A 55,244-nucleotide genomic window follows, 5' to 3' on the forward strand; every position below is an offset into this window, starting at 1 on the left:
GATAAAATCGTTCTCAGGGGGAATTCTTCCCCTTCAAACTATGAAAAAAATTCACATTTTATTCTTCCAGCTTTGTGGACTGCTCTTATTTCCCCAACTCTTCCATCATCAGCGTCCCCAGCCCGCCGGTCTGGGCATCGATTTTCCGGTACAGTTCCTGGACAGGCGGCTGATTCCTGACTGCTTCGTAGAATTCCGGTGGGTAAGTCACCAAGACCATGCCTTTTTTCTGGAGTTTTTCCTTGCAGTCCCGATCCACCTGGACCAAAGTCGGTGCCAATTCTCCCATAGCTTCCTGGACAGCTTCTTCCAGCACTTTTTGATAAGGTTCCGGCAAACTGTCATAGGCTTTTTTATTCAAGACCATCTCATTGGCATAAAGGATCACATTGGTTTCTGCCACATATTTCTGCACTTCATTGAAATTGGCGGAGACAATGGTGTCGGCTGCGTTTTCTTCTGCATCCACGATGCCGCTCTGGAGGGAAAAATACAGTTCCGGCCAGGCCAGCGGCGTGGGATTGGCCCCCAGGGCAGACCAGAAGGCCATGTGGTTCCGGTTGCTCATGGTGCGGATCTTCAGCCCCCGGAAATCCTCTGCTTCTTTCACCGGACGGTTGGAAGTCATCAGCCGATAGGTACCATTCTGGAGAGTGCCCATATAATGGAGCCCGGCCCGGTCATAGGCTTCCGCCAGTTTCCGCCGAAAGGGCCCGTCTTCGTTGAGTACCCGTCCGATGGTTTTCCCTTCATAGGGAGCAAAGACCATGGGCAGGTCGAACACCGCTCCTTCCGGCACAAAAGCCGTCACCGGGGCCATCTGGCCCACCACCAGCTGGATGTCGTTGGCCCGGAGCTGCCGGAGCAGGTCCTCGTCCCCGCCCAGTTCCGCATTGGGATGGTAGTCGATGGTCAATTGGCCGCCGGTCCGTTCCGCCACCTTTTGGGCCACCCGTTCTCCGAACCGCTGTCCCACCGATCCCTTGCCGGAGGAATCTCCTCCCACCAGCACCACTTTGGGCAGATTGGCATAAGGGCCTGCCCCTTTCCCCTTGTTGTCTGCAGCCGGTTTGCTAGAGCAGCCAGCGGCTCCCAGAAAGAGCACGGCCCCCAGACAGGCTGCAGCCATTTTTCTCCACAATGTATGCATAGCTGTCCCCTTCTTTCTTACCACAGTGCCGGCAGGAAAGTGGAAAGACCCGGGATGTAGGTGATTCCCACCAAAGCCGCCAGAAAGGCACAGATGAAAGGTACGGACTTCCGGGCCACGCTCATAGGCTGCTGTCCCGCAATGTTCCCGGCTACGAACAAATCCAGCCCGAAAGGCGGCGTAGCCAGGCCGATGGACAGGCAGCACACCAGCACCACCCCCAGATGGATGGGGTCCACTCCCAATTTTTTGCAGGCTGGGAGCAGCACCGGCACCAGGATAATGATGGCCGGCCCGGTATCCATCACCATGCCCAAGAGCAGGAAGATCACTACTAACACGGTCAGCACGGCCACTCCGGAAGTAAAATTCCCTAGGATAAAGCTTTCTACTGCTTTGGTGGCCCGGGTCATGGACAGCACCCGGCCAAAGGCCGTGGCAAACGCCAGGACAAAAGCCAATCCTCCATAAGTCCGGACCGATTCCCGGAGCATGGGCAGGATATCCCCGAAGGTCATGGTCTTATACACAAAAAGAGACACCAGCAGGGCATAGAATACGGACACCGCTGCTGCTTCCGTGGGGGTGGTGAAGCCGGTGTAAATTCCCCCCAGGACAATCACCGGACACAGGAGAGCCCAGAAACTGTCCCGGAATAACTGAAAAAAGCCCAGCCGGGATAGTTCTGCCATCCGTTCCCGGACCTTTTCCTTATCTTCCCCGTTCCGGAGACAGTGGAGCACCGCATAGACCATCAATGCCAAGCCCACCAGGAGGCCGGGGAGGATCCCCGCCAAGAACAATTTTCCAGTAGATACCCCTGTTGCCAGGGAATAGAGCACAAAGGGAATGGAAGGCGGGATGATGACCCCCAGGCCTCCGGCTACGGCCACCAAACCGGCGCTCCAGGTCTTGTCATACCCCAGCTCCGTCAGAAAGGGTACGCACATGGCTCCTACCGCAGCAGTGGTAGCCGGACCGGAACCGGAAATGGCCCCGTAGAACAGACAAGTGAGGATCACCGCACAGGGCAGGCCCCCGGGGATCCGTCCGGCAAAAAAAGCGAAGAAATTGAACAGTTTCCGGGAAATCCCGCCCTTTGCCATGATCACACCCCCCAGGATGAACAGGGGTACCGCCAGGATGGGCGTGGAATTGGCTCCAGAAAAGGCATTGTGCAGCACCTGGCCCATGGTGCCTCCCTGATGGAACAGGGCAATAGGAGCCGTGGCTCCCAGGATCATGCTGATCCCGATGGGCAGGGACAGGGCAATGGCCAGCAGAAATACAGAAAAAATCAGTGCAGCGGACAAAATCAGTCATCCCCTTCCCGCGCCAAAGCGGCTTCTTCAGCCGCATCCTGAAAAGTCTGTTCCAGGGTGGACAATTCCTTTTCTTGGAGATGCTGGACATGGAGCCAGATCATCTGGATGGCCCGCACCGCTGCCAGGAAGAACCCCAGGACCATGAAGCCGTACACAAAGGCCATGGGCCACTGCATGGCCGGAGAGATTTCATGGCTTTCAGCAATCACCGAAACCACTTTCACCCCATACAGGCCCAGGACCCCCATACAGCCCAGGGTAATAGCATCCACTGCCAGGTTCAGCACCTTCCGGAGGGTTTCTGGAAGAAGGTCCTTCAGTACCCCCACCCGGAGCATGCTGTCCATCCGGATGGTATAGGGCAGGGATAGAAAAACGCTCCAGATCCACAGGAACCGGCATAGTTCTTCTGCCCAGGTGAGAGATGCCATGCCCGGGATTTTCCGGACAATGACCTGCAGCATGGTGATACCGGCGATAAGGACCAGCATCACCATCAAAAAGGTCTCTTCCAAGTGCAGATCCAGCCAGTGGATCAGAGCGTTCAAAAAGTTGTTGTGTTTTGCCTTGCTGCTTTCCTTCAGATTTTCCATCGTGAACCTCTCCATTCTACTTTCCTACATGAGAGCAGGAACCTTACTCCTGCCGCTTCTTTTCTGCCAGGATCTTCTCCAGTTCCTGGCGCATGGCCTCCACCGGAGCCTCCTGTCCTGACCACAGTTCCACCTGGGCCGTTCCCTGGTAGAGACTCATGGTGAGCCCGTTCAGCACCGGGCAGCCGACTTTTTCCGCGTTTTCCAGGAACCGGGTCCGGGCCGGATTGTAACAGGCGTCGAAATAAAACTGGCCGGGCCGGATGTATTCCGGGGGCAGCGGAGTCTGGCCGATGGTCTTCCCCATCCCCACACCGCTGGCATTGATCACAACATTTGCTTCCTGCACCCGGGAAAAATCACCATAGGGGATTGCTTCCGCCACCGGGGCGAAGTTCTGGTTGATGTCCCCCGCCAGGCTCCGGGCGCTTTCTTCCGCCAGGTCCGCAATCAGGATCCGGCCGGCGCCATGATAAGCCAGAGCTGAACAGATAGCCCGACCGGCACCCCCACTGCCAATACAGAAAAAGGTCTTTTCCTTGACGCTGACCCCGGCTTCGTCCAAGGCCCGAGAGAAGCCCACTCCGTCTGTATTGTACCCTTTCAGACGGCCGTCCGGCAGTTTCACCACCGTGTTGCTGGAACCCATTTTGGCACACAGGGGATCCAACTCGTCCAGGTATTCCAAGACTTTGACTTTGTTGGGTTTGGTCACGGCAAACCCTGCAAAGGGCATGTGCCGCAGCCCCTGGATGATCTCTCCCAGGTGTTCCGGGCCGGTCACTGTATAGAAATACACCAGATCCAGCCCTGCCGCCTCATACCCTCGGTTCTGCATCCGGGCTGCAAAGGACTGGGCCAAGGGATCTCCCAGCAAGGTTATGAAACGGGTATGGATATCGATATGCATTTTCTACCATCCTACTTTCCTGCAATGCAGGACACATCCCGCATTTTGTATACATTCATGATGTTTTCCATTTTAGGCCTGTAATACTGTTTTGTCAATGACTTCCCCTACAGCATCCCCCCCATCCGGATGTATAGATAGAACAAGGGAACCACCAGGACGATGTAGGAAGCCGTGGTAAGGATGAAAGAGGCCACGGTCAGGTCCACATCCAACTGAAACAAGGTGGACGTAACCACTGCATTGATGGCTACAGGAGCCGCCGCATCCAACAGGATGGTCCCCAGGAGTTCCTGGCTGGTGAAATGCAGCCGAGCAAGGCCATAGATCAAGGCAGGCACCACTAGGAACTTCAGAGGGAGCATCCCCAGGATTTTACAGTAATAATTCCGGGCCTCTCCGAAATCCAGCTGATACCCCACCGGAAGGAACGCGATCCAGGCCCGCACGTGGATGAGGACGGGGAACAGCTGTTTCAGGAATTCCGGTTCCGGAACCGCCTGCCAGTGGAGCCACAAGCCTGCTGCCATCCCCAGGACGCCCAGCTGTTTGGGAGTCAGGAGCACCTTGCGGAAACTGAAATGGAACTCGGATCCCGCTTTTTTCTGGAGGTAGCGGTTCCGGTAATATTGGGCCAGGGGAAAGGCAAATACCACCATCAGGATATTTTGGGGAGTGGCAAAAAGCTGGGTATAGGCGAAACCCGCCTGGCCGAAGATCATGTAGGAGGCCAGCCCTGCCATGGTCCCGATATTGCTGAGCATGCTGGCCATCACATAGCTGCCTTTCTGCAGATCATCCGGCATGTGCCGGGCAAAAAAAGCAGCTGCCAAGCCGCCGGAAAGAAAAGCGGTAAGGAGGCTCAGGGCTGGGATCAAAATCAGGGCCCAGTCGATGGGTAGCAGCCAAAAGCTGAGCAGGTTCATGGTAGTAAGGAGACCGATTACATTGACCAGCATCAGGAACCGGCACCCCCGGTCATCCATCCATCCCCTGTGCCGAAGCAAGAATCCCAATGCCAGAGGGCAGAACACGTCTACCAGCAGTTGGATGATTTTTCCGATTCCCATGGGCTTCCCCGTCCTCTCCAGTTTACAATATTTATATTATAGCATACTTTATTTTCTTCAATTGACCCATTTTCCAGCAAAAAACTGGGAGACGGAAAAAGGTATAAAAAAAAGCCCTTGAAAAACAAGGGCCAAATGAGGGGCAACTTTAACTTACAAATTGATTATAACACTCATGTATACATTATGCAAGATATTTTCAGTTTTTTCATAGTAATTTTATTTGTCGATTAATTCATAGAATGTTGGTAGGGTAAAAAAAGAGCTGTGAAAAAATGAGGGATCATTTTTTCACGGCCCCTTTCATAGAGCTATTTTTTCACACCCTCCTATTTCCCATAATCCCGTCCCACATAAATCACTGCATCTCCGCTTCCGGGGCTTACCGCTCCCTGGAGCAGCAGATAATCGAAAGGCAGGTTGGCTGCCCGTTCTTCCGCTTCCCGGCTGCCGGCATTGATCAGCACCTGGGTCCTTTCCATAGGGCTGCCCGTGGTCACACTGACCACGGTGAAGCCCACTGCCCGGGCATCCCCTGCGGCCAGGGACCCTGCCTGGGGATTGCCGCTGCAGTTGACGATGGAGGCCCGGAGGGCCTTTTCCCGAGGAGCCGGCAGGCTCTTGCTGCTGCCGGGACTCTGGATTCCCATTCCGTTTTGTCCCGGATTCCCGGGGCCCCCTTTCTCCCGATCCATCTTCCGGGACTGTTCCACCGCTTTCTTCAGTTCCTGGCTCCGGACCTGGATCTGCCGTTTTTCTCCGTTGCCGGCCACGCTGTTTGTCCCCAAAAGCGCATCATATTTTTTCTTGGCGATCTGAGCCGCCAGTTTGTAGCTTTCCCCTGGCTGCACACCCTGGAATTGGGCCACCTGCTGCCGCAGCGCCATCATATTGGGGATCCAGTAGCTGATATCGTCCAGATAGGCGGGACTTCCCTGGACCATAGCTGTTTCCAGCTGGGAGGTCCCGGAAACGTTCTTGGCGAAAGTCACTAGGAGAGAAGCCAGGTCTGTCACCGAAAGATCTGTTTCGATGCTCTGGTAGAGAGTCCGGGCGATTTCCGGCGCCCGGGTCAGGAGGCTGGTGGAACGGAGCTTGGCAAAGACGGCCTTCATGAATTTCTGCTGCCGGGACACCCTTCCGATGTCTCCCTCTTCATCCCGGTAACGGACATACTGGATGGCTGTGGTCCCGTCCATATGCTGCCTCCCTGGCTGGAGATTGATCACCAGTCCGTTTTCCCCATCGTAAGGGTCCGCATACTGCATGGGCTTTTCCACATCGATATCCACCCCGCCGATGGCATCCACCAGTTTGATGAATCCCTGGAAATCCACCAGCACATAATTGTTGATCTGGATTCCCAAAAAATTTTCCAAGGTCTTCCGGCTCAAATCATGGCCTCCGTAGGCATAGGCATGGTTCACCTTATCCCAGCCGTGTCCGGGAATGGAAACCAGGGTATCCCGAGGCACCGACAAAAGGGCCGCCTGGTTCCGAGAAGTATCCAGCATGGTGACAAAGAGGGTATCCGAACGGCCGGTATCTCCGCTCCGCCGATCCACCCCTAAGACCATGATGTTCCGTTTGCCATGGAGCTGGGCCACTTGGGCAGGGCTTTCCGGTTTCTCCGGACGCAGGAGGAAAAAGCCTGCAACGGCCACTAGAAAAGCGGTGATGCCTGCGATGAGCACTTTATATTTTGCCAGCATGATGGATCTCCTTTAAGCATTACATTTTACGAGTCATTTTTTCTTTTATCACTATTATACCGTAAAAAGGCGTTTGCTGCATTAGAAAAAGGGGTGTTGTACGTTGCGTGCAACACCCCCGGTCACAGGCCGCGGCTCGCGAGCCTGGACGTTTAAACCGTTTGTTCTTTTTTCATATGATGGGGAGACAAAATCCACTGATATCTATAAAATTGGACCTTCGATCAGCACCAACAAGCCCGCGACTCAAGGCTCGCGACTCGTGCCCCTCATGACTTCGCCTCTTCCACCGCCTCTGCCATTTCCTTCACGTACTGTTTCACCGGTTCCACGCAGTCTTTGCCGTACTGGGCGCAGAGTTTCACGATGGCGCTGCCCACGATGGCGCCGTCGCTGATGGCCGCCATTTCTTTGGCCTGTTCCGGCGTGGAGATGCCAAAGCCTACGGCAATGGGTTTATCGGAGACTTCCCGGATCTTGTCCACGATTTCCTTCAGGTTGGTGGTGATTTCCTTCCGCACCCCAGTGACCCCCAGGGAGGAGACCAGGTAAATATACCCCTGGGCTTCTCTGGCAATGCTCTGGATCCGTTGGTGGGAGGTGGGAGCGATCATGGAAATGATCTCCACCCCGTATTTTCCTGCTTCCGGCGCGATGGTATCCTTTTCTTCATAAGGCACATCAGGTACGATGACCCCATCGATTTTCACATCCCGGCACTGCTGGAAGAATTTCTCTCTTCCGTAGGTGAAGATGGGGTTCACATAGGTCAGGAATACCATAGGGATCTGGGTCTTTTCCCGGACCCGGGCCAGCATGGCGAAAATATCCTTGATCTTGGTGCCTGCGGCCAGGGCCCGGGTGTCCGCTTCCAGGATCACCGGCCCTTCGGCGGTGGGATCGGAGAAGGGGATGCCGATCTCAATGAGCCCGGCTCCTGCCTCTTCCATGGCATAGATCAGTTTTTCCGTAGTGTCCAGGTCCGGATCCCCTGCGGTAATGAAGGGAATGAACAGCTTCCCCTGTTTCTTGAATGCGTCAGTTATCCTAGTCATGCAGGTCTACCCCCTTGTATCTGGCAATGGCTGCCACGTCTTTGTCCCCCCGGCCGGACAGATTCACCACGATGATCTTGTCCTTGGGCAGGGTGGGTGCCAGTTTCATGGCATAGGCCACCGCATGGGCACTTTCGATGGCCGGAATGATGCCTTCCGTCCGGGACAGATATTCAAAAGCTTCCACCGATTCGTCGTCGGTGATGGGCACGTACTGGGCACGGCCCGTATCATACAGGTTGGCGTGTTCCGGCCCGATCCCCGGGTAATCCAGCCCGGCGGAAATGGAATACACCGGGGCGATCTGCCCGTCTTCATCCTGGAGGAAATAAGATTCCATCCCATGGAAGATCCCCGGTTTCCCCCGGGCGATAGTGGCGGCGGTTTCCGCGGTGTTCACTCCCCGGCCAGCGGCTTCCACCCCGATCAGCTGGACTTCCTTGTCCGGGATGAAATCGTAGAACAGGCCGATGGCATTGCTGCCGCCCCCTACGCAGGCCATGACCACATCGGGCAGCCGGCCTTCTTTTTCCAGCATCTGGGCTTTCACTTCTTCCCCGATGATCTTCTGGAAATCACGGACGATGGTAGGATAGGGATGGGGCCCCATGCAGGATCCCAGCACATAGAAGGTATTTTCCACATTGGTGCACCAATCCCGCATGGCCTCGCTGACCGCGTCCTTCAGGGTACCGGTGCCAGTGGTCACAGGCACCACTTTGGCTCCCAAAAGTTCCATCCGGTACACGTTCAGGGCCTGGCGGATGGTGTCTTCCTTGCCCATGTACACTTCACATTCCAGGCCCATGAGAGCCGCCACGGTAGCGGTAGCGACCCCGTGCTGGCCGGCACCGGTTTCGGCGATGACCCGTTTCTTGCCCATTTTCTTGGCCAAGAGGCACTGGCCCAGGGCGTTGTTGATCTTGTGGGCCCCGGTGTGGTTCAGGTCTTCCCGTTTCAGATAGATCTTGGCACCGCCCAGATCCTTGGTCATCTTCTCTGCATAGTACAGCAGGCTGGGCCGGTTGGCATAGTCATGGTACAGGGTCCGCAGTTCCTGGAGGAATTCCGGATCATCTTTGAAACGGTTGTAGGCTTCGTCTAGCTGCAGCACTGCGTTCATCAGGGTTTCCGATACATATTGGCCGCCGTGTCTGCCAAATCTTCCATTGCTCATGATTCTTCCTCTTTTCTTACAGCGCTCACAAAAGCGCGGATTTTGGTTTCATCTTTCGTTCCAGCGGTCTCGATGCCGCTGCTAGTATCCACTCCAAAGGGATGGCATTCATCAATGGCTGCCCGTACATTTTCCGGATCCAGCCCCCCGGCCAGGAAAAAGGGTTTGGGGAATCGGACCTGCCGGAGCAAGCTGTGGTCAAAGGTTTTCCCCAGCCCTCCGAACTGGCTGCCGGAAAAGGTATCCAGCAGGAAATAATCGCAGTCATACCGGTCCAGGTCCCGGAGGCTTTCCGGACCCCGTACCCGGATCACCCGGATGAGGGGAGCCTTTGTCCGCTCTCGGAGGGCCTTCACATAGGCTTCGTCTTCTTCTCCATGGAGCTGGATCAGCTGGATGGTGCCCCGGTTGGCCAGGTTCGCCGCTTCTTCCACAGGAGCCTTTACGAAGACGCCCACGGCCGCAATGGCCGGGTCCAGCTGCCGGCGGAGGTTTTCCGCCTGTTCCGCCGTCACCTGCCGCCTGCCGGGGGCGAAAACGAAGCCGGCATAATCTGGTTTGGCCCGGTTCACCATGGCCACATCTTCCCGCCGCCGGAGCCCGCAGAGTTTGATTTTCGTCACAGAGCCTCACCCCGCAGTTCTGCCAGGGCGGCTTTCATATCCTGGCTCCGCATGAGGGTTTCCCCGATGAGCACTCCGTTGACCCCGGCCTGTTCCAGTTGGGCGGTCTGCTGTCGGCTTTTGATGCCGCTTTCCGCCACAAAGGGGATATCTGTCGGTACCAGTGCCCGGAGCCGGAGACTGTTGCCGATATCCACGGTAAAGTCCTTCAGGTTCCGGTTGTTCACCCCGATGACCCGAGCTCCGCTCCGGAGGGCCCGTTCCACTTCCTCTTGATCATGGGCTTCCACCAGGGCGTCCATGCCCAGGCTTTCTGCCAGCAGCCGGTATTCCTGGAGCTGGCTGCCGCTGAGGAGAGCGGCGATCAGCAGGATGGCATCGGCCCCCAAGATCTTGGCCTGGTACACCATGTACTCATCGATGGTAAAGTCTTTCCGGAGAAGGGGCGTCTCTACCGCCTGGCGGATTTCCCGGAGGTACCGGTCGCTGCCCAGGAAATAGTCCGTTTCCGTCAGCACGGAAATGGCGGCGGCCCCCAGGGCTTCATACTGCCGGGCAATGGCCACATAAGGAAAATCCGGAGCGATCAGCCCTTTAGAAGGAGAGGCCTTCTTTACTTCCGTGATGAAGTTGAGACCCGGTCTCCCCAGGGCTTTCCGGAAGCAGCCCTCCCGGTCCCGGGGCATCTCTTCCGCTTCCCGCCGAAGGGTGCAGAAGTCTTTTTCCCTTTTCTGTTTTTCCACCCGCCGCCGGGTGGCTTCTGCCAGGGTATCCAGGATCATGTTCTCCACCTTCCGTTTATTGATTGCTGACTTGGATGACTTTTTCCAGGGCGGCCAGGGCCTTGCCGCTGTCAATGAGCTGGGCCGCCCGTTCCACCCCGTCGGCGATGGTTTCCGCCTTCCCAGCCACGAACAGGCCGGCCCCGGCGTTCAGGAGCACCGCATTCCGTTTGGTGCCCTGGAGCTTCCCGGAGAGGATGGCCCGGGTGATCTTGGCATTTTCTTCTGGAGTGCCCCCTACCAGGTCTTCCTTCTTGCCGGAAACCAGACCGAAATCTTCCGGCCGGATCACCGAAGACCGGTAGTACCCGTCCCGGAGCTCACAGATGGTGGTGGGTCCGTTGGGAGAGATTTCATCCAGTTTTTCCTGGCCGTAGGCCACCAGGCCCCGTTTCACCCCCAAGGAGCACAGCACCTTGGCCAAGGGTTCCACTAGGTAGCCGTCATAGACCCCCAGCAGGAACATTTCCGGTTTGGCCGGGTTGGTGAGGGGCCCCAGGATGTTGAACACGGTCCGGAAGCCCAGTTCCTTCCGGATGGGGCCCACATACTTCATGGCTGCATGGTATTTCTGGGCAAACAGGAAACAGAAATTGGTCTCTTGCAGCATTTTCAGGGCCAGGGCCGGATCCTGCTGGATGTTCACCCCCAGGGCTTCCAGACAGTCCGCGGTGCCGCACAGGGAAGAAGCGGCCCGGTTCCCGTGTTTGGCCACCTTCACCCCGCCGGCGGCAAGCACCATGGCGGAGGTAGTGGAAATATTGAAGGAATGGGCCCCGTCCCCGCCGGTACCCACGATCTCCATCACTTCCATCCCGGGATGGGGAACGGGAGTGGCCAGGGACCGCATGGCTTCCGCACAGCCGGTAATTTCATCGATGGTCTCTGCTCGAGCGCTCTTGGTGGAAAGAGCCGCCAGGAACGCGGCATTCTGGGTGGGAGTGGTCTTCCCTCCCATGATCTCCAGCATCACTTCCTTGGCTTCGTTATAGGTCAGGTCTCCTTTATTGACCAGTTTGATGATAGCTTCTTTAATCATGATCGATCTGCCTCCTGTTTGTTACTTGTCGATTTTCAGATCCAGGAAATTCCGGATGATGTTCATGCCTTCCGGGGTCAGGATGGATTCCGGATGGAACTGGAGCCCATAGATGGGATACTTCCGGTGTTCCACCGCCATCACCTCTCCGTCTTCCGTAGTGGCCGTCGGTTTCAGCACTTCCGGCAGGGTCTCCGGATCGATGGCCAGGGAATGGTACCGCCCTACCAGGATCTGTTCCGGCAGTCCCTTGAACAGGGGGGATGTCCGGTCCAGGGTCACCGTGGACTGTTTCCCGTGCATCAGCTGCCGGGCATAGGTGACGGTACCTCCGAACACTTCCCCGATGGCCTGATGGCCCAGACACACCCCCAGGATGGGGAATTCCCCCTTCAGTTCCCGGAGGGCCGGTTCACAGACCCCGGCATCACAGGGCCGTCCAGGCCCCGGAGACAGGACCAGATGGTCCGGGTGGAGCTTCCGGATCCCCTCCACCGTAATGGCATCGTTCCGGATCACCTGGATGTCCGGGTTCAGAGTGCCCATGTATTGATACAGATTGTAGGTAAAGCTGTCGTAGTTATCGATGATCAGTTCCATGTTACGCCTCCGTGGTTGCTTCCAGCGCCTGCCGTACAGCCGCTGCCTTGTTGATGGTCTCCATGAATTCGTCTTCCACCTTGGAATCGGCCACGATGCCGCTGCCGGTCTGGAAGGAAACGGTGTCTCCGTATTTTACGGCGGTGCGGATCACAATGCAGATGTCCATGTTCCCGGCAAAATCCAGGTATCCCATGCCTCCGCCGTAGGGGCCCCGCCGTTCCGGTTCCAGTTCATCCAGGATCTCACAGGCCCGGACTTTGGGAGCTCCGGAAAGGGTCCCGGCCGGGAAGGCGGCACACAGGGTATCGATGGCGTCCTTGTCTGCCTTCAGGGTGCCGGTGACCCGGGTAGTCATGTGCATCACATGGGAGAATTTTTTCACCAGAAGATGATCATGTACTTTGACGGAGCCGAATTCTGCTACCTTTCCCACATCGTTCCGGGCCAGGTCCACCAGCATATTGTGTTCTGCCAGTTCCTTGGGATCCGTCTGCATATCCCGTTCCAGGGCTTTGTCCTCCTCTTCCGTCTTCCCTCTCCGCCGGGTGCCGGCGATGGGCATGGAGGTGATTTCCCGGTCCTGGACCTTGATCAGAGTTTCTGGAGAAGAACCGGCGATTTCCACCTTGTCGTTCTTCAGCAGCACCATGTATTGGGAAGGATTGGTGGTCCGGAGGATCCGGTACATGTTGAAAAGATCCTGATTGTAGGAAGCGGAGAACCGCTGGGAATACACCGCCTGGAAAATATCTCCCTGACGGATATGTTCCTTGATTTTTTCTACATTTCCTGCATAGGTCTCTTTATCCTGGTTGCTGGTGATGGGTCCCAGCTGGGCCGGAGTGAATTCCGGAGGAACCACCGGCTGCCGGACCAAGGCTTCCATGGCATCCAGGTTCTTCTGGGCCTTGGCGTAATTTCCATCCAAGTCGTCGGTCTTGATGTTTACGATCAGGTACATTTTCTGGAGCACCCGGTCGAAGGCAATCACCTTGTCGAAGAGCATCAGGTCGAAATCTGGAAAGTCCGTAGCTTTAGCCGGATCGAAATGGAGACTGGGTTCACAGTATTGGAAGAAATCATAGGAGAAATATCCCACGAACCCGCCGGTAAAAGGCGGCAGCCCGGGGACCTTGGGAACCCGATAGGCCTTCAGGATGGACCGGAGAGCTTCCAAGGGCTGTTTGGGGTCCACCGGGATCTGGCTGCCGGCAAATTCCACCTGGGCACTTTGGTCCTTGGCCCGGAGCCGGGCAATGGGGTCGAATCCGATGAAAGAATACCGGCCGGCCTGGTCATTTTGTTCCAGGCTTTCCAGCAGGAAGTACCGGCTGCTTTCCTTCCTCACCAGGCTCACCAGCCCGATGGGGGTAGCCGTATCTGCCAGGATTTCCCGGACCACTGGCACCGCCGCATATCCCTGGGACAGGGCTTTGATTTCTTCCAGACTCTGTTGTTTCATTTCTGTTCCTCCTCACTGATAAAAGAAAAGTATCCGGGCTGATCATTCCACCCGGATACCTGCACTGCAATAAAAAACACCTGTCCCTCTACAAGGACAGGTGTCATAACCTGCGGTACCACCCTGTAATGGAGCCAAAGCTCCACACCTCAAGCAGAATGCCAACACATTCCTCACCGATAACGTCGGTGCTGCGTCGCGGGATACTTTCCGAAGATTTCATCGCGCCCTCAGTGGTCCATTTGTCAGACTGCCACGATCCGGCTCTCAGCTTCCCGGACTCTCTGTGCGCACATTTTCTGGCGTTATCTCCACCTCAAAGGTTTTTGGTTCTTATTGAATTGATGGTTGTATAGTAGCACTGGAGAAAGAACTTGTCAAATATTTTTCTTGAAAAAGATAAAATTGTTCACTTCTGTATCTCATTTAACACTTTTTGTTTCTATACAGTTTACTCTTTCTCATAAACATCTGCAAATTCAGCTTTGCGGTCGAACTGGACCCGAGCATAAGAACACTGGGGAATGATCTTCACTCCGGCTTCCCGGGCCATATCCGCCACCGCCCGGACCAGTTTCCCAGCCAGGCCCTGGCCCCCGTATCGGGGATCCACAATGGTATGTTCCAAGGTCCACACCCCGGGACGGGACACCACATAGGTACATTTTCCGATTTCTTCCGCCCCATCATACAGGGCCGCCCGGAAATTTTCCGGTTCCTTCACAAGACGAATGGTTTCCATGAGTTCTCCTTTCAAGGCCTGGCCGCTGAAACAGCCAGGCCAGTCAACGGTCAGCTGTCAACGGTCAACGGCCGATGGAAGAAAACTGCTTGGGCAGTTTTCCGTAGATCTGGATCAATCGGTGCAGGCAGTGACTTTTAGGTTTTCGCAGCCAATGACCATATGGTCTCCTGAATTGAACAGGATATCCATTTTGATCTTTTTGTTTTGTCTCTTTGTGGTCACGCTGAAAATATAGGTGCCTCTTCCCCAAGGTTCCCGGCAGCTCATGAGAAAAGCATACAGTCCTTGGGCTTCCACTACTGCCCTGGTATGAGGATTGGCCAGTTGAATCACCAAATTGGCCCGTTTGTTTCCGTAATCCAAATTGACGGACAGGATTTCCCCATCATGGAAGTTCAGTTCACCCCAATCACAGTCTATTTTCCATCTTCTTTTTTCCATCATCATACCTTTTGAGCAGGCAGCTCTAGCGCTACTTTCTACTCTTCCACCGTCACCTTCGTCCCCACCTTCACATAGGGCTTCAGTTTTTGCAGATCTTCGTTGTTCATCCGGATGCAGCCTTCGGAGGCACGGGTACCGATGGAGGCTGGATCATGGGTGCCGTGGATGCCGATACCGTCCCACTTTCCCTTGCTCAGGCTCCGGGTATCCAGGCTGATGAACCAAGGCCCGTAGGCGTGCTGGATCACCCCTTTGCCGTCGTGGAAATCATGGGACCAGCTGGAAGCATCGATGATTTCATCCACCGGAAAAGTTCCCTCCGGTGTCTTCATATCCCCGCTCACCTGCTTCTGTCCGGGGTTCTTCCCCAGGGCTACCGGCCATTTGGCCACTGGATCTCCATGATCCAGGAGAACCAGGGTGAACTCCCCTTTTTTGATCAGCAGGGAGTAGTCATGAGGCTCAGGGGTCTGGCGTACTTCCCCAGTGACAGCGGTCTCTGCCGAGGGCTCGGCTGCCTTCTCCGCCTGCTGGCCGCTCCGGCAGCCTTTCATAGCGAATCCCACCGCCAGCACCAGGACCAGGAGGAAAAAGACACCCCAAGCCGGTCCCTTCCATCTCCGCTTTTGGTAAGCGTCATGATATCTTCCCATGGTCCCCTCCCTTTCTGCAGCCGGTTACAGACGCCGGCAGAACTGGACCGAAACGTACCCGGTCTGTCCGTTGTCCCGTTTCACTTGATACCAGTTGTTCTTCCGGCCGGTGATTTCCACCTTTTCTCCTTCATCGAAGTAGTCCACAATATCCGTATTGGTTCCAGCGCCGGCCCGGAGCCGCACATCGGTACCGGTGATCTTTCCATAAGATTTATCGGCATCCTTCTGGACTTTCTCTCCCTGGTCAGCAGACTTGGCTTTGGACTGTTCCTTGGAAGCCGGAGTATCCTGTTTTTTCTCTTCCTGGGTCACCGGCGGTTTGGATGCAGCGGTACTTTTGGCATCCTTCTGCTGGGCAAAAAAGATCCCCCCGCCGGTTGCCAGAAGGAGCAGCAGGACCACACCGGCGATCCATTTTCCCTTTCCTCCGCCCTGGGACGGAACTTGCTGAGGCTGAAAGGTGGCCGCGCCCTTCAGTCCAGTCGGGTTTCCACTGCTGCCTTCCTGTCCGCTGCCGGTCCCGCCGGCTGGCTGCTGAGCCGGAGCCACAGGTTTTCCCACCGGAGTGCCGCAGACCGGGCAGAATTTTTCATCTTCACTTAGTTGATTTCCACAATGGGGACAAAACTTCGCCATCTACATTCCTCCTACCCGCTCAGTCCGCATCCTGGTCATTGATCTTGGTGGATTTGATCTGGACGCTGATCAGGGTGGGGCTCTTCTGTTTCACGATGCCCACGCATTTCCCTTTCACATTGACGAAATCACCGGTTTTCAGGCCGTTGACGATGCTGGCTCGTTTGGCCGGCACATCCACCAGCACCTGGTAGGTCTTGCCGCCATTTTCTCTGCTTTCCAGGGTAATGCTGTAATTCTGGGAATTGTTGAACTGTCCCTTCCATTTTACCTTCCCGGAAACCTGGACGATCTTGTCCTTGTATTTTTTGTCTCCGGAACTCTGGTCCCGGATGTAGTCATCCACCATTTCACCGGATTTCACCTGGATGGGTTTGCTGCTGCCCCCAAAGGCGAAGAACAGTCCCAGGACCACCACGATGGCTCCGATGATGGCCAAGATCTTCTTTTTCTTTCCCCGGTCTTCCGGAGGCACAGGAGGCATCTGGAAAGACTGGAAGCCTCCGTTTCCACCGCCGCTCTGGCCCTCATTCACCGGTTCTGCCACCACCACTTCAGCAGAAGTTTCCGGGGCCTGCTGCGGTTCGGCCGCCGGGTTGGCGCCACCAGGGGTCCCTTCTGCCGGTTTGGCTTCCTTCAGCCGGGTTCCGCATTCGGTGCAGAAGTCATTGTCCGCCGGATTGACATGGCCGCATTTGGGGCACTTCACCACCGGATCCTGTTTGGCACCGCACTGGACGCAGAACAAGGCATCATCTTCCAGTTCGCAGCCGCACTGTTTGCATTTCTTAGACATAACCATTCCCCTTCCGTTCCGGGAAAGCCAGTCCATCGATCTGTCTTTCCTCAGTTCTATTTATGTTTCTTATTATACTCAGAAAAGTGAGAATAGAAAAGGGGTTGTTGCACGTGTGAAGGCCGCCACACGTGCAACAATCCCTTATAGATTCCAAATAAACGCAGCCAGCTGCTTCAGGCCCGGTTCCAGGCTGGTCATATCCAGTTCTTCCTGGAGAGTATGGGCCCCTTTCCCCTTGCACACTCCAAAAGCAATGGCCGGGATGTCTCGGCCGAGGGGAATATTGGCATCGGTGCTGCTGGCACTGAATTCCGTTTTCAGACCTTCCCGTTTCCGGATGCGCGTGATCCGGTCATAGATTTCATGGTGCTGCACCCCTTCGCTGCAGGGCCGCTCTCCCAAGAGCAAGGTTTCTACCTGCACCTTATCAGTGGTATGGGCCTTCAGGATGGTCTGGAAGGCTTGGTCCAGCTTTTCCAGTTCCGAATGGGAAACAGACCGCATGTCCACGGTGAATTCCACGTCGGCAGCGATGGAGTTGATGGTGGTCCCTCCCTGGATGGTCCCCACATTGTAGGTGGTCCGGGGATCTTGGGGCACTTGGAGGCTGTAGAAATCTCGAATGATCCCCGCCGCCTCGTTGATGGCATTGGCGGCTCCAAAAGCGGCGTAGCTGTGGCCGCCGGCAGTGACCACATGGACCGCATACCGCCGGGACCCTACCGCCAGGTCCACGAACCGGTCATTGTTCCCGTCCACCGCCATGAAATAGCTGAGCCGTTCTCCGAAGGCATCGGTGAGGGCCCGGCTTCCCTTCAGATTTCCCAAGCCTTCTTCTCCCACATTGAAGGCAAAGACTGCTGGAGTCCGGAGCTTCAAGGTCAGCATCATCCGGATCAAAAACAGCAGGGCTGCCACGTCAGAACTGTTGTCCCCGCAGGAGGGGGCTTTCAGGGTATGGCCGTCGATTTCCGGCATGATTTTTTCCACACCTGCAAATACTGTATCCATATGGGCGGTGTACAGAGGAAATCTTTCCGCCCCTTCGAGGCAGTGGGGATAGATCACATTGCCGGCAGCGTCCCGGTACGCGCCTTTGGCCCCCATGGCCTCCAGCTGTTCCAGGATCCACTGGGCCTTCTTTTCTTCTTCTCCCGTAGGAGAAGGGATGGTGATCACATCATACAGGGTCTGGATGTATTCCGGCATCCGGTTGTGGATATAGTCCTCCACCATTTTGCGCAGCACGTCGTTCATGGGCATGGCTCCTTTCGTATTCGACTCTTCACTCATTTTACCCCAAATTCTTCCGGAATAAAACCGCTGCCAGCCAGAGGGTCAGGACGGCCACGATGGTCATGGGCAAAAGGTCCGGGGCGATGGTCAGAAGGCCCGCCCCTTCGAAGTAGATCCGTCGGATGGCATCCAGAGCGAACCGGAGGGGATCCCCATAGGTGAGGATCTGGAGGAACTGAGGCATGTTCCGTACCGGAGTGGCCACCCCGCTCAAAAGGGCATTGGGGATCAGATATACATAGGTGTACACCTGGACCTGCTGCATGGAGCTGCACACGGAAGAAATGCTCAGCCCGATGCCTGTAGAACTGAGGAAATAAATGAACAGCACCAGGTACAAAGTCAGATAAGATCCTTCAAAAGGCACCTGGAACCAGAACAGATCCAGCAGCAGGAGCAGGGTCCCCTGCAGCAGCCCCACCAGCACCGGAGGAAAGGATTTCCCGATCAGCAGCACCAAGGGAGAGGCCGGAGTCACCAGCAGCTGCTCGAAAGTCCCTTCCTCCCGTTCCCGGGCCACGGACATCCCTGCCAGGAGGATTACCTGGGAAAAGCTCATGAGCCCCAGGATCCCAGGGGCAAAATACCACAGGGTCAGCTGATTGGGGTTGAACCAGGTCCGGGTCTCCACGGAAAGAGGCGGTTTCTGGCCGGTCCGGGCTTCCAGCCACTGCTGGACCACCCGGGAAGTATAAGCGGAAGCCAGGCTGGCGGTCATGGTGTTCCGGCCGTCGGTGATCACCTGAAGGGGTGCCTTTTCCCCCCGGGCCAGTTTTTCTTCGAAGTCCGCCGGGATGGACAGGACCACCATGGCTTCCTCCCGGTCGATGGGTCCCTGGATCTGGGAGGAATTCTGGAGCTCCGCCACCCGATAAAAGAAATGGGTGCCGTCCAGGGTGGCCAGCAAAGAGGTGGATGCTTCCGAATGGCTCTGGTCCAATACCGCATAGGAAACATTTTCCACGTTGAACGTAGCGGTGTAGCCAAAGACCACCCCCAATACCAGGGTAGGGATCACCAGCACGTAGCGGAAGGCCTTGTCCTTCCAGATGGCCAGCAGTTCTTTCCGGCAGATGAACCGGACCTGCTGACAGAAAAGCTGCCAGGCATTCATTCACTCCACCTTCTTTCGAATGGCTCTCAGGGCCAGACCCACAAACAGGGCCATGAAGAAAATCAGGAACCCGGTCTGGGGCAGGATCACCGGCCAGAGATCACCGGCCAGGAGCAAGGTTTTCAATACAACCAGATAATGTTTGAAAGGCAGCACTTCCCCAATCCACTGGACCCATTGGGGCGTGGCCCGCAGGTCGAACAGGAACCCGGACAGCATGATGCTGGGCAGGAAGCTGACCAGGAGAGCCATCTGGATGGCCATGAACTGGGCTTTGGTCACCACGGAAATCAGCATCCCCATACCCAGGGCCGTCAGGAGATACAGGATGGACATCAGGATCACCAGGGACAGAGATCCCACCAAAGGCACCTGGAACAGGAACCGGGACAGGACCAGACAGATCAGGACACCCAGCATGGCAATGCAGAAATAGGGGATCATCTTGGCCACGATGATTTCCCCTTTTTTCACCGGGGTCACAAACAGGGATTCAAAGGTCCCCCGTTCGTATTCCCGGGCCATGACCCCGGCGGTGAGCAGCACTCCCACAAGGGTCACGATCATCAGGATCAGCCCGGGCAAAAAGTACCAGGTGCTTTCATGGGCATCATTGAACCAGAGCCGGGATTCCAGTTCCACGGCTCCCACTCCCCGGCCCGCCATCTGGCTGGCGGACCACTGGGCTGCCGCCGTTTCCACATAGCTCTGGATGCTCATGGCGGTAGTGGTATCCGTTCCGTACAGCAGCAGCTGGACCCGTCCGTCCCCCTGGTGGAGCTGACGGCTGAAATCCGGAGGCACCCGGAGGATGGCGTCGATCTTCCGCTGCTCCATGGCCCGGAGTGCCTGATCCATGCTGGTCATATAAGTAGGCCGGAAGTATTCCGACCCATCCACGAAATCCACCACCTGCTGGGCCTCCGGAGACGCATCTTCCAGCACCACCCCGATGGGGGCGTGCTTTACATCCAGGCTGATGCCATAGCCGATCACCAGGATCAGGATGATGGGCAGCAGGATGCCCAGGGCCAGGCTGGAGTTATCCCGGAGCACTTCCCGGAACTCCTTCACCGTCAAAGCCCAGATCCGGCGCAGATTGTCTCTCATACCGATTCTCCTTTGCAGGGTTAATTTATTAATTAATTAATCGTGTATACTTATTATAGCATAAAAAAAGAGGTGTTGCACGCTATGTGCAACACCTCGGCCTCATGAGCCGCATAGCGGCTCGGTCTCGAGTCTCGAGCCGAATGAAAAATTTGCAGGCAAATTTTTGAACGTGTAAATCGGTACCGTAGGGGCTGCACGCCGGGCAGCCCGCCAAATCATCGATGATCTGCGCATTTTGCGGGGCGCCGGGCCTGCGCCCCCTACGGTTATACACAATAAGAAGAACCTGGCTGAAGGACAGATTCTATCCAACGGCCCGAGACTCACGGCTCGAGACCCGAGACCTGAAAAGGAGCTGATGTCCCTGCGGCAGCTCCTTTTCTTATTTAATCATTTAATTTAAATTATGCCTGAATTGATACCCGGCGAAGGACAAGGTTGCCAGGGCGATGATCAGCATGGGGAAAAAGTCATACCCCAAGGACCAGAATCCGGTCCCCTGGAAATAAATCCGCCGGAAGGCATCCAGGGCAAACCGGAGAGGATTGGCGTAAGTCAGCACCTGCAGGGCTTCCGGCATGTTCCGGATAGGGGTGAACAGCCCGGACAGGATCCCGTTGGGCACCAGATACAGGGAAGTGTACACCTGGACCTGCTGCATGTTCTGGCAGTTGGCGGAAATGGCCAGCCCCACCCCGGCGGAAGCCAGGAAAAACAGCAGCATGGCGAAATACAAGGTCAGGAGATTCCCGGTAAAAGGCACCTGGAACCAGAGGGTCCCGATCAGCAGCAGGGTGGTCCCTTCAATGAGTCCCACCACCACCGGGGCAAAGGCTTTGCCGATGAGGATCACCACCGGAGACGCCGGAGTCACCAGCAGCTGTTCAAAAGTCCCCTCTTCCCGTTCCCGGGCCACGGACAGCCCCGACAGGAGCACCACCTGGATGAAGCACATGATACCCAAAATCCCGGGACTGAAGAACCAGCGGGTCAGCTGGTTGGGGTTGAACCAGGTCCGCACCTGGAGACTGATCGGCGGTTCCCGTCCCGCCTGTTCCAGCATCCATTCACTGATGATCCGGCTGGTGTAAGCGGTGGCCAGGCTGGAAGTCATGGTGTACCGGCCATCGGTGATCAGCTGGACGGGGGAGTTCTGCCCCTGTTCCAATTTGTCCACAAAGTCTTCCGGGATCACCACCACCAGCATGGCTTTTTCCGTGTTGATGGGATCGGCGATTTCCCCTTCATTACGGAGGGTGGCCACCCGGTGGTAAAAATCCGTCCCATCCAGATGAGCCGCCAGGGAAACCGAAGCCTTGGTATGGCTTTTGTCCAACAGGGCATAAGTGATGTTTTCCAGGTTGAAGTTGGCCGCATAGCCGAACAGGAATCCCATCAGGATGGGGGGAATCAGCAGCACCCGCCGGAACCGGGGATCCTTGAAGGTTCCCAGCATTTCCTTCCAGCACATGTACCAGACCTGCCGGCAGAAGATCTCTTTCCATTTTCCCAGGTCCATCATCCCACCTTCTTTCGGGTAATTGAAAAGGCGATGCCCACAAAGCCCAGGGCATACAGACTCAGGAGCGCCCCATTTTCCAAGGTCAGGTTCCAGATATTGCCGGCCAGGAACAGGGACTTCAGACAGATCAAATAGTGGCTGAAAGGCAGGATCTGCCCCACCCACTGGACGATCTGGGGGGTGCTCCGCAGGTCGAACACATAGCCGGAGAGCATCAGGCAGGGCATCATGGTCACGGTCAGGCCAATCTGGCAGGCCAGGAACTGGCTCTTGGTATAGACGGAAATGATCAGTCCAGCCCCCAGGGCCGCGAATAGGTAGATCACCGACAGGATCACGATCATCCACAGGGACCCGTGGACCGGCACGTGGAACAAATGCCTGGACAGGAAGAAGCAGATGGCTACCCCGATGCAGGCAATGCCGAAATAGGGGATGATCTTAGAGAGGATCAGTTCCATGGGCCGCACGGGCGTGACGAACAGGGATTCAAAAGTCCCTCGTTCATACTCCCGGGCCATGATCACAGCGGTAAGCAGCACGCCGATGATGGTAATGGTCAGCATGATCAGACCGGGCATGAAGTACCAGGTACTGGAGTTGGCATCGTTGTACCAGATCCGGCTTTCCACGGACACCATACCGATGCCCCGGGCATTCAACTGCCGGGTCTCCCAGGCCGCCAAGCCGCTTTCCACATAGCCTTGGATGCTCATGGCCGTAGTGGTGTCGATTCCGGACAGCAGCAGCTGGAGCTGAGCATCCCCCTGGTGGAGCCGGGAAGAAAAGTCCGGTGGCACTCGGAGGATGGCCTCGGTTTCCCGCCGGTTCATCCGGTCCACCGCCGCCTTCATGCTGGTTACATACACCGGATCGAAATATTCAGAACCGTCCAGGAAACTGACCACATCGTGGGCCGTAGGGGACATGTCCTCCATGACCACAGTGACCCGGGAATGGTACACATCCAGAGAAACCCCGTATCCGTTGATGAACACCAGCATCATGGGCATGAGGATCCCCATGAGCAGGCTGCTCCTGTCCCGGATCAGCTCCAGGAATTCCTTGTGGGTCAGCGCCTTCAGGCGCCGGAAAAAGTCTTTCATTGGGCTGCCCCCTCTCCCCTGGCCCGGGACTGGTTCACGATGTCGATGAACATGGCATCCATGTTGGCCCCCGGTTTATGGAGTTTTTCCCGGATTTCATCGGTGGAACCGATGATCAGCATCTTCCCATGGTCCTGGATCATGATCCGGTCGCAGTACTCGGATTCTTCCATAAAGTGGGTGGTGATGATGATGGTGGTCCCTTTGCAGGACAGATCCGTGATTTCCCGCCAGAACATCCGCCGGGCCAGGGGATCGATGCCGCTGGTGGGTTCGTCCAGGAACAGGATCTCCGGCTCCTGGAGCAGGGCGCAGGCCATGGACAGCCGCTGTTTGTAGCCTCCTGGCAGGTCCCCTGCGTTGTGGGATTCCGTCCCGGTGAGCTGGAATTCCTCCAGCACCGTGCGGATCCGTTCCTGGAGCTTCTTCCGGGGCAGGCCATACATGCCCCCGTAGAATTGGAGGTTTTCCAGTACGCTGAGCTTGGTGTACAGGGCAAATTTCTGGGACACGTAGCCAATCTTGGCCCGGGCTTCCGTCCGGGCGGTCCGCAGGTTCTCCCCGGCCACGCTGAGCTTGCCGCCGGTGGCGGGGATCAGGCCGCAGAGCATCCGGAAGGTGGTGGTCTTCCCGGCCCCGTTGGGCCCCAGGAGGCCGAACACCTCTCCTTTATGGACCTGGAAGGAGGTATGGGAAACCGCAGTGAAATCCCCGAACTTCTTCACCAGGTCCTTCACTTCGATGCTCACTTCATTCTGGGCAGGCCGGGGCGGGATCTTGTCCAGAGGTGCCAGAGGGATCCGGGTCTTTTCCAGATCCGCCGCCTGGTGGAGCAGGATCATGAACCCATCTTCCAGCCGAGGATCCACTGCCCGGGGTGTCAGGCTCCACCGTTCCAGGGTGGGGATGGGCTCCCCAGGCCGAGCGGCAATGTACCGGACGGTACCGCTTTCCGGCACTGCATCGATGATCTGTTCCGTATCATCCAGCAGGGACCCCTGGAGCACCCGGTAAGGCAGTTCTTCCGGCGGGTCCACTTCGAAGCATTTTCCCGCCGCCACCTGGCTCAGCTCCTGGGGAGTCCCCTCAAACAGCATCTGGCCCAAGTTCAGCACATACACATGGTCGCACATGGCCGCTTCGTTCATGTAGGCGGTGCACACAATGACGCTGAGGTTCTCTTCCCGGACCATCTGCTTGATGATGATCCACAATTCGTCACGGCTGAGAGGGTCCACACCTACCGTAGGTTCATCCAGGATCAAAAGATCCGGAGAACGGACCAACGTGCAGGCCAGCCCCAATTTCTGCTTCATGCCCCCGGAAAGCTTCCCTGCCAGCCGTCCGGTAAAGGGCGCCAGCCCGGTCATGTCCAGCAATTTGGCGAAACGGCCCTTCCGGGTATCCTGGGGAATCCCATGAAGGTCCGCATACAGATTCAAGTTCTCCTGGATGGTCAAATCTTCATAGAGGCCGAATTTCTGGGGCATGTAGCTGATCCGAGACTGGATTTCCTCCGCCCCGGCCACCGAATCCAGACCCAGTACCTGCAGGCTCCCGCCGGTGGGGTCCATAAGCCCGCAGATCAGCCGCATGGTGGTGGTCTTTCCCGCTCCGTCGGGACCGATGAGGGCGGTCATTTTCCCCTTTTCCGCCCGGAAGTCGATGCCTTTGAGAGCATGGGTCTTTCCCTGCTTGTCATCAAAGAGTTTGTCCAGCTTTTCAGCCTGGACCACCCATTCAGTCATGGTTCTGCTCCGTATCGATCTTTACGGTGGCGGGCATCCCCATCCGCAGTACATTGTCGGAATCGGTCACATAGACCCGGACTTCGTACAGCAGGGAGGTACGCAGCTCCGTGGTCTGGACCGTCTTGGGGGTGAATTCTGCCGTAGAGGAGATATAGCCGATCTGTCCTTCGATGGGATCCTTGGGATGGCTGTCCGTATAGATCTTTGCCTTCATCCCTTCGTAGATCCGTCCCAGGTCTTTTTCGCTGACATAGACCCGGACCCATTTCTTTTCATTGAGGGACAGCTTGAACACCGGTTTCTGGGGAGAAGCCATATCCCCCACTTCCAGCAGCCGGGACCGGATGACCCCATCTGCCGGAGCCTTGAGTTCCGCCTGGCTCAGCAGGTAATCCACATGTTTGGCATCTTCCTGGAGAGCTTTCAGCTGGGCTTCCCCGCTGGAAACATCTTCCGCCCGGGGACCGGCCTGGGCTTTTTCATATTCCTGCCGGGCTGCTTCCGCCTGGGCTACCGTCACATCCACCTTGGTCCGGGCCGCATCCCGGTCCTGTTTGCTGACAGATTTCCCGCCGGAAGAAGCAAAGGCATTCTCCACCCGGGCCAGGTCCTGCCGGGCCTGATCCGCCTGGGCCGCTGCCTCATCGGCTTTGGCCCGGGCTGCTTCCAGATCTTCTGCCCGGGTGCCGTTGTGGAGTTTGTCCACCACACTCTGTTGGGCGGCGATCTGGGCCTGGAGTTTGCTCTTCTTGATCTTCAGTTCATCGGTATCCAGCCGGGCCAGTACCTGGCCTTTGTTCACCTTGTCTCCTTCTTCCACCAGCTCTTCCGCAATCCGATCGCTTTCCCGGAAAGCAACGGATACTTCCCGGACATCCACGTTCCCGTAAAGAGTCAGTTCCCGAGCCGCCTTCTGCACCTGATACCGATGATATCCATAGGAACCGCCGCCAATGATCAGGGCAGCCGCTGCCACCAAGGCTGCCAATTTCTTTTTGTCCTGTAAAAGGTTTTCCCAAAATGCCATCATTTATCCTTCCCTTCTGCCCTGCTGATTTCCGCTTGTTCCCCATCGGACAGTGGCTGCCAGCCGCCGCCCAGGGCTTTGTACAGATGGATCAGGTCCGCCAGTTCCTGGCCTCGGCTGCGGTTTTCCTGCCGTTTCATAGTAAGCAGGGTCCGTTCGCTGTCCAATACCGGCTGGTAATCACTGAGTCCCGCCTGGAACCGATTTTCCGCCAGGTCGAAAGCTCCCTGGGCATTGTCCACCCCGGCAGTGAGCTTCTCTTTCCGTTCCTTTTCCTGGACGATGCCAGTCATGGCGTCCTGGACTTCTCCCGCTGCCTTTAATACCGTATTTTCATACTGCGCTTGGTATTCCTTGGCCCGGGCATCCTGCAGCTTCACATTCTGCCGCAGCTGTCCCCCGTGGAACAGGGGGAAGGTAAAGGAGGGAGCAATGGCGAAGGAATGGGCGCCGGAGCCGAACAGGTTCCCACCGCCCAGAGTAATGAGCCCTAAGAACCCGTCCAGGGTGAACCGGGGCTTCAGTTCTGCCCGCGCCTCTTTGGTCCGGGCGATCTGGGCTTCCAGCCGCTCTTCTGCTGCCCGGATATCCGGCCGCTGGCGCATCAAGTTGGCGGGAATGGCATGATACAGTTCCGGATCGATTTCCGGCAGATCTTCCGGATCCAGCAGATTATTGAGTTGGCCCGGTTCCGTTCCCGTCAGGATGGACAGCCGGGTGAGAGTTTCCTGGATGGACTGCCGGGTCCGGGGGATTTCCGCCCGGGTATTCTGTTCCTGGGTCCGCATGGCTTCCAGAGGATAGCCGCTGATCAGCCCTGCATTGTAATTGGTCTGGAGCAGATCCGCCTTTTCCCCTTCCAGGGCCGCATGCCGTTCCAACAGGTCCAGATCCTGCTGGAGGGTCCGGAGGGACACATAGTTGAGGGCCGTCTCTGCGCTGAGGGTGACCCAAGTGCTGTACAGGGCCGCATGCTGGGCCGCCAGGTTATGGGCGGCACTCTGCTTCTTGGCTTTCAGCCGGCCGAAGAAATCCGGTTCCCAAGAAGCATCGATGCCCAGCCCGGCCACGGAAGAATTCCGGTTGGGCGGGTTGATCAACCCCGGGTAGGGACTCATGTCGCTGATTTTGTCGTTGACCCCCTGGGGGGCTTCATACCGTCCATAGGTGCCTCCCAGATTCAGCCAGGGCAGGGCTTCCCCTTTGCTGATGCCCAACTGGGCCCGTGCCTCTTCTACCCTGGCCTGGGCTGCCTGGAGATCCCGGTTGTTCTTCAAGGACAGTTCGATCAGGGCATCCAGTTTGGGATCCTGGAAAGTTTTCCACCAGGCTGCCAGCTGTTCCTCGCTGAGACTCGCTTCCGGTACAGCCCGGTCATAAGCCGCCGGATTTTGCTGAGCCAGTTCCGTCCAGGCAGGCATCTTCACCGTCTTGGGCTGGGGGTTCTTCTTCCCAGCCAGTGCCGGCTGCAGCATCCCCGGCGTCAGGCTCAAAGACAGCCCTATCACCACAGGTTTCCACCATTTCATGGTCATCTCTCCTATCCGTACCAGTAAAGTAATTATTCGTTTGATTAATTATAGCTTCATTATAGCCCAAAACCCTTCCAGTGGCAAGATAAAAAAATGGTTGCACAAACCGATGAGATTTGTTATACTGCTTTTAGTTAGTAATTGCTAACCATATTGGCTTGTATTTTTCTATATACAGCCTTTTTTTCTTTGGTTTTCAATTAGTTTTAGCTAACTTACTTCAAGGAGGCTCCACCATGACCATCACCCTGGAAACCGAACTGGTACGCCAGTGCGCGCCTACCTTGGCCGGCCTTAAAGCCGCCAGCCTGTTCCGCTTCGTTTTCCGTCCTGGAGACAGTCCCTTTGCCCAAATCGCAGAGATCCGGCGCAGCCTGGAACCCAAAGAAATCCGCCTGGAAGTGCTCAGTTACGACTGTATCCGGCAGAGTGCCCTCCTGTATGTATACCGCCCCCACCGGCTCAGCATCCTTCTCCAGGATCCGGAAAGCTGTTCCTTCCTAAAACGCCAGGGCTATGAGGGCTCCACCTGTCAGGAGATTTTGGATCAGATGGCCCTGCGCCTGGCACGGAGAGACCCCTTTCCCCACGAAATCGGCATCCTGCTGGACTATCCTCTGGAAGATGTGAAAGCCTATATGGCCTCCCCCCGGGACAAAGGTGTTTGTTCCGGGTGCTGGAAGGCCTATGGAAACCGGGAACGGGCCGCCTGTTATTTTGCCAAATGCCAGAAATGCACCCGGATCTACTGGCGCTGCTACTGCGCCGGGACTCCCCTGAGCAGGCTGGCAGTGGCTTAAATAAAAAGTTTGTCAGCCGGACTGACCGGCGGAAAGGATGGATTACAATGAGCAAAATCGCAGTGGTATTCTGGAGCGGGACCGGCAACACGGAAGCTATGGCCAAAGCCGTGGAAGATGGAGCCAAAGGGAAAGGGGCTGAAGTGGTGGAATATAATGCTTCCGCCTTTTCTGCCGGCGAAGTGGACAATTTCGACGCCATCGCCTTCGGCTGCCCGGCCATGGGAGCGGAAGTCCTGGAAGAAGGAGAATTCCAGCCCATGTGGGATGATGTGAAAGGCAGCCTGAAAGGGAAAAAGATTGCCCTGTTCGGTTCTTATGGCTGGGGCAGCGGAGAATGGATGGACAACTGGAAGGCGGAAGCCGAAGGGGAAGGAGTCGTCCTGGCCGCCGATCCGGTCATGGCCAACAATGCTCCGGATGATGCAGCTCTGGCCCAATGCAAAGCGCTGGGAGAAGCATTGGCGTAAAAGAAAACTGGATCAGGGGCTGCTGCGCGTATGTGATTTCCATACGTGCAGCAGCCCCTTTGATTTGCATGTATATTCTGAATTCCTTAATCCATATTGACAAACTAGGAAATAAAAAGTAGAATTGAACCAATTTCAAATCCAATCTGTGATGAGGGAAGAGAGTAAGGAAAGGAAACTGGAACAGCGAGCCCGGAGAGTGGAAGCGGGTGCAGCGTACTTTCCCCAAGTGCATTCCGGAACAGGCAAGGCTGAATCCAGTAGGCCTTCCGGGTACGCCCGTTACAGCGTTCAGAGTAATCCTTTACTCTCAAAGGCCAAGGCGGTGACGCCTTGGTGAAATTGGGTGGAACACGGTCAAATCGTCCCATGTGCACAATAAGCACAGGGGACGATTTTTTTATTTGGCTTACTAGGAGGCTGCCATGATCAAATTCATCGATATCTGCAAAACATATACAAGCAAAGAACAAACTGTCCAGGCCCTGGATCATGTGAGCCTGACTATCCAGGACGGGGACATCTACGGCATCATCGGACTCTCCGGCGCCGGAAAATCCACCCTGCTCAGCATGATCAACGGGCTAGAGATCCCCACTTCCGGGTCCGTGCTGGTGGACGGGGTGAACATCCCCAGCCTCTCCTTTTCGGAGATGCTCCAGAAACGCCGGAAGATCGGTATGATCTTCCAGCAGTTCGAGCTGCTGAATTCCAAGACGGTCCGCCACAACATCTCCCTTCCTCTGATCATCGCCGGGGAAGATAGGAAGACCATCGATGCCAAAGTAGACAAGATGCTCCAATTCGTCCAGCTGGAAGACAAAGCGGATGTCTATCCGGACCAGCTCTCCGGGGGACAGAAACAGCGGGTAGGGATTGCCCGGGCCCTGATCACCGAGCCCTCCATCCTGCTCTGTGATGAAGCCACCAGTGCCCTGGATCCGGATACCATGGAATCCATCCTGGATTTGTTGAAGGAAATCAACCGGAAGCTCCACATCACCATCGTCATGGTGACCCACCAGATCTACGCCATCCAGAAAATCTGCCACCATGTAGCCGTCATGGAAAACGGCCGGGTCATCGAAGAAGGCAATGTATTCGACATCTTCAGCAACCCCCAGCAGCGGATCACCCAGAACTTCGTCCGCAGCGTCATCCCCGATCAGATCACCCCTGCAGTCTGCAGCCGGGTCCGCACGGAAGAAACCAGCAATTATGAGATCCTGCGGCTGAAATTCACCGGGGACAGTGCCTTGGGGGATTTGGTCTACCAGATCAACCGGAAGTTCCTCCAGGTCCGGACTCGGATCATCCATGCCACGGTCACCGAACTGGATGAACAGACCCTGGGGATCCTGATCCTCCAGGTCATCGGCCCGGAAGAAGAGATCCAGGCTGTGGAAGCCTTCTGCAAAGAAAACCAGGTCCATTGTGAAGAGGTGAAATGTGAATATGGATTATGAACCGATCATCACACTGGCCAAAGAACAATTTTACCAGTTCCACCGCCGGCCGGAACTGTCCGGTGAAGAATTCGAGACCACCCGGCATATCAAAGATTTCCTGACCCATCAAGGGATCCCTTTTTATGATCTGCCTTTGGAAACCGGGGTGGTGGCTCACTTAGGGAACGGCAATGGCCCTGTGGCAGCCCTGCGCTGCGACATCGACGCCCTGCCCCTCCAGGAAGAGACCGGCCTTCCCTACCAGTCAGAAATCCCTGGACGGATGCACGCCTGCGGCCATGACTTCCATACGGCCAATCTCCTGGGGACAGCCCTGGCCCTGAAAGCCGGCGGTCCCATCCCCGGCACACTGAAACTGATCTTCCAGCCGGCGGAAGAGAAACTGAACGGAGCCTTGAAGATCCTGGATACCGGGATCCTGGACGATGTGCAGGTAATCTTCGGGCTCCACTGCTGTGCTGCATATGAGCAGGGCACCGTCATCTCCCGGCCCGGATTCATGAACGGAGCCGTGGATGAATTCCAGGTTTCTTTCCAGGGCAAAGGGAGCCATGCCTGCCGGCCCCAGCTCAGCGCAGACCCTGTGATCATGCTGGGCCAATTCATTGCAGCAGCCCAGACCATCGTCAGCCGCAACCGTCCTCCCTTCCATCCCCTGGTCGTAGGGATCGGCCATGTGGAAAGCGGCACGGCTGCCAACATCATCCCTGACACCGCCTTTGCAGAAGGGACCATCCGATCCCTGTACCCGGAAGACAGAGAACTGGCCAAGAGCCGGCTCCAGACCTTGGCAGAAGGGATCGGCCGGGATTTCGGCGGTTCCGCCAGCATCCGGTTCCTGGAGGGGCCTCCTGCCACCAACAATACGGCGGAATGGGTGGATTTCGTCCGGGATACCGCCCAGCAGTGCGGCCTCCCCTTTGCGGAAGCCCCCGACTCCCTTTCCGGAGAAGATTTCGCTTTCTACCAGCAGAAGATTCCCGGTGCCTTCATCCAGATGGGGACGGGGATTGGCCCCATGATGCACAATTCCCATTTTGCCATCGACCCGGAAACCTTCCGGCTTTCCATTCCCTTCAGTGCAGAACTCCTCCGCCAGGCACTTTCCAGACTGCCGGCAGGAAACCGGCACTGAGAGCTTTTTCGAAAGAGGTGATTCGTTATGTTTGCCAATTTACCCTGGGGCGACCTTGCCCAAGCCCTTGAAAGCACATTGTTCATGGTGGGCTTTTCGCTGGTGGTAGGCACCATCCTGGCCACCATCCTGGCCCTCATCCTAGTCCTGACCAACGAAGGAGGCCTTTTGGAAAATAAAGTGGTGTATACCCTGCTCAATTCCGTGGTCAGTTTCTTCCGCAGCCTTCCCTTCATCATCCTGATGACCTTCATCTTCCCCTTCACCAAATTCATCGTGGGGACGAGGATCGGGGTGAAAGCGGCTTTGGTCCCTCTGGTGGTATTCATCGTCCCCAGCCTGGCCCGTCTCTATGAAAATTCTCTTCTGGGTGTGGACAAAGGGATCATCCGGGCTGCCAAGGCCATGGGTGCCAATTATTTCCAGATCGTCCGCTACTTCATCCTGCCGGAAGCCAAAAGTTCCATGATCCTTTCCACCACCATCGGTACCATCGGCCTGATTTCCGCTTCTGCCCAGGCCGGTGTCATCGGTGCCGGCGGGATTGGGGATATGGCCCTGACCTACGGCTATGAACGGATGGATGTGCCAGTGATGCTGGCAACGGTGTTCATCCTGGTGGTGTTTGTCCAAATCGTACAGTTCCTGGGCAATTATTTCTCCAAACGGGCCCGGAACCATTAAAAAAGGAGTTGTTGATGATGGATCTCTCTGTTTTTCGTAAAAAAAGCCTGCTGAAATTGGCCAGTGTCCTGGCTCTCAGCACCCTGCTCCTGGCTGCAGCCGGCTGCGGCAGTTCCAGCAAAGAAGCCTCTTCCGGCAAAGCCGGAGAGACCAAAGAGCTGAAGTATCGGGTGATGCCCACTGCCACTTCTGATCTATTCGATGGGGGCATCAAGCCCATCCTGGAAAAGAAGGGCTACAAACTGACTCCGGTGAAGATCACCGATTCCATCCAGCGGGAAATGGCTCTGGATGAAGGCAAGATCGATTTCCACGTGGATGCCCACAAAGCCTGGATCGACCAGGTGAACAAGAGCAAAGGGACCCACCTGACCGCCATCCTGCCCCTGCCCACCGTTCCCACCGCCATCTATGGAGGCAGCAAAAAGACCCTAGAAGAAGTGGCCCCGGGAGACGTGATCGCCATCCCCAATGATGCTTCCAACCTGGCCCGGGCCTACCAGCTGCTGGAACAGCTGGGCTGGATCAAACTGGATCCCAGCAAGGACAAAGACCATGTAACCGGGAAAGACATCGTGGAAAATCCCAAGAACCTCCAGTTCAAGGAAATGAAAGGGCCGTCCATCAACACCATCCGGTCCGATGTGGCGTACATCATCCTGAGAGGCTCTGACGCCTACAATGCCAAGATCGATTTCAACAGTGCCCTGTTCGCAGAAAACCCGGATTCCATCAAGGATTCCATGCGGATCGCCCTCTGCATTGCAGATAAGAACAAGGATACCCAATGGGTGAAAGACATCATCGAAGCGTACAAATCTCCGGAATTCAAGGAATATGTGAAGAAAACCGGCAGTTTCTGGATCCTTCCAGACTACATGAAATAATGGGAAATGACGTTTCAGCGTAAAAAAAGGAGGAAATGAAAATGGCAATGAATTTAACAGGTTCCTGGGTGGCTATGCCCATCCCTTTCAAAAAGAACGGTGACATCGATTTCGACGGATTCAAGGTCCTGATCGACCGGCAGATCCAATACGGGACCAATCAGCTTTTCGTCCTGGGCTCCGCAGCAGAAGTCACCCTGCTGACGCCGGATGAAAAAAAGGAAATCATCAAACAGACGGTGAAGATCGTGGATCACCGGATCCCAGTCTTCTTCAGCGCCGCTTCCAATGACACCCAGGGTGAGATCGAAATGGCCAAATTCGAAGAAGAACAGGGTGCGGACGGGGTCATCTTCACGGTTCCCCCCTATGTGCTGATTCCCCAGGAAGATGCCTTCAAGCATCTGGATACGGTGATGAGTGCTACCAGCCTGCCGGTGGGGATCTACAACAACCCCTCCCGTTTGGGTGTCCAGGTGGAACCGGAAACCATCGCCCGTCTGGCGGAACGCCATCCCAATTTCGTAGTGGACAAAGAAGCCACCGGCAGCAACTACCAGCTGGTCCAAGTCCAGCGGCTGACCAAGGGGAAAGTGAAGATCATGTGCTGTGATTCCCCCTATTACTCCATCGTCCTGCCCACCCTGGCAGTAGGCGGCACCGGCCTGGCCAATATCGGCGGGAACATCATCCCAGAAGAAGCAGCCAAATATGCCCGTCCCTGGACCAGCATCGATATCGTCAATGAAGGCCGGGAAGAATACTTCAAATACTTCCCCCTGCTCTGCGAACTGTATGAAGTCTCCAATCCAGTGGTGATCAAGGCTGCTCTGAATCTCCTGGGCCTTCCCGGAGGCTATGTCCGCCGTCCTTATCAGGATTATGACGGGGAAGGGCTGAAACGGCTGGAAAAAATCATGACGGAACTGGGCGTCATGGAAAAATACAGCGTGAAATAAATGACGGACTTTGCAGAAGTCTTCATCGACCAGGGCCAGGACATCCGGAAAACCATCGAAGCCTTCGTCATCGAAAAAGGCTGGAAAGAAGTGATCGTGGTCAATGCCATCGGGTCCGTAAAGGATTTGATCCTGGCTGCCCCCATCAGCAACGAGCTGCCTCTGAAAGTGGGCCGCACTCCCTGCTATGGGGCCGCTGAGATCCTTTCCTTCACAGGAGAAGTCATGGTCAAGGAAAAGATGGATCCCCAGCTCCGTCAGGTGTATCCGGATACGGACAGTCCCCTTTTCATCCACATCCATGCCAGCTGTGCCCGTGCCGGCGGGTTGGTCATGGGAGGCGGATTGTGGGGCGGTACGGCTTTCCGGAGCCTGCGGGTGTTCCTCCGGCCGGTGGAATGAAGGGAATGGTCTATTTTCCGCACTGTCGCGGACACCGGTCTTGGAAAACTGGAATTGAATAAAAAACGGGGCTGTGGAAACTGCCGGCCGTTGCTTATCGGCAGTTTCCCACAGCTCTTTTTTTACCCTCCTAGGCCCTTTGGGGACATCCCCAGATTGTGAGATAGAGAAATGTACAACAACGTAAAAGAAGTATTCGACCGGGCACTGGCTCCTTTCCCAGGGGTGAAATGGGCCTGCTGTCCTTTGGATTTCTCCCAATGGAAAGAATCTGGAAAATACAATTACGCCCTGCTGGTCTATGCCCCCTATGACGAAATCATGACCATCTGGAAATACAAGGAGCCCCGGCAGGCGGCCCAGAAGAGGCGCCGTTCCGCAGCTATGAAAGAAGTTGCCGCCGCTTTGGAAAAAGCTGCCAAGGCAGCAGGGATCCCCTTCCTGATTCCGCCGGTGACCCGGGACAATATGTCCCCGCCTTACAAGATGAGCCTCTCCAGCAAGGAAGTAGGAGTCCGTTCCGGGGTGGGCTGGATCGGCCGCAGCGACCTCTTGATCACCTATGATTACGGTCCCCGGATCGAGACAGTCAGTGCCGTATTCTATGCGGACCATATGGAAATCCGGCCCCCTGTCACAAAGAACCAATGCGGGGACTGCAGCCTCTGCGTCAAAGCCTGTCCCTTCCATCTGATCACCGGCAAGACTTGGAAGGAAGGCACGCCTCGGGAAGAACTCCTGGATTACCACAACTGCAGCGTCCAGCGGGATCTCCTTGGCCGGAAGATGGGCTTGGGCCGGAAATTCATGTGCGCCCGATGCCTGCTGGCCTGTCCCGTTGGGGTAGAAAATATCCAGAAACTGAATGCATCCTTAGAAAGAAAGGAGGAAAACGGATGTACTGCCTGTTCTGCCGATTCGTGAAACGGGAACTGCCCTGCACCATCGTCTATGAAACGGACCAGGTGCTGGCTTACCAAGACTGGAACCAGTGGGCCGAGCTCCACATCATCGTATTCCCCAAAGCCCATATCGGGCTGAAGGACAAGGGAACGGCCGCCTACCAACAGGCAGTGGCCGCCGTGGAGGCTGCTGTACCGGAGATTGAAAAGATCTGCGGCATGGCAAAGGTCTTCCAGGTCATCCGCTGTGAACGAGAGCCCCATATCACCCAGAATCTGGACCATTTCCACTACCATATCCTGGGCAGTTCCGACCCGAAGGCCCAGCCTCCAACAGATTTGTAAACCCTTTCTCTTGACAGAAAGAAAAAGAAACAAGAGGTGAATCTTCATGAAATGGAAAAAATTACTGGCGGTCCTGGCCCTGTCCGCCGTCACCGCTGGTCTCCTGGCCGGCTGCGGCAGTGACTCCAAGAAAACGGCGGAAGCCCCTGCCGGCTCGGCCAAAGTCCTGAAATACCGCAGGATGCCCACAGCTACGTCCGATCTTTTTGAAGCCGGCATCAAACCCCTCCTGGAGAAAAAAGGCTACAAGCTGGAAGCCGTGGGCATCAAAGATTCGGTGCAGCGGGAAATGGCCCTGGAAGAAGGTCAGATCGATTTCCATATGGATGCCAATCCCAACTGGCTGGATGCCATCAATGCCAGCAAAGGCACCCATCTGATCGGAGTGCTTGAGATCCCCACCGTCCCCACTGGCCTTTATGCCGGCAGCAAGACTTCCCTGGATGCTGTTGCCGATGGAGACACGGTGATCATCCCCAATGACGCCTCCAACCTGGCCCGTTCCTACCAGCTGCTGGAACGGCTGGGCTGGATCAAATTGAATCCTTCCATCAACAAGAACCAGGCCACCAAAGCCGATATCGTAGAAAATCCCAAACATCTCCAGTTCCGGGAGATGAAGGGCCCTACCATCGCCAATATCCGTTCTGATGCCGCTTACATCGTCCTCAGAGGCTCCGATGCCTACAATGCCAAGATCGATTTCAGTTCCGCCTTGTTCCCGGAATCCGCGGACACCATGAACCCCCGGATGCGGATGTGCCTCAGCATCCAGGAAAAGAACAAGGAACAGCCGTGGGTCAAGGACCTGATCGAGGCCTACAGATCCCCGGAATTCAAGAAATTCATGGAAACCCAGAGCAAGATCTGGATCTTGCCGGATTATTTGAAATAAAGGAAACAGGGGTTGTTGCACGTTCTGTGCAACAACCCCCATTTTTTAAAAGAAAAAATGGAACACCTTCATGAAACAGTAAAGGATCCCGCTGGCAATCAAGGGACCTACCGGCACTCCCTTGAAGAACACCACCCCGATGATGGTCCCTACCATCAGGGACGCCACCACTTCCGGATCGGCGGTCATCAGTTCAGCCCCCCACCGGCCGAAAAGAGCCACGATACACCCCATCAGCAGGGAAGCGATCCCCATAGGGGTCTTGAACACGTTGAGGATATCGGCTATGCCCAATTTCCCCGTAGCGATGGGCGTCAGCATCGCGGCTGTCAGTACGATGACTCCCCAGTTCAACCCGTGGCCGCCGAAAAACAGCAGTTTGTCCTGGGGCAGCACCACTTTCAGGAGCATCAGGAGGACTGCGGACCAGGCGACCGTATTGTTATGGGATACGAATCCGATCAGGGCCATGGCGCCCAGGATCAGGTAAGGTTGTAGATTCTGCATAGAAAATTCCTTTCCAGATAGAATAAAGGGCTGCTGCCTATGTGAATACCACACTCATGCAGCAACCTTAATTCTATCCTTTTTTTATTTTCTTGACAATCCCGTCCCGGCAGATCCCCAAGTCCGATAGATTTCCTCCATGGCCAGTTCTTTGGCGATGATGCCATGGGCATTCCACACAGCGGTATCTACCACATGGACATGGCCCTGACGGACGGCGGGGATGCTCTTCCACAGGGCATCCTGCTGGAGTTTTTTATATCTTTCTTCTGCGATTTTCCCGTTTTCCCCGCTGCTGGCCCCGTAGCCAGTACTGACCAGCAGGTAGTCTGCTTCCAGATCCGGAAGCCATTCCAGAGAAATGGCGTTGTTGGTCCGGCTCTGGTCCGCCGCCAGCACCATAGGCGAAGGCTTGAGATCCAGCAGATCGTACATGAACCGATTGATGTCATTCCGGGAATAAGGATACAGCCGTACTTCCCGGTTCATCACCCGGAGAAAAGCAGTGGTGCCATTTCCCATAGCGGCATGGAGTCCCAGCCGATACACTTTGGCCTTCCCGTAGAATTCCTCCAGCCGGGCGATTCCCCGTTCTTCCTGCCCCAGAGCCATGGCAAGGGCCAAAAGAGCCGTCTCTTCCTTCCGGATGTTGAAAGCCGCGACAGGAGCGATCCGGCTCAATTTCTCGTAGACCCCCTGGTCAAAGGAATCCCGGAGAAGGATCAAATCCGGCTTTGCCTCCTGGACTTCTTCATAGTTGACGGTCTTGGTTTCGTCATTCACGTGGAGCAGGGGCACTCCCCGTTGTTCCAGCCGGTCGTAGAGATAGGTCCGGGGTGTGTAATTGGCCCCCACCACCGGAACCCCCAGTGCTTCCGTCAGATCTTCCAGCCGGAGGACCACGATCCGCTGGGGATTTTTCGGCATGACTGTAGTGCCGTATTTGTGTTTCACCAGGATCCGGTCCCCGTTCTTCTGGACCAGTTTCCTGGCCCCCTGGAGCTGGCTTTCCATCCGTTTGGCAAATTCTCGGTCAATGGCTTCTGGGGTGTCTTCCCGGGCCAGTGCTTTCTGCACCGCCGGAGACAGATTCCCGATTTCCGCAGGCTGCCGGGTCTGTCCGCAGCCAGCAGACAGGCCGATAAGGAGCAGGAGGCAGCAGCATGCTGCCAGTTTTTTGTGCAATCCGATTTCCATAGGGCCCCCTTATCTCTTCCGAGCCCGGGAATAAGGAATGCACAGAGGCCGTCCCGTCCGGGGGTCCTGGATCAGTTCTGCATCGATGCCAAAGATGTCCCGGAGCATCTGCTGGTGGAACACTTCTTCCGGGCTTCCCTGATAAAGGATCTTGCCCTGCTTCATGGCAATAAGATGATGGGCGAACCGGGCAGCTTCATTCAATTCATGGATCACCATGATGATGGTCTTGCCGTAAGCTTCATTGAGATGGCGGACCAGTTCCAGCACCTCCATCTGGTGGGCCACATCCAAGAAACTGGTGGGTTCGTCCAAGAACAGGATGTCCGTGGTCTGGGCAATGGCCATGGCGATCCAAGCCCGCTGCCGCTGGCCCCCGGAAAGAGCCATTACGTTCCGGTCGGCAAATTCCGCCATGTCCGTCTCCTCCAGGGCCCACTGGACAATGTCCCGGTCCTCCTGGCTGCCCCGGGAAAAAAAGGGCCCATGGTAAGGTGCCCGTCCGTACATCACCAGCTCTCGGACGGTGAGTTCCCCGGGAGCCGAAGGATTCTGGGGCAGGATGCCCACTTTCCGGGCCAGCTGCCGGCTGTCATAGTCCCAGAGGGATTTTCCTCCCAGTTTCACCGTACCTCCCAGAGGCGGGATGATCCGGCAGATGGTCTTCAAAAGAGTGGATTTGCCGCAGCCATTGGCCCCGATGAGGGCCGTGATCTGACCGGAAGGGATAGGAAACGTCAAATGTTGGCTGATGGCCTTCTCCCCATAACCGGTGGAAAGATCTTCGATATGCAATTCCATGGATAACTCCTTTCCAAGGTTCATTTTCGGGTCCGTACCAGGATGTACAGGAAATAGGGAGCCCCCAGGATGGAAATCACGATCCCCAGGAGCATTTCATCCGGGGCGATGATCACCCTTCCCACCCAGTCCGCAGCCAGGACCAAAAGAGATCCCAGCACCGCCGTAAAGGGCAGCAGCCGAAAGAAATCCGCTCCCGCCAGCCGCCGGGCGATATGGGGACAGATGAGGCCCACAAAGCCGATATTTCCTCCGATGGCCACACAGGAAGCCGCCAGGACCACCCCGGCCATGAGATAGAGGAACCGGGCCCGGTTGATGGGGAGTCCCAGGCCAATGGCCGTTTCGTCCGCCAGGCTCAGCAAGTTCAGGTCCATGGAACGGCTCCAGAGGAGCAGTCCCAAGAGCAGTACCACAGGGGCCAGGGCAGCTGCATGGATCCAGGTATTCCCGGACAGGCTGCCGATGATCCAGGTATTGACGATGTGGAATTTCTGAGGATCCAGCCGGACCACCAGCAGCAGCTGGAGGGCATGGATACCGGCCGTCAGGGCGATTCCCGTAAGCACCAGCCGGTAGGGGGACAGGGTCCGCCCCTTCCGGTAGGCCAGCCGATAAATCAGGAGAGCCGCCAGGGCCGCTCCCGCCACCGCCGCCAGGGGCAGCTGCCAGAAGGGGCTGGGGGCGCTGGTATCCCGGGCATAGATCAGAAGCATCACAAAAAGACCTGCACCGGCATTGACTCCCAGGAGACTGGGGCTGGCCAGTTCGTTCCGGGAAATGGTCTGGAACAGTGCCCCGGACATAGCCAAACCGCCGCCCACCAGGACAGCCAGGAGGGATCGCACCATCCGGAAATCGAATACGGTCAGCCGCTGAGCCTCCGTACCTCCTCCCAGGAGGACCTGCCACAGCTCTCGGTCCGAAAGATGGGCGAACCCGGTACGGAGATGGACATAGAACATCAGGACAGTGGCCAGGATCAGGAAAGCAAAGGACAGGAGGAACCGTCCCTTCCCCTTGTGCCGGCCAGTCGTTTTCTGCAAAGGATTTGCCATCAGACACCCTTCCTTTCCCGATTGGCCAAGACCATGAAAAAGGGTACTCCGATCAAGGCGGTAATGGCTCCCAGCGGCGTCTCATAGGGAGGATTCACCAGCCGGGCGCCAATGTCTGCCAGCAGCACCAACAAGGTGCCAGCCAGGGCAGAAGCCGGGAGTACCACCCGGTAGTCGATGCCCACCAGTTTCCGGACCATATGGGGCGTCACCAGGCCCACAAAGCCAATGGGGCCGGCCAAAGCCACCGCGGAACCGCTCAAAAGCAGCACCACGGCCCCCGCCAGGAACCGGATTTTCCCCAACTGGGCACCCAGGCCCACAGCCAATTCGTCCCCGAAACTAAGGAGGGTCACCTGCCGAGAAATGGCCAAGGCGATCCCCAGTCCCAGCAGGGTCCAGGGCCCCACCCGGAAAATCTGTTCCAGACGGATGCCGCTGAGACCGCCAGCAGTCCAGTAGCTCAAGTCCTGGGCCACATCAAAGAACACCACCAGCATCCGGGTGGCTGCGGTAAAAATGGCACTGATAGCGGTGCCGGCCAGGGCCAGGTACACCGGAGTGGCTTTGCCTCCCAGCCGGCTGGCCACCAGCAGGATGATCCCAGTGGCGAAGGCAGCCCCCAGGAAGGAAAAGCCCACCGTCTGGTTCAGGGTGGCTTCCGGCAGCAGGATCATGGCCAGAGCCATGCCAAAGCTGGCTCCAGAATTGATGCCCAGGATGGAAGGACTGGCCATGGGATTGTTGGTGATGCCCTGCATCAGGGCTCCAGACACGGCAAAGCTGCTGCCGCAGAGGAGTGCCGCCAGAAGGCGGGGCCAGCGCAGGGTACGGATGATCAACTCCTGGAAATTTTCCCCGTCATAAGCGGAAAATGAGGCCAGGATGGTGGATAAAGGGATATCCCGAGCCCCCACGGTCAGGGAAAACAGGCCCAGTCCCAGGACCAGCCCCGCCAACAGGATCCCCCAAAAGAGTTGTTTCAAAGGCAAAAGATTCACCTCCTAAAAGAAAAAGGGGCTGTTGCATGGGCAACAGCCCCTTTAGGTCGCGGGCCGTGAGTCGCGGGCCATGAGACCGGGCTGTTCCCCAGCCCCTTAAAACTTCATTTCCAACGACACCAGGGCGGTGCGGCCGGTCCCCAGATACAGAGCCGGGGTAGAACCGTTCAGGGCGTTCCAGTAGGATTTGTTCAGCAGGTTGTACACATCCGCCCGGAGCGTCATGGGATGATGGCCAAAGCCGGTGAATTCATACTTCACTCCCGCATCCCAACGGTACCACTGGGGCACCTTGGTCGTATTGGCCTGGTCCACATAGGCAGATCCGTTATAGGTGACCCGGGTATTCACGGACAGGCCCTTCACTCCGTGGATGTCCTGTTCCGCTCCTACCACAGCAGTCCATTTGGGGATGCCCATTTCATAGTTCCCCTGATAATCCGCATCCTCCGTGTACTTGGCGTCCATGTACATCAGACTGCCCCACAGCCGGGTCCCCTTCACCGGTTCCCCGGAGAGAGAAGCTTCCACACCCCTGTGCCGGACTTCTCCGCTGGAAGTGAGCACATCATCCTTTTCCATGGATCCGTTCTGTTTGATCTGGAAGGCGCTGAGGGTGGCCAGAGCTTTGCCCATATCGTACTTCACCCCGGCTTCCACCTGTTTGGCCTTATAGGGGGAAAGCACGGCTCCGTCGTTCTTGTAGCCGCCGCTGACTACATCCCCGGCAGTGAGCCCTTCGATGTAGTTGGCATACAGAGAAACCCGTTTGCCCAGTTTCTTTACCACCCCGAAAGCAGGGGTCCAGGCGTCAGAATCATAGCTGGCACTGCCGGTGTACACATCCTGCTTCACCTTCTGGTACCGGCCCCCCAAGATGAAGGTCCAATCCTCTCCCGGATTGGAGATCACATCCGTCAAGGCAATCCCGCTGAGGGTGGTCTCATCATTGAGCGGTTCCTGCCAGGACCGGTCCAGAGGATTGGTTCCCCAGGCCGGATGGTCGTAGCTGGTGGAGAAATAGGCGCCGGTCCGGTTGGACATGTACCGTTTCATGTTGTACCGGTTGGCGGACAATGTCACTTCATGCTTCCATTCCCCGGTGCGGAACTTATCCTTGACCCCCACTTCCATGGAATTGGCCTTGTTGATCTGGTTGTTCACATGGTACCGGATGCTGGCAGTGCCTTTGGCGTTGAGCCGGAAGTCGTTGTACAGGTATTCCATCTTGGTTTCCCGGGCTCCGATGGCAAAGTAGGCGTTCACATTGTCATCAAACTTGTAATCATACTTATACATGCCGTATTTTTCCGTTACGTGCCGGAAGGTGTCCGGAGCGCCGTACTTTTTGTTGTGGTCTGCAGAAGGCAGATCTTTGACCCCCAGATAACCGGATCCGAAAGTAAGACGGTACTGCATGTTGTCGATTTTGTTGTAGGCATAGCCCAGGTCCAGGGACATTTTGGATTTCCCCACCTGGTGATCGATCCCCAGGGTCATGGCATTGGTATTGATGCTTTCATCGCTGTTGGAAGTGCTGCCGTTGGTGTGGAACACATTCAGCCGCACCCCTGTTTTCCCGTCTTCCGTCCGATGGCTCAGATCCAGATCCTGGCCGAACTGCCGGCCGTTCCCGAAGGAAAGGGTCAGGCTGTTCTGGTGTTCCCCGGCCTTGGCCCGTTTGGGCACAAAGTTGATGTTGCCCCCTACGGAGCCGTTGGGCGCCATGCCGTACAAGAGTGCCCCGGGCCCTTTCAGCACTTCCACCCGGTCCAGGCCTTCCACCCCGGAATAGAACCGGGGAGCCACCCCATAGAGGCCATTGAAGGAAACATCCTGCTGGGTAGATTTGAAGCCCCGGATATTCCAGGCCTGGGAAGCCCCGGACAGAGTCTGGTCCGTAGTAGAAGCATCGTTGGCGATCACATCATTGACACTGGCTGCCTGCCGGTCCTGGATCATCTTTTCCGTAAAGGTGGTCATGTTGAAGGGCGTGGTCATCACATCCCGCTTGCCCAGGGTGCCGTAATCCGCCGTCCGGGCCGTATTGCCCCCGGCGATTTCATCCGGTGCCTCCGGTTCTGCCGGAATATCCACTGATTCTGCCTTAGGTTCTTCATACCGGTCCACCGTCACCGTGCTGTCATCGAGCTGGTAGGTGGGCATGGCCCCTGCCACTCCGGGCAGTGCCTGGAAACACAGGGTCCAGAGGATGGCCCCGGTCAGTTTTTTCGATACGCTTTTTCTCATCACAAAAACTCCTATCTGTTCATTCTCCTTACCGGACGGCAAAATGGATGTTGGTATGGCTGCCGCAGGCTACCGGCCGGCCGCTGCTGTTGAGGGCCGGAGAGAAAGTATATTCATAAACCGCCGCCAGGGCAGCTGCATCCATCTCCGGATACCCGGAGGAACTGTCCACGGAAGCGCTGGTCACACTGCCGTCAGCTCCCACCACGAAGGAAACCCCCACGGTACCCGTGGCATTCTTTTTCCGCAGGCTGGCCGGATATTCCGGCTGGGCCCGATAGGTGATCTTGGGAGGTACTTCCGGAGTCAAAGCATCCGGATTGGCTGTACCGCCGCCACCGCCTCCATGGCCGGAGCCGGACCCGCTGCCGGATCCATCTCCCGTTCCGCTGCCATTTCCATTGCCGGAACCACTGCCGGACCCGCTGCCAGCCCCATTATTTTTTTCTCCGGCCGTCCCAGATACTGTCTGGGGAGCAGGGCCTTGCTGTTCTTTCTTTTTTTCCACTGCCGGGACGTTTTCCTCTGGAATGGCCACTTCATCCACCGAAGTTTCCACTTCCGGAGCCGCCGGTTCCGGGCTGGCTTCTCCCTGGGAACCGCCGCCTCCCCCTTCGTCTCCACCGGACACGTCATAGAGAGCCACTTCCGTCAGATCTTTGGGTTCATGGGCAGCCATGCTGAAAATCCCGGTAAGGGAAAGCAGCAAAAGCAGCACTGCATGGATTCCCAGGGAAGCCCCCCAGACCATGAAATCTTCTCGTCTGTTCCTCATTCCCTGCGCTCCTATTTCTTGTCCGCCGCCAAGGCGAACCGGCTGATCCCAGCCCCCTTCAGGGCATCCATCAGCTGCATCAGAGTCCCGTAATCCACCGTTTCATCGGCCCGGATAGCCACTGCAAACCGGCTGTTTTTGCTCTGTTCCACCTGAGCCCGGCGGAGCAGATCATCCTGGGTGATGGGCTTGTCTTCCAGCCACAGGCTTCCGTCTTTTTTCAGAGTCACCAGATAGGTGACGGAGAGATTGGTCTCCACGTTCTTGGCCTTGGGCATATTCACATCCACGGTCTTCAAGTCCACCATGGACATGGTGCTGATCATGAAGAACACCAACAGGAAGAACATGATGTCGATCATGGGGATGATGATGATCTCTGGTTTCTCGAACTGTCTCGGATCACGCAGCTTCATGAGTCGCCACACCTGCCTTCAGGACACTGGACCGCTTGGCTTCCAGTTCAGAGAAAACCTGTTCCATGTCGGTGATGATCCCTTCGATCCGCTGTTTGAAGTAGGAGTGGACCACCAGAGCTGCCAGCGCCACAAAAATCCCGCTGGCGGTGGCAATCAGGGCTTCCCCCACCCCCCCGGTGATGGCCATGGCCCCGGAAGAGGTGTTCAGCACGCTGAAAGCGCCGATCATCCCGGTAATGGTCCCCAGGAGCCCCAGGAGAGGCGCCATGGTGACCACCACACTGAGGAAGTATAGTTTGGCGTTGAACTGGCTCAGCATGATCCCCGACTGGATTTCCAGATAGGAAGCCAAGCCCTGGCTGTCTTCCAGATAGCCGTCAGCTGCTTCACAGATCACTTCCGCCATGGTTCCATGGGATTCCCGGGCCAGGGCAAAAGCTTGGGCGTATTCTTTCTGATGGAGCAGTCCATAGAATTCCCGGGCAAACTGCCGGCCGGAATCACTGCGCTTGAAGAACAGATACCGGTCGATGGCGATGGCCACCACTGCTAAAGAAAGCAGCAGCAGGATATACATCACATAGCCGCCCTTATGAAAAATCTCCACCATTGCACTTACGTTGTTCATGGTTCCTCCTTTTGTACTAACCAGTTTAAATATATATTAGATATTACTAACCAATATTCATGGGATACTTCTCCATTTTATCCCAGTATATTCAAGAAAAGTAAGTGATTTTCTTCATTTATAAGAAAACATGAATGTTGCAAATAAGTTTGTATTCTTATTTTCGTTTCATTTTGAACATTTTTAAGTTAAATCGCTCTATTATTATAGTTAGTAATTATTTTATTTTCAATATTAAAGTTAGTTGTTCATATTATCTTACTGTACGTCACAGTTTTGACAAATAAACGAGGAGTTGCTGCACGTAGTCTGTGCAGCAACTCCTCGTTTTATCTTTTTTCTATCTTTCTGAAAGCAATGCAACATTTATCCCATCAAACCTGGATATTCTGTCCAATTTCACTTATTGTCGTTAAAATTATTTTCCATTTTTATTTATAGTAAGTTCCATCGATAATTTCAACTTTTTTCTCTTCTATCAGTTTGTTCACCCAATCCCGATTCGATTTACCTTCCTGCGTCAATTTTAGTTTAGATTCATCTTTTTCCTGAAATGCTCTGGCATTCTTCAATACCGTCTCTGCTTCCTGCAATGGAATGACAATGACACCGTCCTGATCCATGACGATGATATCACCAGGGTTGATGCTAATACCTCCACAAGAAATGGGCACATTGATGTCACCAGGCCCTTCTTTATATGGGCCAGCTGGATTGGTTCCTGTAGCGTAAATGGGCATTTCCATCTGGCGAACCGCATCGATATCCCGAATAGGACCATCGATGATGATGCCCGCCGCACCTGTGGAAGCCAAGTAAGTGAACATGATTTCTCCAATCAGAGATCGGTACATCTCGCCTCCATCGTTAGAAACAATCAATACATCTCCAGGTTTAGCCATATTCAGAGCCTGGTGGAGCATCAAATTATCTCCGCTGCGTGTTTTAATGGTTAAAGCTCGGCCTGCTGTAATTGGTCTTTTAGGCGCGCTCTGGAGTTGAATACGGGGATGCATCCCCACCAGCCGTCCCATTGTATCAGAGATATTAGCTGCAGGGATGGACCCAAAAGCATCCAGCAATTCCTGGGGAGCTTCCGGTTTTTTCAAAAAGATACGATTTCCAATAGTCATTGCAATTCCACCTTTCTGTGTCCCTTTTAGACAGTACTATATTCAAAAAAGCTTTTCATCCAGACAGTTGTTGGTAATTTCATCTTACTCTTTTCCTTGCATCTCTATATTTTTATTATTATTGAAATCGGTAAATAATTCAAATATAAATTATTTCACCTTTTATATGTACAAAAAGGAATACCATTTAAGCAAAAAATAATAGGATATAGATTTGGTATCTTAGATTTCATTTAAAGACTCTTTCGAAAAAAGTAAAATAGGCAATGATACAGGTTGGCACAACGTATCTCCTACAAGTGATTCTTCAAAAATCTATATCCAGTAACGGTATTGTGCATATGTCTATTCATCAATCTTAAATTCCTGGAATAATTGCAAAAAAAATTGTTCATATGGTTTCAAGAGATATCCTTTCCGAAAAGCTCCGTTGATTCTCCAGTGATTCATTGCTTCATCCGGCAATGTATAAAAAGCCAACTGCTTTTTTAAAGACGAGGACATCCCCATAAAGGCCGTTTCAGTGATAAAGCTGACAAAATTTTCCTGTTTTGCCAGCTTCAACCGCAGGGCAGAACTTTTACTCCGGAGATAAATACGGGGTGAAAAAGATACAGTACTCAAATAACCATCTACAATTTTTCCCATTTTCTGGCTGCGCAAAGGCAAAATCCATTGAAAGTCCTGAAAAGCTTCCGGATTTCCTGGCTGGATTTCATCTTCCTGTTCTGGATTTCGATGCATTACCAATAAAATTCGGTCCATCAACAGAAAGCGATATTCTAAAGCTGGATCCTCTATGGGCATATGGAGGATGGCTAGATCCACTTCCTTATCTATTAATCTGGATTCCAGATTTTCTCCCGCTTCTTCTGCTAACTGTATCTTGACATGGGGGTACCGACGGGAAAATCTAGGTAAAATAGTAGGCAAAAAATGCTGGGCACTGAAGATGGGAATCCCTAGACGTAAGGTTCCCCTTTCCTGATGGCTGATCTCATCCAACTGTGCCTGTAGGACTTCCTTTCTTTCCTGGGCATCCTGCAGATATGCCAAATACAGTTTGCCGGCTTCATTCAACCGGAGGGGAGCAACAGAATGATCGAACAAAGGTACTCCCAGAGATTCTTCCAATCGTCTGATATATTTGCTCAATGATGATTGAGAAACATACAGTTGCTGAGCCGCCTGGTTCAGGTTCCCCGTCTGGGCGATGGTAATGAAATAATAATCAGTATGGCTGGACATCCGAAACACCTTCCTTAGAATATTACATTATAGTCATATTATATATGGAAAAATATATATTGGAAATACTTTAAAAAATCGGTAATAATCAAATCAAGCAAATTTTCATATGCTTCTGAAAAAGTGTTATTTTCTTCAGAAGTTTATGGACAGTACTATTATCGACAGCGTGTTAAAGAAAGGGGTAATCATCATGCGTTATTCTTATGATGATCTGAAGAATTTGGGTGTACAGATCATGGAAAGAGCAGGACTGCAAAATTCTGAGGCGGAAATATTTCTGGAGAATCTGCTTTATGCTGATGCCCGAGGAGTCCATTCCCATGGTCTATCTCGTCTGGGGGTCTATGCCAAGCGGGTATCCTGTGGCGTCATCAAGTCCGGTGTCGATGCCACTGTAATCGCCGAAAGCGAATCCACTGCCGCTCTGGACGGTCATAATGGGATTGGTGCGAAAATCGGCCGCCAGGCTATGGATCTAGCCATCAAAAAAGCCAAAGATACCGGATGTGCTGTAGTAACAGTGAAACATGGGAACCATTTTGGGGCTTGTTCTTTTTACAGCCGCTACGCTTCTCAAAAAGGGATGATTGCCATTGTCATGGCCAACAGCATCGCCAATGGAGTACCCTTTGGGGGAGCCAAAGCCATGCTGGGCACCAATCCGTTTGCTATAGCGGTTCCAGCCAATCATATGAGGGATTTGATGTGACCCCAAAAAGTTAGACCTTAGTAACGAGATGGTTTTTACTGTCTCGTTACTTTTTTATGCTGCCAGCAAAGAAAGCCTGTATTGAACAGGACTTTTCCAGCCCAGTTTTTCCTTGATCCTTTGTTCGTTATAGTATTTGATGTATCGTTCGATAGCGGCTTTTAGTTCTTCGTAGCTGTAGTAGATCACTCCATAATACATTTCCTGTTTCATTAAGCCGAAAAAGTTTTCCATTACAGCGTTATCATGACAGTTACCCTTTCGAGACATGCTCTGAAAAATTCGTTCTTTTTTTAGTTTCCTGGTATAGGCCTTCATTTGGTATGCCCAGCCCTGATCGGAGTGAAACGTTCTTCGATATGGACAATCAGCAGTAATTTCGATTGCTTCAGCTTGAGCTTCCAGTATGCTTTCAGCCGAAGGACGTTTGGCTATTCCATAGCTGATGATTTCATCATCGAACATGTCCAGGAAAGGATCCAGATAAAGCTTGTGCAGGGTCAGATGTCCCTGTGTATCTACTTCATAATATTTGAATTCTGAAGTATCGGTCGTAATCTTCTGATGTGGGATATTCGTCTCAAAACGACGATGTATTCTATTCGGAGCAATGGTCCCTACCTTACCCTTATAGGAACTGTATTTACGGCTTTTCCGGGTAAAGGATGTTACCTGAAGGCTCAGTTTCTGCATGATACGTTGAACTTTCTTCTTGTTCACGCAAATCCCTTGATTCTTCAGCTCACCGGTCATGCGCCGATATCCATAATCTTTATGCTGGCTGCGGATTTCCTGTATTTTGTCCTCTACTTCCTGGTCTGGATTCACGCGGTCAAACCGTTTCTGCCAGTACATATAGGTCGCTTTGGGCATTTGAGTATAGGAGAGAAGGTCTTTCAATTTGAATGATCTTCGGAGACTGGAGATGATTTTCGCAACTCTCTCATTTTTGCTTCGTCCTCTAAACGCAGTCTCCTCAGTTCTTTTAAAAAAGCATTCTCTATACGGAGTTTAAGATTTTCATCCTCTAACTCCTTGACATGTTCCACACTGATGTCGACCATCGGCTGCTGAACCTGGGTATCTGTTTTTTTGGTTTGAGATTTGTTCAAAGTTCTCTTCCTGCCTTTTTTATGTGACCGTAAAGCATCTGGTCCCGCAATTCTAAATTCATTGACCCATCTGGCAATCATTGATGGGTTGTTGATCCCTACTTGAATTGCTAGTTCCTGATATGAGATTTCATTTGTTAAGTAAGACTCTACCACAGAAAGTTTTTCTTTGAAAGAGTATATTTTTTGAGAGCGGGATCTTTTCAGTCCATCATCACCAAATGCCTTGTAAGCAGCAACCCACTTTAGCAGCTGGCTGCTACTTGCCATCCCATATTTACGTGAAATAGAAATACACCCTTCGTCACTGTTCAAATATTCCAGTACTATTTTTTTCTTAAATTCATAGCTGTGTTTTGCCATAAAAAACTGACCCCCAATTGTTAGATTTTTGGTCTAACAATTGGGGGTCAGCTCAATTTCGATTTTGACGGTGCCACCAGTACTGTTGCCCATGGAAAAGTGGTACTGGCTCAAAAAGAGGGAAAATCGATTCCCTTGGGCTGGGGCGTGGATAAAGAAGGCCGCCCCACTACGGATCCCCATCACGTAGCCTTCATGGTACCTTTTGGCGGAGCCAAAGGGTCCGCCTTGAGCTTATTCATTGACATAATGTGCAGTTGTTTGGCTGGCGGTCTCAATTCCAGGAAAAGTCATTCATTCTTTAAAGATTTTGATCACCCACAGGATATCGGTTACGTAATGATTGTCATCAACCCAGATAAATTTCTGCCCGAAGAAGAATTCCTGCAAAAGGTAGATGCTGAGCTGAAAGATTTTTCTGATTGTCCGCCTGCAGTTGGACACAACAAAGTATATCTGCCCGGGGAAATCGAAGGAATGAAAGAAACTGAAAGTACAAAAAAAGGCGTTGAATTATCCGATACCACAATTCGTGAATTGAAAAAATTGTGCATGGACTATGGAGTAACAGAGAATCTATAAAAGGAGGCCAATTATGCAGCACATCGGCATAGGTATTGTATCGTTGCTGTTATACATCGGAGCTATCATTTTATTCAATATGGTACTGAAGCGAAAGATGGGCGAAGCCATGATGTGGTCCTGCATCCTCCTCTGGATTGTAGGAGTATTCTTCGGCGGAAAAGACCCAGTGAAATTCGGAACAGACGGGATCATGTACGCCATTAGCCAGGAAGTGGTTTACGCTGGTTTGGCGTTTGTATTCATGGCTTATATCATGGAAAGGACCGGAATCATCGGCCGTTTGGTAAATATCCTGAATGCTTTCCTGGGTCGTCTGCCTGGCGGCGCTGGCTATGTAGCCACAATTGGGTGTGCCCTTTTCGGAATGGTTTCCGGTGTAGCTTCCGCTAATACCGCAGCCATCGGTTCTGTGACAATTCCTTGGATGAAACAGACAGGTTGGTCAAAGGAAAGGGCCGCCTGCGTAGTAGCTGGCAATTCAGGGCTTGGAAATGTTTTCCCTCCCTCTACAACCATGCTTTTGTTCCTGGCCTTTGACTCTGTTGCGAAGGAACTCAATGGCTCTCAACTATATATTGGACTCATGAGCGTCGGAATAGTCGCCCTGATCATTCGATTAGGTGTAGTATGGTATTTTGCCAAAAAGGAGGGACTGAAAGGTCTCCCATCAGACCAAATCCAACCAATCAGCAAAGCTTTGAAAGAAAATGGTTCTGCCCTGATCCTGTTCCTGGGTGTAGCCTTGCCACTGCTGGCCACCATGGGGCCTACCGGAGAAATCGTAAAAGCCATGATGGCGCCCATTAAAGGCGGCTTCAAGTCCATTTCTCTAATCCTTTGGATTCCCATGTTGATTACTTTTTTCTCCATTTTGGAAGGTTGGAAAAGTTTGCCTCACAACTTAAAAGGGTGGCATGAAATGTGCAAATCCACAATCGACCGTTTCAATGAATTGGGTGCCATCTTAATTTTTGCGTTCGTTTCCTCTAGGATGCTGACAAAATTGAATCTAACTAAAGAATTCGTAGCTGTATTCCAGGAAATTGCCAATTATTCTCCCATGTTGGTTATTTTCAGCATTGCCATCATCTTAACCATTATGGTGGGCCCTTTTAACTCCACAGCTACTACCACAGCCATGGGTGCAGCCTGCTATGCTGCACTGCGGACCATAGGTCTGCCGCCAGTAGCCTGTGCCGTGGCCTTTATTAACTTGGTATCCAATCAAGGCTGTGTGCCGCCCAATTCTGCCCCCATCTACATTGGATGCGGTATCGCAGGCGTAGAAGAACCAACTAAACTTTTCAAAGAATTGGTTTACTTTTATGCCTTGCCAGAAGTTATTTTATCAATCTTAGTAATGATGCAGGTTCTTCCTGTAGCAGGTGCTTAAAAGGAGTATCGCATAATGAAAAAACAACTTTATGCCATTCTTGCTTTTGGTTTCGAGATTACAATGGTGCTGTACATGCTTATGGGCCTTACAATCGTATTTGTGCAATGTGCTGGAATTTTGATGTACAACCCGTCGCTTGTCTTTACCATTAATTCCATGCTGAAGATGCCTGCTACATGGCTGTCCAGCATCAGCGGTTTATGCGGGTTTGCCGCCTGGTATGTACGGCCCAATAAGAAAAAAGTCATCATCGAAGAAGAATAAAGAACCCTGCATTGAGATATGATAAGGGCACCTCTATTATGCCAGATATAAGACTCTACAACTATGGGAGTGTTGCAGGAAAATATGCAACACTCCCATAGTATTTTCACAGATTAAGGTCTTTGGATTCTATGCAAAACAAGGGCTGCAAAGAAATGATTGCTCATTTCTTTGCAGCCCCTTTCTGGTGCAGCAGAAATTATTTCAGTTCTACGGTAGCGCCAGCTTCTTCCAGTTTGGCTTTCATAGCTTCAGCATCAGCTTTGGCAACATGTTCTTTCAGGGTGTTAGGAGCAGCGTCAACAGCAGCTTTGGCTTCTTTCAGGCCCAGGCCGGTCAGTTCCCGGACAACTTTGATCACGTTGATCTTGCTGGCACCAACTTCTTTCAGGACAACATCGAAGTCGGTCTTTTCAGCAGCAGCAGCGCCGGCAGCAGGAGCAGCAGCTACAGCAACAGGAGCAGCAGCGCTGACACCGAACTTGTCTTCCATGGCTTTAACCAGGTCGGCCAGTTCCAGAACAGTCATATTTTCAATGGCTTCCATAATTTGATCTTTATCCATTTTTCATACCTCCAAAATTTTAAATGAAATGGGTAATGGTTTTTCATCAGGCTGCAGGATCAGCCTGATTTCCGATTAAGCAGATTCCTGCTCTTTCTTTTGCCGTACAGCTTCCAGGGTATACACAAAGTTGCGGATGGTCCCCTGCAGTACGTTGACAAGCCCGGAAATAGGGGCCTGCATGCTGCCAACCAGTTTGGCCAGCAGTTCTTCTCTGGAAGGCAGTTCTGCCACAGCCTTGACTTCGTCCAGGCCGATGACTTTACCATCCAGGACACCGGCTTTGATTTCCAGAGCCTTGTGGTCCTTGCTGAAATCGTTCAGGATCTTGGCAGGAGCCACAGGATCCTCAGCGGAGAAGGCCACAGCGGTGTTGTGTTCCAGGTAGGCATCCAGCCCTTCGATACCGGCTTCCTGGGCAGCGATACGGATAAAGGTGTTTTTCGCAACCATGTACTTCACACCAGCTTCACGCATCTTGCTTCTCAGTTCGGTATCTTCAGCTACGGTCAGACCGCAGTAGTCAACCAGGACAACACCCTTGGAGCTGGTCAGCAGATCTTTCAGTTCAGCGACTTTCCCAGCTTTTTCAGGTCTAATATCATGCATCAGTAGTACACCTCCTTGCGTCAGAGTTTTATTAATCAACGAAAAGACCTCTCGGCGGGTCAGCCGGAGGTCATGTTTATCAACACTCCGACCTAGGCAGGTGAATGGTTCGTTAGGCTTCCGCGCCTGCTGTCTTGGGTCCGATGGTCATTTTCTATTTGATTATTTGTTGCTGTCGGCTTTCAGTACATCGACGGGAACGCCAGGGCCCATGGTGGTGCTCAGGGTTACGCTCTTGATATACTGGCCTTTTGCGCCGGAGGGTTTCACTTTGATCAGGGTGGTGATCAGAGTCAGATAGTTTTCCAGCAGCTTATCAGCGTCAAAGGAAGCTTTGCCGATGGCGGTCTGTACGTTACCGGCTTTGTCGGTACGGTACTCGATCTTACCAGCTTTGATTTCATTGACGGCACGGGTGACATCCATGGTCACAGTACCCACTTTGGGGTTAGGCATCAAGCCTTTGGGGCCCAGGATTTTACCCAGACGGCCAACCGTACCCATCATGTCAGGGGTGGCTACGCAGACGTCGAAGTCGGTCCAGCCGCCTTTGATCTTTTCTACGTATTCATCAGTGCCAACAAAGTCAGCGCCGGCTGCTTCAGCTTCTTTCGCTTTAGCACCTCTTGCGAAAACCAGCACAGTCTTGGATTTGCCAGTGCCGTTGGGGAGAACCAGAGCCCCGCGGACCTGCTGGTCAGCGTACTTAGGATCTACGCCCAGACGGACGGAAACTTCTACCGTACTGTCGAATTTGGTCACAGAAGTCTGTTTTACCAGTTCAACTGCTTCCTTGGGGGAATATGCCTTGCCAGCTTCGATGAGCTTTGCGGCGTCGGTATATTTCTTACCAGCTTTACTCATTGTTTGTTCCTCCTTGTGGTCAAACGGCTTTTGCCTCCCACAGTCTGTCAGACATTAGTCTTCTACAGTAATACCCATGCTCCGGGCAGTACCTTCGACCATGCGCATAGCAGCTTCAACAGAGCCAGCGTTTAGGTCTTTCATCTTGCTTTCAGCGATCTCACGGACTTTGTCACGTTTAATGGTGGCAACTTTGTTCTTGTTGGGTTCGCCGGAAGCCTTTTCAATCCCACAGGCCTTTTTCAGCAGGACAGCTGCAGGAGGGGTCTTCGTAACGAACGTAAAGGAACGATCTTCGAAAACAGTGATCTCAACAGGGATGATCAGACCAACCTGTTTGGCAGTCCGTTCGTTGAAGTCTTTCACGAAGGCCATGATGTTGATACCAGCCTGGCCCAGTGCCGGACCTACGGGAGGTGCCGGAGTTGCCTTGCCAGCAGGAACCTGCAGTTTAACCATCTTTACGACTTTCTTAGGCATAATTTACACCTCCTTACTTATTCAATAGCTTCCACTTGGGTGAATTTAACTTCAATGGGAGTCTCACGTCCGAACATTTCGACCATCACTTTGATCTTCTGCTGTTCGTCGTTGATCTCCGCTACCGTCCCGACCATATCAGTAAAACCAGGGGCCTTGATGCGGACGGTATCATTCAAACCTACAGGGCATTCCATCCGGACGACAGGCTCTGCGGCAGTCTTGCCTGCAGCCTTCCCGCTGCCTTCTTTGGGCTGTGCCCCAAGGATGCGTTCAACTTCACGGTCAGATAAGGGAATGGGTTTCGTGCCAGTGCCAACGAAGCCGGTTACACCAGGGGTGTTCCGCACAGCATACCAAGTCCGATCGTCTACGATCATTTCGATCAGTACATAGCCCGGAAATACCTTCCGTGCAACGATCTTCTGCTTGTCATCCTTTGCGTCCACTTCATTCTGCATGGGAACCAGCACCTGGAAGATCTGCTCTTCCATACCTAGGGAATGGATCTTGCTTTCCAGGTTCATCTTGACCTTATTCTCATAACCGGAATAAGTATGAATGACATACCAGTGCTTTTGACCTTCCATGCTTATTGCACTCCCATCACTAAGCGAAACAGTACGGATAAGATAGCATCAATGGCCCAGATTAAAAAAGCAGCAAAGAGAGAAGAAACAATGACCGTAATGGTATATCCGATCAGTTCCCGCTTTGTCGGCCAGGTTACCTTTTTCATTTCGGTTTTCACTTCTCGGAGAAAACCACCCACGCCAGAGGTGCTTTTCACATCCGGGGTGAACTGAGATGCTGCCATAGTATCGCTCCACCTTATTTCGTTTCTTTATGCATCGTATGCTTCTTGCAGAATCTGCAATACTTCTTGATTTCGATACGTTCGGTATCGTTCTTTTTATTCTTCGTAGTCTGGTAGTTACGCTGTTTGCATTCGGTGCAAGCCAGGGTAATACCCACACGGTTTCCAGCTGCCATTCCTTAACACCTCACTTACATTCAAACTCTTGATTCCCAAAAGCCGCCTATAAAGACTATCATAGAACTGTCAAGATGTCAACAAAAAACTGAG

General features: G+C 54.1%; 61 protein-coding genes. 15 read left to right on the forward strand and 46 right to left on the reverse strand.

Translation table 11 applies throughout. The features are described 5' to 3' along the window. Nucleotides 1-85: 85 nt before the first annotated feature. The 26 genes from BQ2657_RS01325 to BQ2657_RS01450 all read right to left on the reverse strand — a co-directional run bounded on the left by BQ2657_RS01325 (nt 86) and on the right by BQ2657_RS01450 (nt 27,239). Complete coding sequence (locus BQ2657_RS01325) at nt 86-1,150, reverse strand: TRAP transporter substrate-binding protein (RefSeq protein ID WP_075579024.1); 1,065 nt, start codon at nt 1,148-1,150, stop codon at nt 86-88. 17 nt (nt 1,151-1,167) lie between these two features. Further along, nucleotides 1,168-2,463: a TRAP transporter large permease gene (locus BQ2657_RS01330; protein WP_075579025.1), complete on the reverse strand. Its 1,296-nt coding sequence runs from the start codon at nt 2,461-2,463 to the stop codon at nt 1,168-1,170. A gap of 2 nt (nt 2,464-2,465) precedes the next feature. Beyond that, the gene (locus BQ2657_RS01335) at nt 2,466-3,068 is read right to left on the reverse strand and encodes a TRAP transporter small permease (protein ID WP_075579026.1); all 603 of its coding nucleotides are present in this window, start codon (nt 3,066-3,068) and stop codon (nt 2,466-2,468) included. 43 nt (nt 3,069-3,111) lie between these two features. Then, nucleotides 3,112-3,978: a shikimate dehydrogenase family protein gene (locus BQ2657_RS01340; protein ID WP_075579027.1), complete on the reverse strand. Its 867-nt coding sequence runs from the start codon at nt 3,976-3,978 to the stop codon at nt 3,112-3,114. A 107-nt stretch (nt 3,979-4,085) separates the two neighbouring features. Continuing rightward, entirely contained in the window at nt 4,086-5,048 is a 963-nt protein-coding gene (locus tag BQ2657_RS01345) for an AEC family transporter (protein ID WP_075579028.1), read from the reverse strand. Between the two features lie 329 nt (nt 5,049-5,377). Beyond that, nucleotides 5,378-6,760 (reverse strand): LCP family protein, encoded by a 1,383-nt coding sequence (locus BQ2657_RS01350; RefSeq protein ID WP_075579029.1) that lies wholly within the window; start codon nt 6,758-6,760, stop codon nt 5,378-5,380. Between the two features lie 269 nt (nt 6,761-7,029). Then, a complete protein-coding gene (trpA, locus tag BQ2657_RS01355) occupies nt 7,030-7,815 on the reverse strand; it encodes a tryptophan synthase subunit alpha (protein WP_075579030.1) in 786 nt (261 codons plus the stop codon). Further along, the gene (trpB, locus tag BQ2657_RS01360; RefSeq protein ID WP_075579031.1) at nt 7,808-8,992 is read right to left on the reverse strand and encodes a tryptophan synthase subunit beta; all 1,185 of its coding nucleotides are present in this window, start codon (nt 8,990-8,992) and stop codon (nt 7,808-7,810) included. Before trpB ends, trpA begins: the two co-directional genes overlap by 8 nt. Continuing rightward, nucleotides 8,989-9,615 (reverse strand): phosphoribosylanthranilate isomerase, encoded by a 627-nt coding sequence (locus BQ2657_RS01365; RefSeq protein ID WP_075579032.1) that lies wholly within the window; start codon nt 9,613-9,615, stop codon nt 8,989-8,991. The genes trpB and BQ2657_RS01365 overlap by 4 nt, the downstream gene beginning before the upstream one ends. Further along, complete coding sequence (gene trpC, locus BQ2657_RS01370; protein ID WP_075579033.1) at nt 9,612-10,397, reverse strand: indole-3-glycerol phosphate synthase TrpC; 786 nt, start codon at nt 10,395-10,397, stop codon at nt 9,612-9,614. The genes BQ2657_RS01365 and trpC overlap by 4 nt, the downstream gene beginning before the upstream one ends. Before the next feature lie 16 nt (nt 10,398-10,413). Next, the gene (gene trpD / locus BQ2657_RS01375; protein WP_075579034.1) at nt 10,414-11,436 is read right to left on the reverse strand and encodes an anthranilate phosphoribosyltransferase; all 1,023 of its coding nucleotides are present in this window, start codon (nt 11,434-11,436) and stop codon (nt 10,414-10,416) included. A 21-nt stretch (nt 11,437-11,457) separates the two neighbouring features. Beyond that, nucleotides 11,458-12,036, reverse strand: coding sequence for an anthranilate synthase component II (locus tag BQ2657_RS01380; protein ID WP_075579035.1), 579 nt, complete (start codon nt 12,034-12,036; stop codon nt 11,458-11,460). A gap of 1 nt (nt 12,037) precedes the next feature. Continuing rightward, nucleotides 12,038-13,501: an anthranilate synthase component I gene (gene trpE / locus BQ2657_RS01385; RefSeq protein WP_075579036.1), complete on the reverse strand. Its 1,464-nt coding sequence runs from the start codon at nt 13,499-13,501 to the stop codon at nt 12,038-12,040. A 451-nt stretch (nt 13,502-13,952) separates the two neighbouring features. Further along, the gene (locus BQ2657_RS01390) at nt 13,953-14,243 is read right to left on the reverse strand and encodes a GNAT family N-acetyltransferase (RefSeq protein WP_075579037.1); all 291 of its coding nucleotides are present in this window, start codon (nt 14,241-14,243) and stop codon (nt 13,953-13,955) included. Nucleotides 14,244-14,357: 114 nt separating this feature from the next. Then, complete coding sequence (locus BQ2657_RS01395; protein ID WP_075579038.1) at nt 14,358-14,693, reverse strand: hypothetical protein; 336 nt, start codon at nt 14,691-14,693, stop codon at nt 14,358-14,360. A gap of 32 nt (nt 14,694-14,725) precedes the next feature. Then, nucleotides 14,726-15,343 (reverse strand): L,D-transpeptidase, encoded by a 618-nt coding sequence (locus BQ2657_RS01400; RefSeq protein WP_075579039.1) that lies wholly within the window; start codon nt 15,341-15,343, stop codon nt 14,726-14,728. Nucleotides 15,344-15,367: 24 nt separating this feature from the next. Then, nucleotides 15,368-15,982, reverse strand: coding sequence for an SH3 domain-containing protein (locus tag BQ2657_RS01405; protein ID WP_075579040.1), 615 nt, complete (start codon nt 15,980-15,982; stop codon nt 15,368-15,370). Nucleotides 15,983-16,001: 19 nt separating this feature from the next. Then, on the reverse strand, nt 16,002-16,778 hold the full coding sequence (locus BQ2657_RS01410; protein ID WP_187119159.1) for a double zinc ribbon domain-containing protein: 777 nt from the start codon (nt 16,776-16,778) through the stop codon (nt 16,002-16,004). Between the two features lie 144 nt (nt 16,779-16,922). Beyond that, the gene (locus BQ2657_RS01415) at nt 16,923-18,038 is read right to left on the reverse strand and encodes a M20/M25/M40 family metallo-hydrolase (protein WP_075579042.1); all 1,116 of its coding nucleotides are present in this window, start codon (nt 18,036-18,038) and stop codon (nt 16,923-16,925) included. A 37-nt stretch (nt 18,039-18,075) separates the two neighbouring features. Further along, nucleotides 18,076-19,191 carry an ABC transporter permease gene (locus BQ2657_RS01420; protein ID WP_075579043.1) on the reverse strand — a complete coding sequence of 372 codons (1,116 nt, stop codon included), beginning with the start codon at nt 19,189-19,191 and terminating at the stop codon, nt 18,076-18,078. Continuing rightward, nucleotides 19,192-20,301, reverse strand: a complete 1,110-nt coding sequence (locus BQ2657_RS01425; RefSeq protein WP_075579044.1) for an ABC transporter permease — start codon at nt 20,299-20,301, stop codon at nt 19,192-19,194. It lies immediately after the preceding gene. Between the two features lie 397 nt (nt 20,302-20,698). Next, nucleotides 20,699-21,826: an ABC transporter permease gene (locus tag BQ2657_RS01430; protein WP_083236128.1), complete on the reverse strand. Its 1,128-nt coding sequence runs from the start codon at nt 21,824-21,826 to the stop codon at nt 20,699-20,701. Next, nucleotides 21,823-22,932, reverse strand: coding sequence for an ABC transporter permease (locus BQ2657_RS01435; RefSeq protein ID WP_075579046.1), 1,110 nt, complete (start codon nt 22,930-22,932; stop codon nt 21,823-21,825). The genes BQ2657_RS01430 and BQ2657_RS01435 overlap by 4 nt, the downstream gene beginning before the upstream one ends. Beyond that, entirely contained in the window at nt 22,929-24,680 is a 1,752-nt protein-coding gene (locus BQ2657_RS01440; protein WP_075579047.1) for an ATP-binding cassette domain-containing protein, read from the reverse strand. The genes BQ2657_RS01435 and BQ2657_RS01440 overlap by 4 nt, the downstream gene beginning before the upstream one ends. Beyond that, nucleotides 24,673-25,713, reverse strand: a complete 1,041-nt coding sequence (locus BQ2657_RS01445) for an HlyD family secretion protein (protein ID WP_075579048.1) — start codon at nt 25,711-25,713, stop codon at nt 24,673-24,675. Before BQ2657_RS01445 ends, BQ2657_RS01440 begins: the two co-directional genes overlap by 8 nt. Next, nucleotides 25,710-27,239: an efflux transporter outer membrane subunit gene (locus tag BQ2657_RS01450; RefSeq protein WP_187119160.1), complete on the reverse strand. Its 1,530-nt coding sequence runs from the start codon at nt 27,237-27,239 to the stop codon at nt 25,710-25,712. The genes BQ2657_RS01445 and BQ2657_RS01450 overlap by 4 nt, the downstream gene beginning before the upstream one ends. Nucleotides 27,240-27,478: 239 nt before the next feature. Here BQ2657_RS01450 and BQ2657_RS01455 point away from each other — a divergent pair, with 239 nt between their 5' ends. From BQ2657_RS01455 to BQ2657_RS01505, 11 genes are all read left to right on the forward strand, one after another. Next, nucleotides 27,479-28,042 (forward strand): DUF3793 family protein, encoded by a 564-nt coding sequence (locus tag BQ2657_RS01455; protein WP_075579049.1) that lies wholly within the window; start codon nt 27,479-27,481, stop codon nt 28,040-28,042. Nucleotides 28,043-28,089: 47 nt separating this feature from the next. After that, nucleotides 28,090-28,512 carry a flavodoxin gene (locus tag BQ2657_RS01460; protein ID WP_075579050.1) on the forward strand — a complete coding sequence of 141 codons (423 nt, stop codon included), beginning with the start codon at nt 28,090-28,092 and terminating at the stop codon, nt 28,510-28,512. Nucleotides 28,513-28,937: 425 nt separating this feature from the next. Continuing rightward, on the forward strand, nt 28,938-29,978 hold the full coding sequence (locus BQ2657_RS01465) for a methionine ABC transporter ATP-binding protein (RefSeq protein WP_075579051.1): 1,041 nt from the start codon (nt 28,938-28,940) through the stop codon (nt 29,976-29,978). Continuing rightward, nucleotides 29,968-31,116, forward strand: a complete 1,149-nt coding sequence (locus BQ2657_RS01470; RefSeq protein WP_075579052.1) for an amidohydrolase — start codon at nt 29,968-29,970, stop codon at nt 31,114-31,116. The genes BQ2657_RS01465 and BQ2657_RS01470 overlap by 11 nt, the downstream gene beginning before the upstream one ends. Nucleotides 31,117-31,143: 27 nt before the next feature. Beyond that, nucleotides 31,144-31,800 (forward strand): methionine ABC transporter permease, encoded by a 657-nt coding sequence (locus BQ2657_RS01475; RefSeq protein WP_075579053.1) that lies wholly within the window; start codon nt 31,144-31,146, stop codon nt 31,798-31,800. 14 nt (nt 31,801-31,814) lie between these two features. Next, nucleotides 31,815-32,687 (forward strand): MetQ/NlpA family ABC transporter substrate-binding protein, encoded by an 873-nt coding sequence (locus BQ2657_RS01480; RefSeq protein ID WP_232708983.1) that lies wholly within the window; start codon nt 31,815-31,817, stop codon nt 32,685-32,687. A 41-nt stretch (nt 32,688-32,728) separates the two neighbouring features. Beyond that, the gene (locus BQ2657_RS01485; RefSeq protein WP_198524504.1) at nt 32,729-33,646 is read left to right on the forward strand and encodes a dihydrodipicolinate synthase family protein; all 918 of its coding nucleotides are present in this window, start codon (nt 32,729-32,731) and stop codon (nt 33,644-33,646) included. After that, entirely contained in the window at nt 33,647-34,048 is a 402-nt protein-coding gene (locus tag BQ2657_RS01490; protein ID WP_075579055.1) for a PPC domain-containing DNA-binding protein, read from the forward strand. A gap of 171 nt (nt 34,049-34,219) precedes the next feature. After that, nucleotides 34,220-34,972, forward strand: coding sequence for a 4Fe-4S double cluster binding domain-containing protein (locus tag BQ2657_RS12760; protein ID WP_075579056.1), 753 nt, complete (start codon nt 34,220-34,222; stop codon nt 34,970-34,972). Next, on the forward strand, nt 34,945-35,295 hold the full coding sequence (locus tag BQ2657_RS12580; protein WP_075579057.1) for an HIT domain-containing protein: 351 nt from the start codon (nt 34,945-34,947) through the stop codon (nt 35,293-35,295). The genes BQ2657_RS12760 and BQ2657_RS12580 overlap by 28 nt, the downstream gene beginning before the upstream one ends. A gap of 46 nt (nt 35,296-35,341) precedes the next feature. After that, on the forward strand, nt 35,342-36,190 hold the full coding sequence (locus tag BQ2657_RS01505; protein ID WP_075579058.1) for a MetQ/NlpA family ABC transporter substrate-binding protein: 849 nt from the start codon (nt 35,342-35,344) through the stop codon (nt 36,188-36,190). 45 nt (nt 36,191-36,235) lie between these two features. Here BQ2657_RS01505 and BQ2657_RS01510 read toward each other — a convergent pair whose 3' ends face one another. The 11 genes from BQ2657_RS01510 to BQ2657_RS01560 all read right to left on the reverse strand — a co-directional run bounded on the left by BQ2657_RS01510 (nt 36,236) and on the right by BQ2657_RS01560 (nt 47,207). Continuing rightward, nucleotides 36,236-36,697 (reverse strand): DUF441 domain-containing protein, encoded by a 462-nt coding sequence (locus BQ2657_RS01510; RefSeq protein ID WP_075579059.1) that lies wholly within the window; start codon nt 36,695-36,697, stop codon nt 36,236-36,238. 84 nt (nt 36,698-36,781) lie between these two features. After that, on the reverse strand, nt 36,782-37,894 hold the full coding sequence (locus BQ2657_RS01515) for an ABC transporter substrate-binding protein (protein WP_075579060.1): 1,113 nt from the start codon (nt 37,892-37,894) through the stop codon (nt 36,782-36,784). A 9-nt stretch (nt 37,895-37,903) separates the two neighbouring features. Then, the gene (locus BQ2657_RS01520; protein WP_075579061.1) at nt 37,904-38,695 is read right to left on the reverse strand and encodes an ABC transporter ATP-binding protein; all 792 of its coding nucleotides are present in this window, start codon (nt 38,693-38,695) and stop codon (nt 37,904-37,906) included. 20 nt (nt 38,696-38,715) lie between these two features. Further along, nucleotides 38,716-39,753 (reverse strand): FecCD family ABC transporter permease, encoded by a 1,038-nt coding sequence (locus BQ2657_RS01525; RefSeq protein WP_083236131.1) that lies wholly within the window; start codon nt 39,751-39,753, stop codon nt 38,716-38,718. Next, nucleotides 39,753-40,745 carry a FecCD family ABC transporter permease gene (locus BQ2657_RS01530; protein WP_198524505.1) on the reverse strand — a complete coding sequence of 331 codons (993 nt, stop codon included), beginning with the start codon at nt 40,743-40,745 and terminating at the stop codon, nt 39,753-39,755. Before BQ2657_RS01530 ends, BQ2657_RS01525 begins: the two co-directional genes overlap by 1 nt. A 105-nt stretch (nt 40,746-40,850) precedes the next feature. Continuing rightward, nucleotides 40,851-43,004: a TonB-dependent receptor gene (locus BQ2657_RS01535; protein WP_083236132.1), complete on the reverse strand. Its 2,154-nt coding sequence runs from the start codon at nt 43,002-43,004 to the stop codon at nt 40,851-40,853. A gap of 28 nt (nt 43,005-43,032) precedes the next feature. Next, nucleotides 43,033-43,779, reverse strand: a complete 747-nt coding sequence (locus BQ2657_RS01540; protein ID WP_075579063.1) for an energy transducer TonB — start codon at nt 43,777-43,779, stop codon at nt 43,033-43,035. Between the two features lie 11 nt (nt 43,780-43,790). After that, nucleotides 43,791-44,195, reverse strand: a complete 405-nt coding sequence (locus tag BQ2657_RS01545) for an ExbD/TolR family protein (protein WP_075579064.1) — start codon at nt 44,193-44,195, stop codon at nt 43,791-43,793. Further along, nucleotides 44,182-44,826: a MotA/TolQ/ExbB proton channel family protein gene (locus tag BQ2657_RS01550; RefSeq protein ID WP_075579065.1), complete on the reverse strand. Its 645-nt coding sequence runs from the start codon at nt 44,824-44,826 to the stop codon at nt 44,182-44,184. The genes BQ2657_RS01545 and BQ2657_RS01550 overlap by 14 nt, the downstream gene beginning before the upstream one ends. 431 nt (nt 44,827-45,257) lie before the next feature. Further along, a complete protein-coding gene (locus BQ2657_RS01555) occupies nt 45,258-45,959 on the reverse strand; it encodes an RraA family protein (RefSeq protein WP_075579066.1) in 702 nt (233 codons plus the stop codon). Between the two features lie 345 nt (nt 45,960-46,304). Further along, on the reverse strand, nt 46,305-47,207 hold the full coding sequence (locus BQ2657_RS01560) for a LysR family transcriptional regulator (protein ID WP_075579067.1): 903 nt from the start codon (nt 47,205-47,207) through the stop codon (nt 46,305-46,307). A gap of 193 nt (nt 47,208-47,400) precedes the next feature. On the opposite strand from BQ2657_RS01560, the gene BQ2657_RS01565 reads away from it, so the two are divergent. After that, nucleotides 47,401-47,919, forward strand: a complete 519-nt coding sequence (locus BQ2657_RS01565; protein WP_187119161.1) for an Ldh family oxidoreductase — start codon at nt 47,401-47,403, stop codon at nt 47,917-47,919. Between the two features lie 54 nt (nt 47,920-47,973). On the opposite strand, the gene BQ2657_RS13500 is transcribed toward BQ2657_RS01565, so the two are convergent. Together BQ2657_RS13500 and BQ2657_RS13505 are read right to left on the reverse strand one after the other, a co-directional pair. Beyond that, a complete protein-coding gene (locus BQ2657_RS13500; RefSeq protein WP_408607743.1) occupies nt 47,974-48,849 on the reverse strand; it encodes an IS3 family transposase in 876 nt (291 codons plus the stop codon). Beyond that, nucleotides 48,816-49,394 (reverse strand): helix-turn-helix domain-containing protein, encoded by a 579-nt coding sequence (locus tag BQ2657_RS13505; RefSeq protein ID WP_075578809.1) that lies wholly within the window; start codon nt 49,392-49,394, stop codon nt 48,816-48,818. The genes BQ2657_RS13500 and BQ2657_RS13505 overlap by 34 nt, the downstream gene beginning before the upstream one ends. A 39-nt stretch (nt 49,395-49,433) precedes the next feature. Between BQ2657_RS13505 and BQ2657_RS01580 the strand changes: the two genes are divergently transcribed. Genes BQ2657_RS01580 through BQ2657_RS01590 form a run of 3 tightly spaced genes read left to right on the forward strand, consistent with a single transcriptional unit; the run spans nt 49,434 to nt 51,639 of the window. Next, nucleotides 49,434-49,976 (forward strand): Ldh family oxidoreductase, encoded by a 543-nt coding sequence (locus tag BQ2657_RS01580; protein WP_261796532.1) that lies wholly within the window; start codon nt 49,434-49,436, stop codon nt 49,974-49,976. Nucleotides 49,977-49,989: 13 nt separating this feature from the next. Then, nucleotides 49,990-51,372 carry a TRAP transporter large permease subunit gene (locus BQ2657_RS01585; protein WP_083236134.1) on the forward strand — a complete coding sequence of 461 codons (1,383 nt, stop codon included), beginning with the start codon at nt 49,990-49,992 and terminating at the stop codon, nt 51,370-51,372. A gap of 15 nt (nt 51,373-51,387) precedes the next feature. Then, entirely contained in the window at nt 51,388-51,639 is a 252-nt protein-coding gene (locus tag BQ2657_RS01590) for a hypothetical protein (RefSeq protein WP_075579070.1), read from the forward strand. A gap of 199 nt (nt 51,640-51,838) precedes the next feature. Here the strand turns inward: BQ2657_RS01590 and rplL are convergent, their stop codons facing one another. The 7 genes from rplL to rpmG form a co-directional block, all read right to left on the reverse strand. Continuing rightward, the gene (gene rplL / locus BQ2657_RS01595) at nt 51,839-52,204 is read right to left on the reverse strand and encodes a 50S ribosomal protein L7/L12 (protein WP_075579071.1); all 366 of its coding nucleotides are present in this window, start codon (nt 52,202-52,204) and stop codon (nt 51,839-51,841) included. Nucleotides 52,205-52,279: 75 nt separating this feature from the next. Beyond that, on the reverse strand, nt 52,280-52,813 hold the full coding sequence (rplJ, locus tag BQ2657_RS01600) for a 50S ribosomal protein L10 (RefSeq protein ID WP_075579072.1): 534 nt from the start codon (nt 52,811-52,813) through the stop codon (nt 52,280-52,282). Nucleotides 52,814-52,975: 162 nt separating this feature from the next. Further along, a complete protein-coding gene (gene rplA, locus BQ2657_RS01605) occupies nt 52,976-53,677 on the reverse strand; it encodes a 50S ribosomal protein L1 (protein ID WP_075579073.1) in 702 nt (233 codons plus the stop codon). A gap of 54 nt (nt 53,678-53,731) precedes the next feature. Continuing rightward, the gene (gene rplK / locus BQ2657_RS01610) at nt 53,732-54,157 is read right to left on the reverse strand and encodes a 50S ribosomal protein L11 (RefSeq protein WP_012937656.1); all 426 of its coding nucleotides are present in this window, start codon (nt 54,155-54,157) and stop codon (nt 53,732-53,734) included. Nucleotides 54,158-54,174: 17 nt separating this feature from the next. Further along, entirely contained in the window at nt 54,175-54,747 is a 573-nt protein-coding gene (nusG, locus tag BQ2657_RS01615; RefSeq protein ID WP_075579074.1) for a transcription termination/antitermination protein NusG, read from the reverse strand. Between the two features lie 2 nt (nt 54,748-54,749). After that, nucleotides 54,750-54,974, reverse strand: a complete 225-nt coding sequence (gene secE / locus BQ2657_RS01620) for a preprotein translocase subunit SecE (protein WP_075579075.1) — start codon at nt 54,972-54,974, stop codon at nt 54,750-54,752. 14 nt (nt 54,975-54,988) lie between these two features. Then, nucleotides 54,989-55,150 carry a 50S ribosomal protein L33 gene (rpmG, locus tag BQ2657_RS01625; RefSeq protein ID WP_075579076.1) on the reverse strand — a complete coding sequence of 54 codons (162 nt, stop codon included), beginning with the start codon at nt 55,148-55,150 and terminating at the stop codon, nt 54,989-54,991. Between the last annotated feature and the right edge of the window lie 94 nt (nt 55,151-55,244).

This window comes from Acidaminococcus massiliensis (assembly GCF_900095825.1).
Lineage (GTDB): Bacteria > Bacillota > Negativicutes > Acidaminococcales > Acidaminococcaceae > Acidaminococcus > Acidaminococcus massiliensis.

Excerpts from the sequence above, each read along its gene's own strand:
- BQ2657_RS01545 (WP_075579064.1), bottom strand. The coding sequence starts at position 44,195 with ATGAAGCTGCGTGATCCGAGACAGTTCGAGAAACCAGAGATCATCATC.
- BQ2657_RS01335 (WP_075579026.1), bottom strand. The coding sequence starts at position 3,068 with ATGGAAAATCTGAAGGAAAGCAGCAAGGCAAAACACAACAACTTTTTG.
- BQ2657_RS12580 (WP_075579057.1), top strand. The coding sequence starts at position 34,945 with ATGTACTGCCTGTTCTGCCGATTCGTGAAACGGGAACTGCCCTGCACC.
- BQ2657_RS01470 (WP_075579052.1), top strand. The coding sequence starts at position 29,968 with ATGGATTATGAACCGATCATCACACTGGCCAAAGAACAATTTTACCAG.
- rplL (WP_075579071.1), bottom strand. The coding sequence starts at position 52,204 with ATGGATAAAGATCAAATTATGGAAGCCATTGAAAATATGACTGTTCTG.
- BQ2657_RS13505 (WP_075578809.1), bottom strand. The coding sequence starts at position 49,394 with ATGGCAAAACACAGCTATGAATTTAAGAAAAAAATAGTACTGGAATAT.
- nusG (WP_075579074.1), bottom strand. The coding sequence starts at position 54,747 with ATGGAAGGTCAAAAGCACTGGTATGTCATTCATACTTATTCCGGTTAT.
- rplJ (WP_075579072.1), bottom strand. The coding sequence starts at position 52,813 with ATGCATGATATTAGACCTGAAAAAGCTGGGAAAGTCGCTGAACTGAAA.
- BQ2657_RS01520 (WP_075579061.1), bottom strand. The coding sequence starts at position 38,695 with ATGGAATTGCATATCGAAGATCTTTCCACCGGTTATGGGGAGAAGGCC.
- BQ2657_RS01485 (WP_198524504.1), top strand. The coding sequence starts at position 32,729 with ATGGCAATGAATTTAACAGGTTCCTGGGTGGCTATGCCCATCCCTTTC.
- BQ2657_RS01480 (WP_232708983.1), top strand. The coding sequence starts at position 31,815 with ATGATGGATCTCTCTGTTTTTCGTAAAAAAAGCCTGCTGAAATTGGCC.
- BQ2657_RS01440 (WP_075579047.1), bottom strand. The coding sequence starts at position 24,680 with ATGACTGAATGGGTGGTCCAGGCTGAAAAGCTGGACAAACTCTTTGAT.
- trpD (WP_075579034.1), bottom strand. The coding sequence starts at position 11,436 with ATGATTAAAGAAGCTATCATCAAACTGGTCAATAAAGGAGACCTGACC.
- rplA (WP_075579073.1), bottom strand. The coding sequence starts at position 53,677 with ATGAGTAAAGCTGGTAAGAAATATACCGACGCCGCAAAGCTCATCGAA.
- rplK (WP_012937656.1), bottom strand. The coding sequence starts at position 54,157 with ATGCCTAAGAAAGTCGTAAAGATGGTTAAACTGCAGGTTCCTGCTGGC.
- trpC (WP_075579033.1), bottom strand. The coding sequence starts at position 10,397 with ATGATCCTGGATACCCTGGCAGAAGCCACCCGGCGGCGGGTGGAAAAA.
- BQ2657_RS01425 (WP_075579044.1), bottom strand. The coding sequence starts at position 20,301 with ATGAGAGACAATCTGCGCCGGATCTGGGCTTTGACGGTGAAGGAGTTC.
- BQ2657_RS01395 (WP_075579038.1), bottom strand. The coding sequence starts at position 14,693 with ATGATGATGGAAAAAAGAAGATGGAAAATAGACTGTGATTGGGGTGAA.
- BQ2657_RS12760 (WP_075579056.1), top strand. The coding sequence starts at position 34,220 with ATGTACAACAACGTAAAAGAAGTATTCGACCGGGCACTGGCTCCTTTC.
- BQ2657_RS01560 (WP_075579067.1), bottom strand. The coding sequence starts at position 47,207 with ATGTCCAGCCATACTGATTATTATTTCATTACCATCGCCCAGACGGGG.
- BQ2657_RS01400 (WP_075579039.1), bottom strand. The coding sequence starts at position 15,343 with ATGGGAAGATATCATGACGCTTACCAAAAGCGGAGATGGAAGGGACCG.
- BQ2657_RS01535 (WP_083236132.1), bottom strand. The coding sequence starts at position 43,004 with ATGAGAAAAAGCGTATCGAAAAAACTGACCGGGGCCATCCTCTGGACC.
- BQ2657_RS01465 (WP_075579051.1), top strand. The coding sequence starts at position 28,938 with ATGATCAAATTCATCGATATCTGCAAAACATATACAAGCAAAGAACAA.
- trpB (WP_075579031.1), bottom strand. The coding sequence starts at position 8,992 with ATGAGCAATGGAAGATTTGGCAGACACGGCGGCCAATATGTATCGGAA.
- BQ2657_RS01550 (WP_075579065.1), bottom strand. The coding sequence starts at position 44,826 with ATGAACAACGTAAGTGCAATGGTGGAGATTTTTCATAAGGGCGGCTAT.
- BQ2657_RS01350 (WP_075579029.1), bottom strand. The coding sequence starts at position 6,760 with ATGCTGGCAAAATATAAAGTGCTCATCGCAGGCATCACCGCTTTTCTA.
- BQ2657_RS01410 (WP_187119159.1), bottom strand. The coding sequence starts at position 16,778 with ATGTCTAAGAAATGCAAACAGTGCGGCTGCGAACTGGAAGATGATGCC.
- BQ2657_RS01540 (WP_075579063.1), bottom strand. The coding sequence starts at position 43,779 with ATGAGGAACAGACGAGAAGATTTCATGGTCTGGGGGGCTTCCCTGGGA.
- BQ2657_RS01585 (WP_083236134.1), top strand. The coding sequence starts at position 49,990 with ATGCAGCACATCGGCATAGGTATTGTATCGTTGCTGTTATACATCGGA.
- BQ2657_RS01390 (WP_075579037.1), bottom strand. The coding sequence starts at position 14,243 with ATGGAAACCATTCGTCTTGTGAAGGAACCGGAAAATTTCCGGGCGGCC.
- BQ2657_RS01325 (WP_075579024.1), bottom strand. The coding sequence starts at position 1,150 with ATGCATACATTGTGGAGAAAAATGGCTGCAGCCTGTCTGGGGGCCGTG.
- BQ2657_RS01380 (WP_075579035.1), bottom strand. The coding sequence starts at position 12,036 with ATGGAACTGATCATCGATAACTACGACAGCTTTACCTACAATCTGTAT.
- BQ2657_RS01450 (WP_187119160.1), bottom strand. The coding sequence starts at position 27,239 with ATGAAATGGTGGAAACCTGTGGTGATAGGGCTGTCTTTGAGCCTGACG.
- BQ2657_RS01455 (WP_075579049.1), top strand. The coding sequence starts at position 27,479 with ATGACCATCACCCTGGAAACCGAACTGGTACGCCAGTGCGCGCCTACC.
- BQ2657_RS01340 (WP_075579027.1), bottom strand. The coding sequence starts at position 3,978 with ATGCATATCGATATCCATACCCGTTTCATAACCTTGCTGGGAGATCCC.
- secE (WP_075579075.1), bottom strand. The coding sequence starts at position 54,974 with ATGGCAGCATCTCAGTTCACCCCGGATGTGAAAAGCACCTCTGGCGTG.
- BQ2657_RS01505 (WP_075579058.1), top strand. The coding sequence starts at position 35,342 with ATGAAATGGAAAAAATTACTGGCGGTCCTGGCCCTGTCCGCCGTCACC.
- trpA (WP_075579030.1), bottom strand. The coding sequence starts at position 7,815 with ATGACTAGGATAACTGACGCATTCAAGAAACAGGGGAAGCTGTTCATT.
- BQ2657_RS01415 (WP_075579042.1), bottom strand. The coding sequence starts at position 18,038 with ATGAACGACGTGCTGCGCAAAATGGTGGAGGACTATATCCACAACCGG.
- BQ2657_RS01430 (WP_083236128.1), bottom strand. The coding sequence starts at position 21,826 with ATGATGGACCTGGGAAAATGGAAAGAGATCTTCTGCCGGCAGGTCTGG.
- BQ2657_RS01445 (WP_075579048.1), bottom strand. The coding sequence starts at position 25,713 with ATGATGGCATTTTGGGAAAACCTTTTACAGGACAAAAAGAAATTGGCA.
- BQ2657_RS01515 (WP_075579060.1), bottom strand. The coding sequence starts at position 37,894 with ATGGAAATCGGATTGCACAAAAAACTGGCAGCATGCTGCTGCCTCCTG.
- BQ2657_RS01510 (WP_075579059.1), bottom strand. The coding sequence starts at position 36,697 with ATGCAGAATCTACAACCTTACCTGATCCTGGGCGCCATGGCCCTGATC.
- BQ2657_RS01525 (WP_083236131.1), bottom strand. The coding sequence starts at position 39,753 with ATGGCAAATCCTTTGCAGAAAACGACTGGCCGGCACAAGGGGAAGGGA.
- BQ2657_RS01405 (WP_075579040.1), bottom strand. The coding sequence starts at position 15,982 with ATGGCGAAGTTTTGTCCCCATTGTGGAAATCAACTAAGTGAAGATGAA.
- BQ2657_RS01555 (WP_075579066.1), bottom strand. The coding sequence starts at position 45,959 with ATGACTATTGGAAATCGTATCTTTTTGAAAAAACCGGAAGCTCCCCAG.
- BQ2657_RS01460 (WP_075579050.1), top strand. The coding sequence starts at position 28,090 with ATGAGCAAAATCGCAGTGGTATTCTGGAGCGGGACCGGCAACACGGAA.
- BQ2657_RS01475 (WP_075579053.1), top strand. The coding sequence starts at position 31,144 with ATGTTTGCCAATTTACCCTGGGGCGACCTTGCCCAAGCCCTTGAAAGC.
- BQ2657_RS01435 (WP_075579046.1), bottom strand. The coding sequence starts at position 22,932 with ATGAAAGACTTTTTCCGGCGCCTGAAGGCGCTGACCCACAAGGAATTC.
- trpE (WP_075579036.1), bottom strand. The coding sequence starts at position 13,501 with ATGAAACAACAGAGTCTGGAAGAAATCAAAGCCCTGTCCCAGGGATAT.
- BQ2657_RS01590 (WP_075579070.1), top strand. The coding sequence starts at position 51,388 with ATGAAAAAACAACTTTATGCCATTCTTGCTTTTGGTTTCGAGATTACA.
- BQ2657_RS01345 (WP_075579028.1), bottom strand. The coding sequence starts at position 5,048 with ATGGGAATCGGAAAAATCATCCAACTGCTGGTAGACGTGTTCTGCCCT.
- BQ2657_RS01565 (WP_187119161.1), top strand. The coding sequence starts at position 47,401 with ATGCGTTATTCTTATGATGATCTGAAGAATTTGGGTGTACAGATCATG.
- rpmG (WP_075579076.1), bottom strand. The coding sequence starts at position 55,150 with ATGGCAGCTGGAAACCGTGTGGGTATTACCCTGGCTTGCACCGAATGC.
- BQ2657_RS01490 (WP_075579055.1), top strand. The coding sequence starts at position 33,647 with ATGACGGACTTTGCAGAAGTCTTCATCGACCAGGGCCAGGACATCCGG.
- BQ2657_RS01420 (WP_075579043.1), bottom strand. The coding sequence starts at position 19,191 with ATGAATGCCTGGCAGCTTTTCTGTCAGCAGGTCCGGTTCATCTGCCGG.